This is a genomic window from Flavobacterium gyeonganense, assembly GCF_029625295.1.
Taxonomy (GTDB): Bacteria; Bacteroidota; Bacteroidia; order Flavobacteriales; family Flavobacteriaceae; genus Flavobacterium; species Flavobacterium gyeonganense.
The window spans coordinates 3575626-3633296 of record NZ_CP121112.1 but is presented as its reverse complement, the minus strand read 5'-3'; the positions used below and the strand labels follow the sequence as shown (position 1 = coordinate 3633296).

The following is a 57671-nucleotide window of genomic DNA, read 5'->3' as shown; positions in this document are numbered from 1 at the left end:
TACCATACCAAACTACATTAGCCTCATTTACCTGAATATTGGCAACTGTTGGTGCATTTACTAAACAGAAATCCTGTGTATTGTCTGTTGTAGTTGGTGTAGCTGGATTAGTTACCGTAACAGTCACTTGTAATCTTATGGCACTTTGACAATTCGTTACAGGGTCTAAAATTGCTCCGTAATAAATTCCGTTTGCCAAAGCTGTTGTTGGTGCAATGGCTGTTGTACTGGTCAATGAATTATACCAAACTACATTGGATTCGTTTACCTGAATATTGGCAACTGTTGGAGCATTTACTGAACAGAAATCCTGTGTAGTATCTGTTGTGGTTGGTGTTCCCGGATCATTTATTGTAATAGTAACTTGTAATCTTACCGAACTTTCACAATTAGTTACCGGATCTAAAATAGCCCCGTAATAAATTCCATTTGCTAAAGCGGTTGCTGGTGCAATGGCTGTTGTACTGGTCAATGAATTGTACCAGACAACATTAGCTTCGTTTACCTGGATATTAGCAACTGTTGGTGCATTTACTAAACAGAAATCCTGTGTAGTGTCTGTTGTGGTTGGTGTTAATGGATTAGAAACCGTAACTGTAACTACTAATCTTACGGCACTTTCACAATTGGTTACAGGGTCCAAAATAGCTCCGTAGTAAATTCCGTTGGCCAACGCTGTTGCTGGTGCAATAGCTGTTGTACTGGTCAATGAATTGTACCAGATAACATTAGCTTCGTTTACCTGGATATTAGCAACTGTTGGTGCATTTACTAAACAGAAATCCTGTGTCGCATCTGTTGTAGTTGGAGTGCCCGGGTCGTTTATGGTAATGGTTACTGCTAAACGAACAGCGCTTTCACAATTGGTTACAGGATCTAAAATAGCTCCGTAGTAAATTCCGTTGGCCAAAGCGGTTGCTGGTGCAATGGCTGTTGTACTGGTAAATGAATTGTACCAGATAACATTAGCTTCGTTTATCTGGATATTAGCAACTGTTGGTGCATTTACTAAACAGAAATCCTGTGTCGCATCTGTTGTGGTTGGTGTACCCGGGTCGTTTATGGTAATGGTTACTGCCAGACGAACTGAACTTTCACAATTGGTTACAGGATCTAAAATAGCTCCGTAGTAAATTCCGTTTGCCAACGCTGTTGCTGGTGCAATGGCTGTTGTACTGGTCAATGAATTGTACCAGACAACATTAGCCTGATTTACCTGAATATTGGCAACTGTTGGAGCATTTACTAAACAGAAATCCTGTGTATTGTCTGTTGTGGTTGGTGTTAATGGATTAGAAACCGTAACTGTAACTACTAATCTTACGGCACTTTCACAATTGGTTACAGGGTCCAAAATAGCTCCATAGTAAATTCCGTTTGTCAAAGCCGTTGCTGGTGCAATGGCTGTTGTACTTGTTAATGAATTGTACCAGATAACATTAGCCTGATTTACCTGGATATTAGCAACTGTTGGTGCATTTACTAAACAGAAATCCTGGGTCGCATCTGTTGTGGTTGGAGTGCCTGGGTCGTTTATGGTAATGGTTACTGCCAGACGAACTGAACTTTCACAATTGGTTACAGGATCTAAAATAGCTCCGTAGTAAATTCCGTTTGCCAAAGCTGTTGTTGGTGCAATGGCTGTGGTACTGGTCAATGAATTGTACCAGATAACATTAGCCTGATTTACCTGAATATTGGCAACTGTTGGAGCACTAACCAAACAGAACTCCTGAGTAGCATCTGTTGTAGTTGGCGTACCCGGGTCATTTATAGTAATGGTTACTGCCAGACGAACTGAACTTTCACAATTCGTTACAGGATCTAAAATAGCTCCGTAGTAAATTCCGTTTGCCAACGCTGTTGCTGGTGCAATAGCTGTTGTACTGGTCAATGAATTGTACCAGACAACATTAGCCTGATTTACCTGAATATTGGCAACTGTTGGAGCACTAACCAAACAGAACTCCTGAGTAGCATCTGTTGTAGTTGGAGTGCCCGCGTCGTTTATGGTAATGGTTACTGCCAGACGAACTGAACTTTCACAATTGGTTACAGGATCTAAAATAGCTCCGTAGTAAATTCCGTTGGCCAACGCTGTTGCTGGTGCAATGGCTGTTGTACTGGTCAATGAATTGTACCAGATAACATTAGCTTCGTTTACCTGGATATTAGCAACTGTTGGTGCATTTACTAAACAGAAATCCTGGGTCGCATCTGTTGTGGTTGGAGTGCCTGGGTCGTTTATGGTAATGGTTACTGCCAGACGAACTGAACTTTCACAATTGGTTACAGGATCTAAAATAGCTCCGTAGTAAATTCCGTTGGCCAACGCTGTTGCTGGTGCAATGGCTGTTGTACTGGTCAATGAATTGTACCAAACGACATTAGTTTCGTTTACCTGAATATTGGCAACTGTTGGTGCATTTACTAAACAGAAATCCTGTGTATTGTCTGTTGTAGTTGGTGTAGCTGGATTAGTTACCGTAACAGTCACTTGTAATCTTATGGCACTTTGACAATTCGTTACAGGGTCTAAAATTGCTCCGTAATAAATTCCGTTTGCCAAAGCTGTTGCTGGTGCAATGGCTGTTGTACTGGTCAATGAATTGTACCAAACGACATTAGCTTCGTTTACCTGGATATTAGCAACTGTTGGTGCATTTACTAAACAGAAATCCTGTGTATTGTCTGTTGTGGTTGGTGTTAATGGATTAGAAACCGTAACTGTAACTACTAATCTTACGGCACTTTCACAATTGGTTACAGGGTCCAAAATAGCTCCATAGTAAATTCCGTTTGCCAACGCTGTTACTGGTGCAATGGCTGTTGTACTGGTCAATGAATTGTACCAGATAACATTAGCTTCGTTTACCTGGATATTAGCAACTGTTGGTGCATTTACTAAACAGAAATACTGTGTCGCATCTGTTGTGGTTGGAGTGCCTGGGTCGTTTATGGTAATGGTTACTGCTAAACGAACTGAACTTTCACAATTGGTTACAGGATCTAAAATAGCTCCGTAGTAAATTCCGTTTGCCAACGCTGTTGCTGGTGCAATGGCTGTTGTACTGGTCAATGAATTGTACCAAACAACATTAGCCTGATTTACCTGAATATTGGCAACTGTTGGAGCACTAACCAAACAGAACTCCTGAGTAGCATCTGTTGTAGTTGGAGTGCCCGGGTCGTTTATGGTAATGGTTACTGCTAAACGAACAGCGCTTTCACAATTGGTTACAGGATCTAAAATAGCTCCGTAATAAATTCCGTTTGCCAACGCTGTTGCTGGTGCAATGGCTGTTGTACTGGTCAATGAATTGTACCAGATAACATTAGCCTGATTTACCTGAATATTGGCAACTGTTGGTGCATTTACTAAACAGAAATCCTGTGTAGTGTCTGTTGTAGTTGGAGTACCTGGGTTATTTATTGTGGCTGTAACTTGTAATCTAACTGCACTTTCACAATTTGTTACCGGATCTAAAATAGCCCCGTAATAAATTCCATTTGCTAAAGCGGTTGTTGGTGCAATGGCTGTGATACTGGTCAATGAATTATACCAGATAACATTGGATTCGTTTACCTGAATATTGGCAACCGTTGGTGCATTTACTAAACAGAATTCCTGTGTAGTGTCTGTTGTAGTTGGCGTACCCGGGTCATTTATAGTAATGGTTACTGCCAGACGAACTGAACTTTCACAATTCGTTACAGGATCTAAAATAGCTCCGTAGTAAATTCCATTTGCTAAAGCGGTTGTTGGTGCAATGGCTGTGGTACTGGTCAATGAATTGTACCAGATAACATTAGCTTCATTTACCTGAATATTGGCAACCGTTGGTGCATTAACCAAACAGAATTCCTGTGTAGTGTCTGTTGTGGTTGGTGCATCAGGATCATTTATAATTACTGTGGCAGTTTGAAGTGTACCTGCAATATTTTCACAAGATGTATCACTTGAAACTCCAACATAATACGTAATCGGACTTACAGCACGTGTTAAACCTGTCACTGTTAAAACTCCTGTAGAACTTATGGCATAAGTTACGCTACTTACAGTTCCATTTGTTATAGGCTGTGTTTTATTCGCATCAAAATACCAATAAAATACCGGATTTGACAATGTACTCGTAGGTGTTAAAGTTGCCGGAACATTATGGCAAACTGCTGCATCATCAACTAAAATATCATTCTGAAATGATGGTGGTAATATTGTAAAGGTAACTTGTTTTCTGTCTGCTGCTGCTGTTTCACAAAACTCATCTGAACTAACTCCAACAAAATAAGTATAAGTCCCTGGAGTCAATCCATTTCTAATTAACTGAGAAGTTATTTCGCCCGGAATCAACTGACTTGTGGTTCCGTCAAAATTATACCAATAATAAATTGGATTTGTTAATAACGGAGTTCCGCTTAGACTTGTATTTAAAGTCACTGTTCCTGTTGGAGAACAAATTGAAATATCTACTCCTCCATTAAGAGTAATGTTTGTTAAAGCATTTTCAGGACTTGAAGCTCTGACTTCAATAGTAACTTCTCCTCTTGATAAAGCTTCACAACCATATCTTACCGGCTGTACATAATATTTATAAATTCCGGCTGCTAATGTAGCAGGAACTGTGAAAGTAATTCCATTAGCAACAACAGAACCACCTGTTGGTGAATCGTACCATATATAATTTGAACAAGCTTCTGTTGGAATCTGAAGTGTAACATCTGTTCCCGGACAAACCGTTATTTTGTTATCAGGATCGCTTCCAATTACTTTCGTATTTGCCACTCGTTCAACCGTATGAACTCTAAGAAAATCTAAAACTCCTGCAACACCGCCAAAGCGGATTCTTATACGGTCATATGCTTCTGGTAGTGAAGACACAAGTACCATTGACATTGTATTCCCTGGCAATACTCTAATACTTAATAAAGTACTATTGTTTTGAATTGGAGCTCCAACGGCCACATTTCCTAAATAACGCTGAATACTAAACCCTGTAAGTAAATTAACATCTAAAAGAGCTCCTGGTTTAGAAACCACAATTCTTAATGTATCACTAACAATCGATGGTGTTTTAAATGCAACTGTTAAATCGGCTGCAGCCAAAACTCCAGCCCCACTATACATTGTTGCAAAAGTAGAAATATCATTATCAGCTACATTCCATGCATCACTAACTCCAACGGTAGAAGTCAACGCGCCTATTCCTAAATCTGTTGCTCCATACAATACATCCTGAACATCACCCGGAGTACAGGTTATTGTTGAAACTTTTTTCGTACAATAAGCATCGAACACTTTTGTGTTTTGAATAACACTCAAAAGTGCCCCTGATAGTATTCTAATTCCGTCATAATCTTGTGGCCCGGATGAATTTGCCGGAACAAAAGTAAACTCATATGATTTGTCTCCCGGTAATAAATTTAATAGTGATCCTGATACAGGGAGCATTGTTCCAATAGGCACTCCACTTTTAGTCCCTACCACTGATAAACCTTGAGCAACAGCTAATAAACTATATTCAGCTCCCAACTTAACAGTAACCGGAGTTCCTTTTACTATATTTGTCGGCCATGTCAAATTTTGCCACGTAGTACCAATTCCTAAAAGTCCAACGCCTGTTGTTATTGTTGAATAAGTTTGCGTATTTCCATCAATAGCATTTGTTGGATTAGCTACTCCACCAGTTACAATTGAACCTGAACTTTGTCCGGTAGCATAAACTCTTTCTGTCAATAACTGACAACTATTTGGATCTATAACATTAATAGTAATTGTTGCTGAAGCAGAACAATTAAGTGCACTGGTAGCAACTACTGTATAAGTATATACTCCCGGAGTATTTAAAACTCCTGTTGTAAATACTGGTCCCGTTAAAGGATTTCCCTGAGGATTAAACCATGCTAATGTTCCGTTTGATGTCGCATTTAATAGAACATTTGTCCCTGTATTTACTGACAAGAAAGGTGTTGCAACAACCAAACTTGGTAACGGGTTAACAGAAACAGTTACCGATAACTTACCGGATGGACATGTAACACCGTTACCTTGAGCCTGAATTGAGTAAACACCGCTTGTATTTATATTAGCTGCAGCTGCTGCAGGTAAAATATTGTCTGAAGGGTCATAGAAAGTATAAGTTGTACTTCCGGTTGTATCAAAACCTGTTATGGCATCAGCCAAATTCACAGTTCCACAGCCTTCTAAAGTTGTACCAGTTACGGTTAAAGGCGTAACAGATGGAGAATTAACTGTTACTTGTTTCAATGTATTAATAACATTTTCGCAAGTAACTGCATTAACAACAGACACATAATAATTATATGATGGCACAGCAGAACTTAAACCATTAATGGTTAATGCTCCTGTTGTTGGATTTTTCGAAAAAGTTACTCCCGGTTGCGCAACAACTGTTGATCCGGTTATGATTTCCTGTGATTTATTTTGATCTGTATAATATCTAAATTGCGCTCCAACTAAAGCTGATGTTGGAGATAATACAACACTTCCTGTACAGGAAGCCTCTACTGGAGTATTAATTGTCACATCTGCTGCAGTTGCAAATGGTGATACAGTTACCGTAACAGGCTGACGAACGCTGTTAACGCAAGTTCCATCACGGGTAGCTTCTACATAATAAGTTGTTGTTGCTGTTAAAGCTGGTGTGGTGTAGGTAGCTATTACAGAAAGTTCCACTCCTCCACTTGCTGAATCATACCATTTAAATGTTTCTCCAGCTATATTGGAACTGGCAGCTAAACTGGTAGTTTGTCCACTACAAATTGGTAATGTCGCCCCTGTAACTACAGCATCTTTAAATCTATAGGAAGCGCCATAAATATCTAAATTTGTTAATAAAGTTACCGCTCCTCCTAATCGTATTTCAACTTTATTAAATGCTGCTGTAGCAACAAAACTTGCTTTAAATCTATCACCTGATAATAATTGTAAGCTTAATAAACTATTCGTAAGAAACTGCCTGTCATTATTATAAGTGGCTCCGTTATAAGTGGCTAAACTAACACCTCCTAATAATGACACATCAGCTAATCCTCCTGGTAATGCCAGTTCAACCTCTATAACATCTCCTGTCTGACCGGTCGTAGGCAAAGTCAAAACTTGTTCAACATAAGCCCCGGCTATACCTGCCACTGTAGAAAGTCTTGCAAATGTATTTACATTGGTATCAACAGATCCTCCAGGATTGGTGAAACTACATAAAACACATAACAAACCAGGATCTAAAGTTGTGACTTGTGAATTAGCCTGTAAACAACTACTAGCCGAATTATTTATCAAAACATTAATAGCCGTTCTTGCACTGCTTAAACAACCTGATGTAATTCCTCTGGCTGCAACATAATAGGTTTTACTTACTGTTAAAGCTGGTGTCGTGTAGATGTTGGTTCCTGTTGCCAAAGCACTTCCGTTAACTGGCACATCATACCAGTCAAATGTAACATTTGAATCCGGACTCGATACCTGTAATGCGACACTCTGCCCAGACGGAATAACAACATTTGATGATGCCGAAATTGGTGCTGCGGGTAACGGATTTACAGTCACCGCAACTTGGGTACGTGCTGCACTCAAACAACTTCCAATTTCTGCTTCTACGAAATAGTTAGTATTGACAGTTAAATTTGACGTTGTAAAAGAAGTCCCCGTAAACACTAAATTTCCGGCTGAAACTGCGTCATACCATTTGTAAACAGTCCCTACAACAGGTCCCTGAATATTTAATGTAGTAGTCTGACCGCTGCAAATTGTTGTACCTGCTGCATCAACAACAGGTGCTATAGGGTTATTAATTGATATCACTACAGGAAAACGCTCATTGTTAACACACCCATTTCTGGTAATTTCTACATAATAAGTAGTTGGAACCGTCAAAGCAGGAGTTGTAAAAGATGTAGTACTTGCCAAAGAAGCACCTCCAACTGCTACATCGAACCAATTAATAGTTTCTCCAACCCCTATATTAGCAGCTATAGTTGTAGTTTGTCCACTACAAATAGTTCTGTTAGTTAAACCTGTTGGAGATTTATATCTGTAAGTTGCCTGATAAATATCTACACTAGTCAATACTGTTGCTAAGCCTCCTAATCGAATTTCAACTCGATCAAAAGCAGCTCCGGCTTGTAAACTTGCTTTAAAACGATTTCCTGACAATAATTGCAACGTTATCAGGGAATTATTAATTAAAACCCTGTCATTATTATAAGTTGATCCATTATAAGTTGCCAAACTAACAGCACCCAAAAGAGCAACATCAGCAAGTCCGCCTGGTAATTCCAATTCAACATCAACAATATCTCCGGCTCTTCCCGGATTATTAAATTGTAATGTCTGCTGAATCCATCCGTTTATTAATCCCACAGGAACTGTAAGTCTTGTTGCGGTTGCAGAATTCCCATCAACAGAATTATTTGGGTTAGTTACACCACATAATAAACATAATCCATTTTGATTTGTTTGTTGGCTACCAGCTCCTAAACAGCCTCCCAAAGCTGTTGGCTGAACATTAACAACTACCGGAACTCTTGCGCTAAAACAACTCCCTGCTGCACTTTGGCTTTCAACATAATATGTTTTTGAAGATGTTAAAACCGGTGTCGTAAATGTTGGTGAATTAATTGCAATTGCCGATCCACCACTGGCAACGTCATACCAATTTAATGTAACTCCTGACTCTGAAGTAGTAGCATTCAAAGTAGCATTTTGACCAGACTGAATCGTTACACTTTGAGTTAAAACTGTTGGAACAGCAGGTATGGCTGTCGAAATCACATCAACCTGAGTTCTTGCAGGACTCGAACAACTTCCTATCACAGCCTCAACATAAAAACTTGTAGTTCCCAAAGGAACAGTTGGGGAATAAGTAATTCCCGAAGCTAAAGATACTCCGCTTGATGCTACATTATACCAATTATATGTGGTTCCAGGTATTGGATTTATTACGGAAAGTAAAGTCGGCTGTGTTGCTCCCGAAGAACATATAGAAGTTCCTGAAGTGCTTATTACCGGCGCTATCGGATTTGAAACATTAATTTGTACAGGAACTCTTTCGCTTCCTTCACACACTGCAGCTCTCGTAACCCCAAGATAGTAGGTTGTGTCAGCAGTTAAATTTGGTGTTGTAAAATTATTTCCTGATACTAATGGAGTGGTAGAAGTTGCCGAACTAAACCATGCCAGAGTAGTACCGGATGCCGGAGTAGCTGATAAATTTAAAGAACTGCCTGAGCAAACAGTCTGAATCAAACCATTAGTAACAGTTGGCTTTGCAAAATCCAGCCTCACATCATATACTCTCAAATTTACCAATGCACTAACAAGTCCACCTACCTGAATTCTTACCTGATTTGTATCACCCGGCAATGTATATCGTATTACAGCTATTTGATTTCCGGGTAATAATTCAAGATTTAATAATCCGTTATTTAATGGAACTGGGGCAGCAACATCTGCTCCGGAAAGCTTTGCCTGAATGGTCACATTTGATAAAAGGCTTAAATTCAGCAAACCTCCACCAGTTCCAAAATAAATTACAATTTGATCTCCAGCCTTCGCAGTTTGATTAAAGGTTAATGTTTCTTGTGCAAAACAAGCTAAACCAAGCACATTGCTTATTGTAGCAAAAGTACTCATACTTGTATCAAATGCATCATTTGGATCAGTTACACTCATACCTGCACACAAAAGACCTCCTGTACTATTAGTTTGCGAAATTGGTCTGCATACATTTTGAGCAAAAGAATTTGAAAATAAAAGCAAAAAAAACAATGCTCCTAATAATCCCTTCTGATAGTTGAGATTAATAATTTGTAATTTTTTTTTCATAACTTGGAAGATTAGAAAATGGACAATATAAACCCTGTTGCAGTAAGAAAATCATCTTATGCAGTTTTAAAAAATTAAAAATCAATCAGTTAACAATCCAGCCCAAATTCACACAAATTGAGCTTAATCAAAAAATTTAAAAAAATAACAATGTAATAAAAGAGCGTTTTTAATCAATTAATTAAAAAGTCTTAAATTTCAGAAGCATGAAGCTTCAAAATGGAGTGATTTGTTTAGAGGAATTTGAGTTAAGAAAAACTCTGATTTAATATTTAATGTATCGTAGAATTTGACATTTACAAAAGTTGATTACTCTTTTCATAAAAAACCATTTTAAGAAATATTAGATTTTCAAAAATTGGATACGATATATTCTTATGTATAAAAAATTAATTAAATAATCAATTGGGATAAGGTATCAAAAATAAAATGCTGAAGTAGTTTTTAAATTCATTGAAAAATTTTGATTTCTGGATGAATCTAACCTTCATTAAGTTTAAAAATACCAAAACAATACTACTAACGTATACAAATTTGATAAAAAGGGTAAATATTAAGTCCATAAGCAACTATTTAGTATGTTATTATAAAACTTTACATTATTCATAAAAAGTAGTTTCTTATTTTGAAATAAATATAGCTAGAATTCCAACAAACGAAACTTTTGTTTAATCTTCATAATCTAAAATTAAAAAAAAAATCCCTACCAAACAAGTGTAAAATTCTTATTTTTTTTAAAATCAAAAAAAATAAATTCACAAAAAGTAGTACAAAACGTTATAAATACTAGGTTTTTTAAAGCAAAATTAATTTTAAAAAAAAGATTAAAAAAACACTTATTCTGCTTTAAATCAATTTATTAAAAAGAAAAAACCTACTTTTAAGGGCTTTTTTTTCGTTTTAAGTAAATTTATTCGCTTAATAAAAAATTAACCCTAAAATTGCAGAAAGTTACAAGAAGCAGGTAAAAATACGGGTAGTAAAATAAAAAAAAGATTGAACAAAAGTTAAAAATATTAGAAAAGCTCAAAAAAAAACAAAAAATAACTAACTATCTAAATATCAAGACAAAAAGCACTATAATTCTAAAATTGAATTAATTTGTTTAAATAACTGTCCATCACTTAAAAAAGCGCCTTGTTTTATCAACTCAAAAATCGAAGAGTTTCGATCTTCAGTAAAATTTTTCTTTCCCGTTTTCATTTCTATCGCATCTGTAAACATATTATCACTTAACCATTGCAAACCATCTTTAGTCAGGAAATCAATTTCAACAACCAAAGATTTCAATACAATAGATTGCACATAAGTTTCGAAACACTGAAATAAAAATATATGATTTTTAGAAAAATGTTCTAAAAATTCTGCTCTTGACAAAACGCCTTCCCAAATTAAATCCGAAAAAACATCCAATTCCTGTTCGGCAACTTCCGGCTTATTTAATTTTAAAGAATCCCACTCCGCTTTATCAATAGCCTGTGCAGCTAAAAAGCTGGTAAATTCTGCATGTAATTCCTCAAATTGTTCTTTTGTTAATCTAATATATTTCATTTTCTAAATATAAAACGCTGACTTTTTTTTAAGCTTGCAAATTTATACTTTTAAAAGTTAATGAGATGACTTTCTTAAGAAAAAGACTTCTCTTATTGAAATAACATTTAATGGAAATTCAACAATAACATGAAGCATACTTAAGAAATACAAAACTACAACACCAATCTTATAACTATAAACATACAAAATCACTGATGTTAGCCATAAAATCAAAATTGACACTAAATAAGGCTTAGAAATGCCACTACACCATCCAATTATTGATGTTTTAGAAAACCAATTCAAATAATGATAGGTATATGAAAAAGCAATAAATGTTTGGATTTTTATAATTACAACAGAATTAAAGTCAAAGTATGAAATTGAAATATTATTTAAAATTTGATTTAAAGAAACAATAATACTTTTAAAACCAGTCTCTAAAAACATATCTTTCACTAATTCAGATGTATCAAATACAGATAAAAAGGGATTATACGAAATAAACAGAGGAATCAAAATAAAAAAAACAATTGTAGTTACACCATAAACAGAACGATTTTTTAAAGTTCCAAGAATAATAAATAACAGCGTAAAAAAATAAACATGAATAATCGTTGGTAAAAAGATACTTACAATAAAAAAATAAAAGGGTGAAATTTCAAGAAACAATAACCCAAATGTAAAAGCGAAAATAAAGACAAGAAAAATCTTTTTAGATCCTTTAAAAAATACCAATCCAATGGAAAATATTAAACTAGAAACAATCAAAACACCAAATAACAACACGAAACAGCTATTTAAATAACTAGAAAAAAAGCTTCTATTTTTAAATATTTAAAAAGCATAAGAAAAGTGATCATTGCAGTAATCACCATTAAAATCGAGATATATTTTCTATCCTGAATAAAATAATTCTTTTGATGTAGCCAATTAATTTCAGTCAGGTAATGTAATGGCCCTAAAACCGCGTAAGAAAAAAGAAAAAGTTCAAATGGCAGCATTAGAGACAGAAGCAAAGATATTAGAATCAAAATTATATTCAATACCTCAATTTTATTTGCTTTAGTCATATTAAACATTTCTAAAATATAAATATAAAAAAAATCCCGAATTCATTTTTTTAGAATGAAAACGGGATTTTAATTTTATATATAAACTATTACTTTTCAGCAACAATTTCGTATGGTAAATCAACAATAACATCTCTGTGTAAACGGATGCTTGCCGAGTATTTCCCAGTACGTTTTACGATACCACTAGTGATGAATTTTCTATCAATAGCATTACCTGATTTCTCTAAAGCTTCTGCAATATCGATGTTTGTGATAGAACCAAAAAGTTTCTCTCCACCAGCTTTAGCAGTAAGTTTAATTTCAAGAGATTTTAAAGTTTCAGCTAACGCTTTTGCATCAGCAACAACTTTAGCTTCCTTGTGTGCTCTTTGTTTTAGGTTTTCAGCTAAAACTTTTTTAGCTGAAGGAGTCGCTAAAGTAGCAAAACCCTGAGGAATCAAAAAGTTACGACCATAACCAGGTTTTACAGATACTACATCATCTTTAAACCCTAAATTTTGCACGTCTTGTTTTAAAATAATTTCCATGTTGTTGTCCTTATAATTTTAGAAGTTAGGTTCTGCTTTACAGAAACCAGCGACTAGAGTTTTTTATACTATTTTAATAAATCGGCCACGTATGGCATTAAAGCTAAGTGACGAGCTCTTTTTACAGCTACAGAAACTTTTCTTTGGTATTTTAATGAAGTTCCTGTTAAACGACGAGGAAGAATTTTTCCTTGCTCATTAACGAATTTCAATAAGAAATCAGCATCTTTATAATCGATATATTTGATTCCTGATTTTTTGAAACGACAATACTTTTTAGTTTTGTTAGTTTCTATGTTTAAAGGCGTTAGATATCTGATATCTCCGTCTTTTTTCCCTGAAGCAGATTGTTGTAATGTTGCCATAATAATTAAGCTTTTGTAGATTTAAGTTTAGCTCTTCTTCTTTCAGCCCATGAAATAGCATGTTTATCAAGACTTACAGTCAGAAAACGCATAACTCTTTCGTCACGTCTGAATTCAGTTTCAAAAGCAATCAGAACTTCTCCAGCTACTTTGAATTCGAATAAGTGATAAAAACCACTTTTTTTGTTTTGGATTTCGTAAGCCATTTTTTTAAGGCCCCAATCCTCTTTCGATACCATTTCAGCTCCTCTACTAGTAAGAAATTCTTCAAATTTCGTTACTGTTTCCTTTACCTGAACTTCAGATAAAACGGGATTTAAAATGAAAACAGTTTCATAATGATTCATAAATACAATATTTATTTGTTAAAATTGGGTGCAAAAGTAACCATTATATTTTAATAACCAACATTTTTTTCTTTTATTCGTTGAAATGCAAAAAACAGGCATCCATCTTAGTTTTTTTCCAAAAAAATAATACATTTACTATTGTAAACTTGAATTTATTAAATCTAACTCTTATGAAACTAAACTGTGTTGTTGTAGATGATAGTTCTATACAGAGGGCAATTATTGCAAAATTAGTCAACAATCATCCTGGCTTACACCTTATTGGTGATTTTTCTAATGCAATCGAGGCAAAAAGTTGTATGTCTTTAAACAATATCGATTTAATATTTCTGGATATTGAAATGCCTGTTATTAACGGCTTTGACTTTCTTGATGGTTTAAAATCAAAACCTCAGATTATATTTATTACTTCTAAAGCTGAATATGCATTGAAGGCTTTTGACTATGATGCAACAGATTATCTTCAAAAACCTATAGCCGTTGAGCGTTTTAATGCTTCTGTGAAGAGGGCAATCGACATGCATATACTTAAAAAAGAAGTAAAGGAAGAAGAAGGCGAACACATTTTTATCAAAAGCAACCTTAAGAAACTTAAAATTTTCACATCAAAAATCAAATGGATTGAAGCATTTGGAGATTACGTAAGGGTTGTTACTGAAGATGACAGCAATTTGGTATTGTCAACAATGAAATCTTTTGAGAATGATTTATCAAAAGAAAAATTTATCCGTGTTCATAAATCATAGTATTATTAACATTGATAAAGTGGAACGCTTCAACAGCAAATTTGCAGAAATTGGCATCACTAAGATTCCACTTAGCCGAAACAAAAAAGAAGATTTAGTAAGAGCGTTGTCAACGCCGTAAATAATTAGTAATAATCTACATTTACAACTACCTTTATAGCTCTGTATTGCGGAACTGCCTCAAAACTATTCAAGATTTTCTGAATAGTTTTTTTTGTTGCTCCTAAAGGAACATTGTGAGGAATTTTAATCAAAATTGTTCTGATATATTCGTTTCTTATCCTGTTAATTGCCGGTTCTTCAGGCCCCAATACAGGCATATTCAAATTTTGGCTTAAAACCTGATACATCCACATCGTACCTTCTTTTAATTTATCAAAATCACGGTGCTTTAAAGTCAGTTTTATAATTCTAAAATAAGGAGGGTATTTATAGATTTTCCTGTCATACAATTGTTCCTTATACATACCTGCATAATTATGCATGGTAACCTGCTGAATTGTATTATGATTTGGATTATAAGTCTGAATCACCACTTTTCCTTGTTTTTCAGATCTTCCGGCTCTTCCTGCAACTTGTGTCATCATCTGAAAACTACGTTCAAAAGCCCTGAAATCAGGATGATGCAGCATATTATCGGCATTCATAATTCCGACCAGACTTACATTATCAAAATCCAGTCCTTTGGCGAGCATTTGGGTACCAACTAGAATATCTATTTCTCTATTTTTAAAAGTATCTATGATTTTTTCAAAACCAAATTTTCCGCGAGTTGTATCCTGATCCATCCTTCCTGTTTTGGCTTTCGGAAAAAGAGAGAGCAATTCTTGTTCTATTTGCTCTGTTCCAAAACCTTTTGTAGTCAAGTCAATACTGGAACAACTATGACAATGCGTTGGTTTTGCAATTGAATAACCACAGTAATGACAGCGCAGTTGATTTTTATTTTTATGATAAGTCAAACTTACATTGCATTGCTGGCAATGCGGCACATGACCACAGGTTAAGCATTCTATTACAGGAGAATAGCCTCTCCTGTTTTGAAACAAAATCACTTGTTCTCCTAAAGACAATGCTTCAGCAATTTCTTCAATCAGAAGGTCGCTAAAGTGCCCTGTCATTCTTTTCCTAAAATGCTTGTCTTTTAAATCTACCAAAACAACTTCCGGCATTCGGACATTATTATAACGTTCCGTAATCGTAACCAAACCAAATTTTTCAATTTGAGTATTAAAATAAGTCTCAATACTTGGAGTTGCAGATCCTAAAAGTACTTTTGCACCATGAAAATTAGCTAAAACAATTGCCGAATCACGCGCATGATATCTAGGAGCCGGATCAGTCTGCTTAAAAGTCTGTTCATGCTCTTCATCAACAATCAACAAACCAAGATTATTAAAAGGCAAAAACAAAGCTGACCTCGCCCCTATTACAATTTGAGCCTTTTCTGAGTTTTCGAGTGTCTGTCTCCATACTTCTACTCTTTCATTATTACTGTATTTAGAATGAAAAACAGCTACTTTATCCCCAAAATGAAGTCGCAAACGAGAAACTAATTGTGTCGTAAGTGCAATTTCAGGTAAAAGATATAAAACTTGTTTTCCTGTTTCTAAATATTCCTCAATTAACTTAATATATATTTCTGTTTTGCCGCTTGAAGTAACACCATGAAGCAGACAAACCTCTTTTTCTGATAAGCTATTTTTAATTTCAGTTAAAGCTGTATCCTGAGCTTTGCTTAACAATAATTGTTTCTCTGAGACACTTCCTTCAAAAGAAACTCTGTCATGCTGTAAATAATATTCTTCAAAAATTTCTTTTTCAATTAATGCTTTTACAACTGTAGATGTCGAATTTGAGACCTCTGTCAATTTCTTTACTGTAATAGGCTTTTTTTCTGAAGCACTAATTTGAAAATATGCTAAAACAATTTCTTTTTGTTTATTGGCATTTTTCAGTATTTCTAACAATTCATTTAAACCACTGTCCGATTCATATTTCGAATGCAGTTTTACATAGCGAACCAATTTTGGCTTATAACTTTTTTTTATTTCTTCTTCTAAAACAATAATATCTTTTGAAATCATTTTTTGAAGAACCGGAAGTATATTTTTCTTATTCAGAATTGAAATGATATCCTGAACCTTAAGTGAACTTTGATGGTGTAAAGCTTTATAAATCAAAAATTCATCATCGGAAAGTTCACTATCCTTTACTGTAACATTTGGTTTATGTGAAATAATCGTTTCACTTTCCAGCAATAACCCGACAGGAAACGCCCCTCGATACACATCTCCAATTCCACACATATAATAGTTTGCTATCCAAAGCCAGTGTTTAATCTGTATTTCGGTTGCAATTGGCTTTTCGTCTAATATCTGATGGATTTCTTTGGCTTCATACAAGCCAGGTTCATTTTGGTGCAGATCAATAACCAATGCTGTGTAAATTTTGCTTTTACCAAAAGGTACTGCTACCCTCATTCCTTTTTTAATAAAATGGAATTCAGCTTCAGAAATACGATACGTAAAGGTTTTAGCTAAAGAAAGCGGTAAAACAACTTCGACAAAAAACATGTAATTATTTTAAATTGATGAATTATTTTTTACCCCAAGTTTGTACCGCATTATATTTCCGGACGATATTCAAAGTATGTTTCAGAGATTCTATATTCGTCCAATCATCATGACCTGAGATAATATAAACTGGATTCTTAAATTTCGCTTGTACCTTTTGGATTGATTTTTCCCATTCTTTCACATCTGCATCACCCAGGTAGCCTAAATCTTTTGCTTTTGTACTTTTAACAAAACAGCCTCCATAAAGTACTTTCTCTTTATCAAACCAAACTATAATGTTATCCGGAGCGTGTCCTTTTCCAGGGTAATAAATTTCAAAAGTATGTTGCCCGACTGTAAAAGTAGTATCATTCGGAATTATAAATTCGGCTCTTTTTTTGTTATCATGCTTAAGAATTTGATCTGTCGCTTTTATGGTATAAGTTTTAATTCCTTTTTCTCTGTAAAAATTCAAACCTCCTGCCCGATCTTCATGAGAATGTGTTGCGAAATACATTACTACATCTTTATTATGCCTTGCTTTTATACTATCCAATAAAGGCTTATACTGCTTTTCATCCCAGGGCGCATCAAACAAAACAACACCTTTATCTGTCACAAGATACATAGCATTTGCAGAAACCGGTGTTCCTTTGTAATCATGGAATGTCTTATAAACATAAAAGTCACCTGTAAGATGACTTATTTGTAATGGTGAATTCTTAGATTGCCCCGAGCTATCAAATAGTGCTGCTAAGAATAAAATTATGGATGCTAAATTTCGCATTTTATTAAATTAATTTTTAACTCGTGCCCAGTATTGTGTTCTTCCTACAATAGAAATCCCAATATAACCACGTAGTTTTAATTTATCAGCAGAATCGAGAGTAATATAGCACTTGTATTTTTTTCCATTTGTTGGATCTAAAATTGTTCCTCCATTATACTCAGCCCCGTCTTTTTTAAGTCCGTTAATAATTATCATACCTAAAATAGGCTTATTTTTTTTCGGCTCCATCACACTTTGTGCATACATCTTTTTTATGATCAGCACGTAGTATATCTACAACTTTTCCGTAGATTTTTCCGGATTTTTCATAAATCTCTACTATTGATTTTGCTTCACCAGTTTCATCATCAATTGTTTTCCATTTCCCAACCACACTTTGCGCCTGAACAGTATTTAACGTTAGAAAAAAAACACCAATGGCTAATATCAAATTTTTCATAATCCTATTTATTTTTTTGTCTTAATTTCCTAATCGAAGCATTGAGTTCAAACCCCAGCAACAGTATCATACAGTTTATCCAAATATAAAACATTAGAATTAATAATGTGCCAATAGAACCATAAAGTTCGTTGTATTTTGAAAATTTTATAACCCAAATCCCAAAAAAGAACGAAGATATAACAATTAATACTGTTGTAAAAACCGAACCGATACTAATAAAAGGCACCTTATTATATTGTCTGGTTCCGTAACGCAATAATATTGAAGTTGTTATCAAAATCATCAGCATGACAAATAAATATCTTCCTAAAATAATCAAAGGAATTCGGTCGCTCAGCACATCCTGAATCATCGTTTTTTGAATGAACACCTCAAAAACAACAATTGTAGCAACAGTTACAAATAATATAATCGTCATTACAAGTGAAATCGCAATTGCTACTAAATATTGACTAAAAAAGCCGCGCTTATCAAAAACATGCTTAGACGATTCGAAACCGCTAAGAATACCGTTAATACCATTTGCCATCAAAAAAATTGAAAGCAAAAATCCCGATGACAATAAGCCTGAGTGACTATTATTTAAAATATCACTTATTATTTTACTAATAGCATCGTAAGTATTTGGCGGGACTCCCTGTTGCACAAATTGCAGAAAATCATTCTGAAATCCTTCAATTGGAATATAGGGAATTAAATTGAGGATGAATAGTGCAAAAGGAAATAAAGCCATAAAGAAACTAAACGATACGGCACTGGCATGGTACGAAAAAGCCCCCTCAAGAATACCCAAAATATACATTTCGAGTAAATCATATAACGAAAAACCTTCTAACCATGGTAATTTTATATTCTTTAAAAATCGAACTAAAAAACGTACTACTGGCATTTTCTCAAGTCGATCTCCTATTTCCTGCGACATGTATTATAGTTTTAGTTAGCTGAGTATAAATCTTAGATTACAAACTCTAATGTGTACTACGATAATTTGTTTCTAGAAAGCTTTTAAACTAAGGTCCATATTATAAACTGAGTGTGTCAAAGCACCTGATGAAATATAATTTACACCGCAAAGTCCATATTCCCGAATCGTTTTTTCGCTGATGTTGCCTGAAGATTCTGTCTGGCATTTATTACCAATCAATGCTACGGCCGTTTTCGTATCTTCATAATTAAAGTTATCAATTAAAATTCTGTGAACTCCGTCGCTCAATAAGATTTCACGGATTTCATCCAGATTTCTGGCCTCAACAATAATCTTTAAATCCAGATTATTAGCTTTCAAATATTCTTTTGTTTTATTTATTGCTAATGTAATTCCTCCTGCAAAATCAATATGATTATCTTTTAACATTATCATATCATACAAAGCAAAACGATGATTTTCTCCGCCGCCGATTTTTACTGCCCATTTTTCGGCCACTCTGAAATTGGGAGTTGTTTTGCGTGTATCTAATATTTTAGCATCAGTTCCTTCCAAAAGCTGCATCAAATGATTTGTTTTGGTAGCAATAGCAGACATGCGCTGCATGGTGTTCAAAATCACTCTTTCAGCCTTCAAAATTGCTTGTGAACTTCCTGAAACTTCAAAAACAACTTCACCATATTCAACGTGAGAACCGTCTTCAATAAAAGTTTTAACTTTCAATTTTGGATCAACATATTGAAATATCATTTTAGCTAGTTCGACTCCGGCAATTATACCCTGATCCTTTACCAATAATTTAGCTTGTCCGTTTGCAGTATCAGGAATACATGCCAATGAACTAAAATCTCCCGGACCTACATCTTCCCGAATTGCATTACTTATCAATAGTTGTAATTCAGTTTGAAATTGTGCTTCGCTAATCATTTTCTTAAATTTTATAAGATGCTAAAATAGGACTTATTTTGGGGATTTAAAAGTTCCTTTACCTCGAAAAGTTAAATAACATCTTTATTATCTCTTTCATTAAGCATTAATATATTGGGTAAATAAAGTTTTTTCTAAATAAAACTTAATCTTTAAGATTTAAACATTTTTATTTTTTGTTCCACTACATTAAATATCTTTGAGCTTCATTCAAATAAAACTCATGGGATTAATTAAAGACATATACTCCGTTTCTTTTTACGAAAAATTTAGTCAGGCTGTCGCCGAAGTACATCCTTCATTTCACAAACAGAGATTCATCGATACCATTTACGAAGGTAACTTTACTCAAAAAGAATGGAAAGACCGAATGAAGCATACAACAGTTGTTCTACATCAGTTTATGCCTGAAAATTTCCCCGAAGCAGTTGCTCTAATTGACAAAATAATCGAAAACCTAAAGAAAAACAGTTTTACCGATGGCAATCTTGCTTTTATTTTTTTTGCAGATTATGTCGAAATGAACGGTTTAGATGATTTTGAAACTTCAGTAAAAGCTTTCGTTTCCATAACAAAGTTTATAAGCTGCGAATTTGCTGTTCGTCCTTTTATTTTAAAATATAAAGAAAAAATGATTGACGAAATGATAAAATGGTCTCTACATGACAATCCCCATGTACGCCGATTAGCAAGTGAAGGTTCACGACCAAGATTACCATGGGCAATGGCAATTCATTTTCTGAAAAAAGATCCAACTTCTATTCTTCCTATTTTAGAAAATTTAAAAAATGATCCTTCAGAATATGTTCGCAGAAGTGTTGCCAATAATTTGAACGATATTGCAAAAGATAATCCGGGAATCGTACTTCAAATCGCTTCAAGATGGAAAAATCATAGTAGAGAAACTGATGGAATCATCAAACATGGTTGCCGAACTTTATTGAAACAAGGACATCCTGAAATTTTAAGTCATTACGGCTTAGAAAGTATGAATATTGAACTTTCTTCTTTAGAAATCAAAACACCTGTTGTAAAAATTGGAGATTATCTGCAATTTCATTTCGAAATAAACAACAAAAATGAAGAAGCTAAGACTGTTCGTTTAGAATATGCGGTTTATTACAAAAAAGCAAAAGGACATCTGGCAAAGAAAGTGTTTAAAATCAGTGAAAAAAATTATCAACCAAACCAACTAATAAAAATTGAAAGAAACCAGTCTTTTAAACTAATTACGACCCGTGTTTTTCATACTGGAATTCATCACTTATCGATTATAATTAATGGAACGGAGAGTGAAGTTTTAGAATTTGAACTGATTAATTAAAAACACATTTCACAACTTAGTATAAATTGATTTGTTACAATTTGTATAGTTCAATGTCTTTTATTTCTTATTTTTATAAATAGAAATCTATAATAACTTTTCTTAATCTAAATTAAGTTACACACTCGTACCACTGCTGTAATTTTGCTTTCAAATAAAATCAACTATGTCAAATATCAGTTTAATTATCGAGGAACGTGCTGCCAACATTGGCAATTTTATGGTAGGCAGATTATTACCTTTCCGTGAAAAAAGAGCCGTTGGACCATTTGTATTTATCGATCATATGGGACCTGCTCATTTAAATCAATACCAAAATATGGATGTTCCGCCGCATCCGCATATTGGACTTTCTACACTCACTTTTTTGTTTGAAGGAAGCATTATGCATCGCGATAGTTTAGGAACTGAATTAGAAATAAAACCAGGTGCCGTAAACTGGATGACAGCAGGAAAAGGTATTGTTCATTCTGAGAGAACTCCCGAACATCTAAGACATTCAGACAAAATGCTTCACGGATTGCAAATTTGGGTGGCACTTCCGAAAGAACTGGAACAGATGGATCCTAATTTCACTCACGTTGAGGCTCAGGATATTCCTGCCTGGGAAGAAAATGGCATTTCATATAAACTGATTGCCGGTGAAGCTTTCGGAAAAAAATCTCCTGTTCCTGTTTACAGTCCTTTATATTTTATCGAAATTAAAAGCAAAGAAGCTCAAAAAATCAATATCGGAAAAGATTTATTCGGCGAAAGTGGTTTGTATATTTTAGAAGGGAGCATTACAAGCGGTGGACACGTTTACGATCCAAAACAAATTTTGATTACAAATGACAGTACGCTTTGTGAATTTGAAATTGCAGCCAATTCAACTGTATATATTTTTGGTGGACAACCTTTTCCTGAAGAACATTTTATCTTTTGGAATTTCGTATCTTCTGATAAAAACCTTATCGAGAAAGCCAAACAAGACTGGACAGCACAGACTTTCCCAAAAGTTCCGGGAGAAACGGAATTTGTCCCATTACCAGAACCAATAATTAAATAACTATGGAAACATTATCAGCAAAAATAGATACACGATTGTATCGCACCGAAATAACATCAGCCAGCGGAAATATTGTAATCGCAGACGAACCACAGGAAGCTGGAGGGAAAAATTTAGGTTTTAGTCCGTCTGAACTTTTGGCTTCTGCTTTAGCTTCCTGTACTTTAATCACTTTACGAATGTATATCAACAGAAAACAATGGAATGTTTCGGAAATAGATATCAAAGTAGATTTAGAAAAAGACAGCGAACAAAATATTTCTTTATTCACCCGGAAAATTGAAATAACAGGAGAGATTGATGAAAGCCAAAGACAAAAACTGCATATAATTGCTGATAAGTGTCCAATTCACAAAACACTTACCAACACTATTAACATACAAACAACTATAATTTAATTATCATGGAAATTAAACAAATAAACGATATCAAAAGAGGCTATTTTGAAGCTATAGAAGACGACAAACAAGCTGGAAAAATGACCTATACCTGGGCGGGAGATGCAAAATTCATCATTGACCATACTGAAGTAAATGAAGAATTTAACGGAAAAGGTGTTGGCAAAAAACTAGTTATGGCGGCTGTAGACTACGCCAGAAATAATGGCCTGAAAATTATTCCGCTTTGTCCTTTTGCAAAAAGTGTTTTTGACAAAACAGAAGATATTCATGATGTATTATTCCGTTAAGTATTAAGCCCCAAGAAAATAGTTATTTCAAGAGGTAGATCAAACTCGTTCTCAAAAAATATCAATTGTCTTTTGTAAACAGTTTCAATCAAATAGTGATTTCCTCTAAAATAGGTTCTTCTTACTTTAACTTCCAAATCAGAATGCTCAACCATAATTAACTGATGCGGATAAACTAACAATTTTTCAGTTTCATCTTCGGAAAGTCGTAATAAGTGAGTAGGAATCTCGTTAACTTCTCCAAAAAGAGAAGCTACGTATTTCGAAGATGGATTTGTATAAATTTCTGCAGGATTTCCTTTGGTGATAATTTCTCCATTACGCATAACAATAGCTTCATTGGCAAATGATAAAGCATCTGTACTGTCATGTGTAGCAATAATACAGGTAATTTTTTTCTGCTTTAAATACCGGAACAAATTTCGGCGTAAAGCATTTTTTCTAAAAGCATCAATCTGGCTAAAAGGTTCATCAAGCAAAATTACTTCAGGTTCTAATGCCAAAACACGAACTAATGCTACTCTTTGCTGCTGTCCGCCACTTAAAAATTTTGCTTTAACATTTGAAAACTGCTCCATCTCAACCATTTCCAAAAGCTCCTGAACACGCAGCTTTTTCATATTGGCAAAACCATTAGAAAGAAACTTCCCTACGTTTTCAGCTACCGTTTCATAAGGTGATAAATCGAAATCCTGTGCCAGATATTTCATGTAAGGCATTCCAGGTATTAAGTTATATTTTGGACCTAAAACTGGTTTCTCCTCGTAAAAAATTTTTCCTTCATCCAGATCATACAGTCCATATATAAGTTTTAAAAGCGTACTTTTTCCACAGCCACTTTCACCAATAATAGCAATGTTTTGACCTTTATTTATGCTAAAAGAAACGTTTTTTATAACGGGTTTATCGGTATACGAAAATGAAATATTTTGAATGTCAAGCATGTGTTCTAATTGAGAGTTCAAATTTACAATGTTTAATTTCGAAAGGCAAAAAAAAGCTGCTTCAATTAAGAAACAGCTTTTAATAAATTTTATTGTAATTTAATTATTTTCCAGCCTGCGCTTTAGCTTCATTGACCATTTTATCATTTGCAGTAATTGCAAACTCAACACGACGGTTTTGAGATCTTCCTTCAACAGTTTCATTAGATGCAATTGGATCAGCAATTCCTAAACCTGATGTTTTAAAACGGCTTGATTGTAATCCTTTTGAAACTAAATAAGCTTTTACAGATGCAGCTCTTTGTCCTGAAAGAGTTAAATTATATTCTGGTTTACCAGTATTGTCCGTATATCCAAAAATTTGAATATCAGTATCTCCGTACTCATTAAATACCGGAACTAATTTATCTAAGTTTGCTTTTGCCTGTGAAGTCAAAGTTGATTTATTGGTATCAAAGCGAACAGCATTTTCGTTAAGAGTTAAGTGAATACCTTCACCTACACGTTCTACATCAGCACCTGGCAAAGCCTGATCAATTTCACGAGCCTGCTTGTCCATTTTATTTCCAATAAGTGCTCCCGTACCTCCACCAACAGCAGCTCCAATTGCAGCTCCCAGAGCAGCGTTTCCTCCTTTACCTAAATTATTTCCTAATACAGCTCCAATTACACCTCCTGCAACGGCACCAATTCCGGCTCCCTTTTGAGTATTATTAGCATTTTTAACTGAATCGCAGCTTGCAAATAAACTAACTAATATAAGTAAGCTGCTCAATCCTAAAACTGTTATCTTTTTCATCTTTTTTATTCTTCTTTAAAATTAATTAGCTCTTTGAAATTGGTAAGTGACATCTTTAGATTGTCCACCAACATTAATTGTATCGATCAACTGAAATGAATTATCAGTTAATCCTGCCACTTTTAGCAAATATCCTGTTCTTACATTTTTTGATTTTGTTCCCGGATCAACAATTTTCAACACAAAAAATCCCTGATTATTAATACTCCAGACAATTGGAGAAGTAAATGCTGTACAACTCGGAGAATTCAATGTCATTGTACCTTTATTATTGTTCGAAATAAAATTCCAGGTACTACCAATAAAACATTTAGAATCTGCAAGATCAAAAGAATTTACTTTAATGTAATCAGATCCGGCATAAGAAACATTTGTAAGTACCCAATTTCCTTTGATAGCAACTTGAGTTGGTCTGTCAAGTTTCTTTGAAAGTTCTGTTGCTTCTGTAGAAGCATTAGTTGATGAAGCTGATTTACACGCAAATAAGATCGTGGACATCATGCAAATGAAAATAAATTTCTTCATTTTGTAGAATTATTTAAGTTATTACTTACACATTTAACAATTATTGTATCACAAAGATACAATTCATGAAAATATATTCAGTTCCAAAATCCGATTATTTTCTTTCAAAATTAACACATGCGACATTTTGTCACTATACAAAAATTGGTATTTAATTTGAATAAGTGAAAATCATCTAATTAAACTAAAAAATTAAAAAATATGACAACAGGTAAAATTAATGTTTCTGTAGAAAACATCTTTCCCTTAATCAAAAAGTTCTTATATAGCGATCACGAAATCTTTTTACGTGAGCTGGTATCGAATGGTACAGATGCTACTTTAAAATTAAAACACCTGATTAGCATTGGGGAAGCAAAAGTAGAGTACGGAAATCCAATTATTGAAGTTAAAGTGGACAAAGAAGGTAAAAAAATCCACATTATTGATCAAGGTTTAGGAATGACTGCTGATGAAGTTGAAAAATACATCAATCAGGTAGCTTTCTCTGGTGCTGAGGAATTTTTAGATAAATATAAAGACTCTGCGAAAGATTCCGGAATCATCGGACATTTTGGTCTTGGCTTCTACTCTGCTTTTATGGTGGCTGAAAAAGTTGAAATCATTACAAAATCGTATAAAGATGAACCAGCTGCACACTGGACTTGTGACGGAAGCCCCGAATTTACTTTAGAACCAGCTGACAAAACTACACGTGGTACTGAAATTATTTTGCATATTGCAGAAGATTCTTTAGAATTCTTAGAAGATTCAAAAATCAGTGGTTTATTGAATAAATACAACAAGTTCATGCCTATTCCGATTAAATTTGGAACAAGAACAGAAACACTTCCAAAACCAGAAGATGCCCCTGAAGATTACGTTAATGAAACAGTTGAAACTGACAACATCATTAATAATCCAAATCCTGCCTGGACAAAACAACCTTCTGAATTATCTGATGAAGATTACAAAAACTTCTACAGAGAATTATATCCAATGCAATTTGAAGAACCATTATTTAACATTCACTTAAATGTAGATTATCCATTTAACTTAACAGGGATTTTATACTTTCCTAAATTAGGTTCTGATATGCAAATTCAGAAAGATAAAATTCAATTGTACCAAAATCAGGTTTACGTTACCGACAATATTGAAGGAATTGTACCTGAATTTTTAACTATGTTAAAAGGAGTTATCGATTCTCCGGATATTCCATTGAATGTCTCTCGCTCAGGATTACAAGCTGATGGTGCAGTAAAGAAAATTTCAAATTATATTACTCGTAAAGTTGCCGATAAATTAAAAGCATTATTTAATGAAAACCGATCTGATTTTGAGCAAAAATGGAACGATATCAAAATTGTTTTAGAGTATGGAATGCTATCTGAGGATAAATTCTATGAAAAGGCTGGTGCATTTGTATTGTACCCAACTGTAGATGACACCTATTTTACTCTTGAAGAATTAAAAGAAAAGATAAAAGAAAATCAAACAGATAAAGACGGGAAACTGGTAGTTCTATATGCAGGAAATAAAGATGCTCAGCACTCTTATATTCAAACAGCAAAAGAAAAGGGATATGAAGTATTACTTTTAGATTCTCCGATTATTTCACACTTAATTCAAAAAATAGAAGGTGACAACAGAGGTTTAACTTTCGTTCGTGTAGATTCTGATCACATTGATAACCTAATCAAAAAAGACGAAAACAAAATTTCTAAATTATCTGATGAAGAAAAAGAAACTTTGAAAACTTCATTAGAAGCTTACATTCCAAAAGCATACTCTGTTCAATTAGAAGCGATGGACAGCCAGGCAGCACCATTTATTATCACACAGCCAGAATTTATGCGCAGAATGAAAGAAATGAGCCAGTCTGGTGGTGGCGGAATGTTTGGAATGGGTAACATGCCGGAAATGTACAATTTAGTGGTAAACACTAACTCTGATTTAGCTTCGAACATTTTAAATACTGAAGATAAATTAACTCAGGAAAATTTGGTCAAACAAGCTTTAGATCTTGCCAAATTATCTCAAAACTTATTAAAAGGAGAAGAACTTACAGCTTTTGTAAAAAGAAGTTTTGATTTAATTAAATAAACATATTTAAATCATAATAATTATAAACCTGCAAACTTACATTTGCAGGTTTTTTTATTTTAAAAAATGTGTATTATAAATTTTTAATATCGGCCTATACAAAAGCTTTTTTAATAATATCTAAGATTATTTAGACATTACTATTTGATTTGAACTTTTTAGTATCTATATTTTCATGACTTTTCCCTACGGTCTGCACGTTTTACCTTTTGCTTTTAAATTGAAAAAGCAAAAGAATGCCGCTTTCATCCCTAACGCGTGATCTGGATAACCAAGAGACTTTGATATTTAAAACAGTTATCTCCTCCAATAAAAAAGCGCAATTACTTAATTATAGTAATTGCGCTTTTTTGGTTTTGTACTCAGAGCGGGACTTGAACCCGCACGGACATTGCTGTCCACTGGATTTTAAGTCCAGCGTGTCTACCAATTTCACCATCCGAGCATTTTGTGGTACCTCCAGGGATCGAACCAGGGACACATGGATTTTCAGTCCATTGCTCTACCATCTGAGCTAAGGTACCTCATTTTAAACAAAAAACCCTATTCTTATTCAGAATAGGGTTTTCAAAAGAAAGGCGACGACATACTCTCCCACAAAACTGCAGTACCATCTGCGCAGGCGGGCTTAACTTCTCTGTTCGGAATGGGAAGAGGTGAGCCCCGCCGCAATAACCACCTTAAGGTCGTTTGTTGCTTTGGCAACTTTTTTAATTGACAATTGATAATTAACAACTGATAATTAAAAACAATATCTTAACATACTGAGATAAAGAAAAGTATTTTTGTATTAGAAAGTTTCTCCCCGAGCCTTGCGGCTCGGGAAAAGGGTGTACATAAGCTTACGGATTATTAGTACTACTCGACTATGACATTACTGCCTTTACATCTATAGCCTATCAACGTGGTCATCTTCCACGATCCTTAAAAGAAATCTCATCTTGTGGTGGGTTTCGCGCTTATATGCTTTCAGCGCTTATCCCTTCCCAACGTAGCTACTCTGCGGTGCCCCTGGCGGGACAACAGATACACTAGAGGTTAGTCCAATTCGGTCCTCTCGTACTAGAATCAGATCCACTCAAATTTCTAACGCCCACAGTAGATAGAGACCGAACTGTCTCACGACGTTCTGAACCCAGCTCGCGTGCCACTTTAATGGGCGAACAGCCCAACCCTTGGGACCTTCTCCAGCCCCAGGATGTGACGAGCCGACATCGAGGTGCCAAACCCCCCGTCGATATGAGCTCTTGGGGGAGATCAGCCTGTTATCCCCGGCGTACCTTTTATCCTTTGAGCGATGGCCCTTCCATGCGGAACCACCGGATCACTATGCTCTACTTTCGTACCTGATCGACCTGTATGTCTCTCAGTCAAGCTCCCTTATGCCATTGCACTCTACGCACGGTTACCAAGCGTACTGAGGGAACCTTTAGAAGCCTCCGTTACTCTTTTGGAGGCGACCACCCCAGTCAAACTACCCACCAAGCACTGTCCCCCGCAATACGGGGTTAGGCCTCAGATAAACAAAGGGTTGTATTTCAACAATGACTCCACAACGCCTGGCGACGCCACTTCATAGTCTCCAACCTATCCTACACATCATTTATCCAAGGTCAATACTAAGCTATAGTAAAGGTGCACAGGGTCTTTTCGTCCCACTGCGGGTAAACGGCATCTTCACCGTTACTACAATTTCACCGAGCTCATGGCTGAGACAGTGTCCAGATCGTTACACCATTCGTGCAGGTCGGAACTTACCCGACAAGGAATTTCGCTACCTTAGGACCGTTATAGTTACGGCCGCCGTTTACTGGGGCTTCAATTCAATGCTTCTCCGAAGATAACATCTCCTCTTAACCTTCCAGCACCGGGCAGGTGTCAGGCCCTATACTTCATCTTACGATTTTGCAGAGCCCTGTGTTTTTGATAAACAGTCGCCTGGACCTCTTCACTGCGGCCCCGATTGCTCGGGGCGACCCTTCTCCCGAAGTTACGGGTCTATTTTGCCTAATTCCTTAGCCATGAATCTCTCGAGCACCTTAGGATTCTCTCCTCAACTACCTGTGTCGGTTTACGGTACTGGTACTAATTACCTGAAGTTTAGAGGTTTTTCTTGGAAGCCCTTAGGCGCACTATCTCTTTGTCCGAAGACTCCGAGTACTATCGTATTTCACCATTCCCTACGGATTTGCCTATAGGAAATATAGCTAGGTACTTTAACGAACTATTCCGTCAGTTCGCGGCGCTTTCATCACTCCGTCACCCCATCACAGTAATTAGTAGTACGGGAATATTAACCCGTTGGCCATCGACTGTCCCTTTCGGGTTCGCCTTAGGACCAGACTAACCCACAGCTGATTAGCATAGCTGTGGAAACCTTAGTTTTTCGGTGTGCGGGTTTCTCGCCCGCATTATCGTTACTTATGCCTACATTTTCTTTTCCAGCCAGTCCAGCATACCTTACGATACACCTTCAACCCTGCTGGAATGCTCCCCTACCACTTGCAGTAAACTGCAAATCCATAGCTTCGGTAATATGCTTATGCCCGATTATTATCCATGCTCGTCCGCTCGACTAGTGAGCTGTTACGCACTCTTTAAATGAATGGCTGCTTCCAAGCCAACATCCTAGCTGTCTGGGCAGACAAACCTCGTTCTTTCAACTTAGCATATATTTGGGGACCTTAGCTGATGGTCTGGGTTCTTTCCCTCTCGGACTTGGACCTTAGCACCCAAGCCCTCACTGCTGTAAAACATTATATAGCATTCGGAGTTTGTCAGGAATTGGTAGGCGGTGAAGCCCCCGCATCCAATCAGTAGCTCTACCTCTATATAACTATTATCAGCGCTGCACCTAAATGCATTTCGGGGAGTACGAGCTATTTCCGAGTTTGATTGGCCTTTCACCCCTACCCACAGGTCATCCGAAGACTTTTCAACGTCAACCGGTTCGGTCCTCCACTGTGTGTTACCACAGCTTCAACCTGCCCATGGGTAGATCACACGGTTTCGCGTCTAACACTACTGACTAAAGCGCCCTATTCAGACTCGCTTTCGCTACGGATCCGTGGCTTAACCACTTAACCTTGCCAGCAACGTTAACTCGTAGGCTCATTATGCAAAAGGCACGCCGTCACCCCACAAAAGGGCTCCGACCGCTTGTAAGCGTATGGTTTCAGGATCTATTTCACTCCGTTATTCACGGTTCTTTTCACCTTTCCCTCACGGTACTGGTTCACTATCGGTCTCTCAGGAGTATTTAGCCTTAGCGGATGGTCCCGCCAAATTCAGACAGGGTTTCACGTGCCCCGCCCTACTCAGGATACCACTATCTATTATACTTGTTACCCATACGGGGCTATCACCCTCTATGGCGTCACTTTCCAGTAACTTCCGGTTCCGTGTACATAAAATATCGTGGTCCTACAACCCCAATCATGCCGTAACAAAATTGGTTTGGGCTAATCCGCGTTCGCTCGCCACTACTTACGGAATCACTTTTGTTTTCTTCTCCTCCGCCTACTTAGATGTTTCAGTTCAGCGGGTTTGCCCACCTATCGGTGTACTATGTCTTCAACATAGTGGGTTGCCCCATTCGGGTATCTGCGGATCAAATGGTGTGTGCCCATACCCGCAGCTTTTCGCAGCTTATCACGCCCTTCATCGCCTCTGAGAGCCTAGGCATCCCCCATACGCCCTTATTTTGCTTATTGTACCAATCATTCACTTAAGAATGACCGTTTTTTTTGTCTTTTGTTTTTTTGTATTACTACAGAAAACAAAAAACGCTTTCTACTTTTTAAATTTTTCTTATCTCAATATGTCAATGAACTTTAACAATTAATAATTATCAATTGATAATTGTCAATTATTTCGTGGAGAATAACGGAGTCGAACCGTTGACCTCCTGCGTGCAAGGCAGGCGCTCTAGCCAGCTGAGCTAATCCCCCATTTTTTAGTTGTCAGTTAACAGTTTTTAGTTAACAGTACTTAAAACGGTTACTCAACCTCTAAAATTTCCTTTTTTAAGTTAAAATAGTAGTCCCGGGCAGACTCGAACTGCCGACCCCTACATTATCAGTGTAGTACTCTAACCAGCTGAGCTACGAGACTCTGTTTTTACTTAATTTTCATTATTTTTTAAATTAACAGCAAGAGTAATTGAACCTTACGATTCAGAACTTTCAAAATAATCATCTTTTATCCCCAACGTGTGTCTCCACTAACATATGAGGCTCTAGAAAGGAGGTGTTCCAGCCGCACCTTCCGGTACGGCTACCTTGTTACGACTTAGCCCTAGTTACCAGTTTTACCCTAGGCAGCTCCTTGCGGTCACCGACTTCAGGCACCCCCAGCTTCCATGGCTTGACGGGCGGTGTGTACAAGGCCCGGGAACGTATTCACCGGATCATGGCTGATATCCGATTACTAGCGATTCCAGCTTCACGGAGTCGAGTTGCAGACTCCGATCCGAACTGTGACCGGCTTTATAGATTCGCTCCTGGTCGCCCAGTGGCTGCTCTCTGTACCGGCCATTGTAGCACGTGTGTAGCCCAAGGCGTAAGGGCCGTGATGATTTGACGTCATCCCCACCTTCCTCACAGTTTGCACTGGCAGTCTTGTTAGAGTTCCCGACACTACTCGCTGGCAACTAACAACAGGGGTTGCGCTCGTTATAGGACTTAACCTGACACCTCACGGCACGAGCTGACGACAACCATGCAGCACCTTGTAAACTGTCTTGCGAAAGATCTGTTTCCAAATCGGTCAGTCTGCATTTAAGCCTTGGTAAGGTTCCTCGCGTATCATCGAATTAAACCACATGCTCCACCGCTTGTGCGGGCCCCCGTCAATTCCTTTGAGTTTCAAACTTGCGTTCGTACTCCCCAGGTGGGATACTTATCACTTTCGCTTAGCCACTGAAGTTGCCCCCAACAGCTAGTATCCATCGTTTACGGCGTGGACTACCAGGGTATCTAATCCTGTTCGCTACCCACGCTTTCGTCCATCAGCGTCAATCCATTAGTAGTAACCTGCCTTCGCAATTGGTATTCCATGTAATCTCTAAGCATTTCACCGCTACACTACATATTCTAGTTACTTCCTAATAATTCAAGTTCAGCAGTATCAATGGCCGTTCCACCGTTGAGCGATGGGCTTTCACCACTGACTTACTAAACCGCCTACGGACCCTTTAAACCCAATGATTCCGGATAACGCTTGGATCCTCCGTATTACCGCGGCTGCTGGCACGGAGTTAGCCGATCCTTATTCTTACGATACCGTCAAGCTGATTCACGAATCAGTGTTTCTTCTCGTATAAAAGCAGTTTACAATCCATAGGACCGTCATCCTGCACGCGGCATGGCTGGATCAGGCTTGCGCCCATTGTCCAATATTCCTCACTGCTGCCTCCCGTAGGAGTCTGGTCCGTGTCTCAGTACCAGTGTGGGGGATCTCCCTCTCAGGACCCCTACCCATCGTAGCCATGGTAAGCCGTTACCTTACCATCTAGCTAATGGGACGCATGCTCATCTTTTACCGTTGTGACTTTAATAGTGTGTTGATGCCAACTCACTATACTATGGGGTATTAATCCAAATTTCTCTGGGCTATCCCCCTGTAAAAGGTAGATTGCATACGCGTTACGCACCCGTGCGCCGGTCTCTCCCGCCCGAAAGCGGGATACCCCTCGACTTGCATGTGTTAAGCCTGCCGCTAGCGTTCATCCTGAGCCAGGATCAAACTCTTCATCGTATATTGTAAATATTATATTGCGACGAATATCTATCGGTTCTTTTTCGAATCTCTCGATTCCATTACTCTTATTCTTTTGTTCTAACATCTCTGTTAAAACGGCTGTCAATTCAATATGTCTACGAACGTAATTTCTTTGTCTTTCCGCTTGTCTCTCAAAGCGGGTGCAAAACTAAAACTTCTTTTTGTTTCCTGCAAGAAAAATTTAAAAAAAATTGAAACTTTTTTTTCGTCTCCGTTTTCCATTTTTTTTCTCCCAATCTCTCAATGAACTTTCCCTGTTTTGCGGGGTGCAAATGTAAAAAGCATTTTCAAATCTCACAAGCTTTTTTGAATCTTTTTTTTGAAAATTTCTTCTCTTTTAATTCTTATTACCTGTCAGTATTTCAGTGAACGACTTCGTTGTTGCGGGTGCAAAAGTACCACCTTTATTTACATTTACAACCCTTTTCTTTATATTTTTTCCATCTTTTTTAAAACTTTTTCTTAACTAACTCATAACAGCTTGGTTACAATTTAAACTTTTTTTACAAAATGTAAGTTTTTTCCTTTCACTAACTCGCTTTTCGTATTTTTAGCAGCTTTGGGTTTAACCATTTTACAGAGTTTACAGCTTTTTCATCCCTTTTTCTGAAGAAATTTCAAGTTTCAAAGTTTCTTTTTATGTCGCTTTTAATCCCAAAAACTACTAAGACCCCTGGTTTTAACTTCTCTTTCTTCTGAAAAGCCATATCCTAGCCCCGATAGAAGTGAAAATCCTTTTGCTTTTTTCTTTAAAAAGAAAAAGATTGAAGCGCATAGCGGGAAATAGCTACTAATATGAATCAATAATCCAACTCTTAAACTTATACCATTATATATATATGTATAAAAAAAACAATCCTGATAGTATTAAGTAACTATCGGAATTGTTTTTTAGTAAATATTCAAGATCTTATTTCCTGCCTTCATTAATTGTTTGTACAAAAGCTTCAACAGGCTGTGCTCCTGAGACAGCATATTTTCTATCAAAAACAAAAAACGGCACACCCTGTACTCCAATTTGATGTGCTTCAGCAATATCATTTTGCAGATTATTCAAAAACACACTCTCATTTTCTATTACTTTACGAACTTCATTTTTATCTAAACCTGCCTGAATCCCTAAATCTATTAAAGTCGAAGCATCATTTAAATCTTTTCCTTCAGTGAAATATGCTTTAAAGAAAACCTCTTCCATTTCATCACCGAGTTTCCTGGTCTTTGCTAAATGTATAATCCGATGAGCTGTTAGTGAATTCGAAACAATTACTTTCTCAAAATGATAATCTAAACCAGCATTTTTTGCACGTTCAACAACCGCTTTATGCAATTCTTTTGACTGCTCAACTGAAATACCTTTACGTTCAGCTAAAAAAGTATAAATATCCTTGTCCTTCTGAGGAGTTATTGACGGATCGAGTTGAAAACTTTTCCATTCAATTTCAAACTCCTCATTTGGAAATTCCGCTAAAGCCTTTTCTAATTGTCTTTTTCCTATATAACAAAACGGACACATGATATCCGACCAAATTTCTATTTTCATATTGCAAAGTTAGGAAAATTTGTTTCAGGTTTAAAGTTTCAGGTTTCACGTTGAATACTTTGTGTAAAGTTTGACCACAAAGCAATCCAAGTTTTTTCTCAGCTTATATTTAAAAACGCAAAGTTCGCATAGCTTTATTTAAATCTTAGCACTTTACGATTAGCCTAACACCTAATTTGAAACGTAAAACAAAATAAAAAACCGCAACTCTTATTAAGAATTGCGGTTTCTAGGTATAAAAAATGGTTGGTTAATAGCGATATTTTTTTTTACAATGATAAATCTTTAATTTGAAACTAAAAAATACCCCTGTAACAAAAAGCTATTCTGATGTTAACTATTTAACATTACAGGCATTACCAACATTGTAACAGTTTCTCCCTCTTCCAAACCATCAACCGGAGTTAAGATTCCGGCTCTGTTAGGCAATGACATTTCTAACATAATCATATCTGATTGTAGGTTAGTCAGCATTTCTGTTAAAAAACGTGAATTGAAACCAATTTGAAGATCATCACCCTGATAATCGCAAGTTAATCTTTCCTCAGCTTTGTTTGAATAATCAATATCTTCAGCAGAAACATTTAATTCAGCTCCAGCGATTTTTAAACGAATTTGATGCGTAGTTTTATTTGAGAAAATCGCGACACGCTTAACAGAACTCAAAAATAAAGAACGGTCAATCATTAATCTGTTTGGATTTTCTTTTGGGATCACCGCTTCGTAATTTGGATACTTCCCATCAATTAAACGGCACATCAAAATATAATTATCAAATGAGAAAGTTGCATTTGAATCGTTATATTCAATTTTTACTTCTGCATCAGAACTTCCAAGAATACTTTTTAAAATATTCAAAGGTTTTTTAGGCATAATAAAATCTGCAACCTGAGATGCTTTTACATCCGTACGTGCATATTTCACCAATTTATGAGCATCTGTAGCAACGAAAGTTAATCCTTCAGGTGAAAACTGGAAGAAAACTCCAGACATTACCGGGCGTAAATCATCATTACCAGCTGCGAAAATAGTTTTACTTACCGCAGTAGCCAATACATCTGCTGGAACAATAGTCACAGATGGGTCATCAAGATTTACTGATTTAGGAAATTCTTCTCCGGCAGCATACGCTAATGCATACTTTCCTGAATTAGAACTAATTTCCACTGTGTTATTATCTTCAACTGTAAAGGCTAAAGGCTGCTCAGGAAATGTTTTTAAAATTTCAAGTAAAAGTTTTGCTGGAACAGCTACACTTCCCTTACTCTTAGAATCGATTGATAATGTTGCTGACATTGTAGTTTCAAGATCTGAAGCAGAAACTGTCAACTCATCATTATTAAGTTCAAATAAGAAGTTGTCCAAAATAGGCAACGTATTGTTACTGTTAATTACACTACCTAAAACTTGTAATTGTTTTAATAAGTAAGAACTCGATACTATAAATTTCATCTGTTTGTTTTTAATTTTTGAGCCTATTTATTGGTTATTTAAACTTTAAAAATAAGGATTACAAATATATCGTAAACAATCTTAGTTTTACAATTTTTTTATTAACATCTATTTGCTGTATTTTCTTTTTCGGATATAGGTAAACAGAAGGCCGAAAACCAACAAAACTAAGATTGGAAGTCCGATAGTTATGAATTGCGTCTGGGTATAATTTTCATAAACTTTCTCTTTATCCAATAAAGGCAAATCTAAATCCTTACTTCTAATGTTAATAAGTCCGGTATCATCCAGCAAATAATTGATACAGTTCATTACAAAATCTTTGTTGTCGTATAAATTCCCTGAGCGCTGGTCGTAACCCAATTCCACTGGCATTCTGTTTTTATCCAATTGATTTCTAGCCAAATCACCATCAGAAACAACAATCATTTTAGTAGGTTTTCCTTTTGCTAAAAATGAATTTTCTTTGAAAGCCAAAACACGATTTTCAAAAACCGAATGAAAACTTCCTTCTAGTAAAACCGACATTGGTACATTTCCTTTATTAAGATAATCCTTCGGAGAAGTCTGCTCTGAAACAATGCCTAAATTGACTTCAAACGGCGTTCCTATTTTTTGGAATAAGGTGATGACTGCAATAAAACAGTTTTCTTAATTCCGTTTTTCAATGTATCTATTGGGCTGGCAAAGTCAAATTTGATTCCGCCTAAATTTTTCACAATCGGATGTTTGCTTTCAGGCGAAACAAGCGGGGCAAATTTCCAAATAAAATCCTGATATTGTGTTGCACTTCCTTGTTCTCCGGTTGCTAATTTTATTGGACTTCCCTGTTCGTCTTTTACCAAATCAGGATTGATTCTGAATCCGTATTTAAAGAACATATCATTCAGATTCAAATCCCTTGGATAAGCCAGCGTTGCCCCTGCCTGATTGTAAAGGCTGTCCATATCTGCAGCCACCTGATCAATAAGCCACAATGATTTTCCACCATTCATGATAAACTGATCTAAAACCTGTTTTTCCTCATCAGAAAAAGCTTCAGTAGGTTTTGCTATAATTGCTAAATCATATTTCTTTAAAGCGTTTAAACTTCCATTAGGATCTTTACCCACAGAGTCAAGCGTAAAAGGCCCTATGTAATAACTTTCACGAATTTGCATCAACATTTTGGCAATATGAATTTCATTCATTTCCCCATTCCCTTTAATGATCGCGACTTTCTTTTGCTTGTCTTTAGTAATTTTATTGATCGCATCCGCTATTGAGTATTCTAAATGCTGAATTGAACCTATTACTTTTTGCGTAGTAGAAGCCCCCATTCTATTCTTCAATAAGGGAATATTTATTTCCCGGTTGTTATAGACTGCAACTGCCCATGGAAAAACCATTGCCTGAGACTGTTTTCCCTTGTCATCAACCGTAATATTTACCGGAATTAAACCTTTTTGAAAAAGTGATTTTGTTAACGCTTCGCTTTCATCTTTATTTTCTAAAGGATTTACAAATTCAAAGACAATATTAGAATTATAGGCTTGAAACTCTTCTAACAACTGTCTTGTTTCTTGCTGCAAACGTCTGAAATCAGCTGGCAAATCACCTTCCATATAAATCTTTACAGATAAAGGATTTTTCACCTGTTTTACAATTTGCAAGGAAGTTTCAGACAATGTATATCTTTTGTCCTTTGTTAAATCAAATCGATAAAAAAACAAAGAGCCTAACATATTCAGGACAACTAAAACAAAAATTGTGATCCATAACGTCTTGATATTTATTTGAGCAGATGGTTTCATTAGGCTTTAAAAGATTTTAATTGATAAACTGTAAACGACAAAAACAGAAGTGTAATACTTAAAAAGTAAATTACATCGCGGGTATCAATTACTCCCCTGCTCATACTTTTAAAATGGTCCTGCATTCCTAAAACCGAAATAAAACCAGAAAATCCAGGAATCAGAGAAGCCAGCCCGTCAAAACCGTAATAAAAGAAAAAACATAAAAAAACAGAAACGATAAAGGCCACAATTTGATTTTCTGAAAGTGTTGAAGTAAAAATTCCAATAGCTGAATAAGCTGCTATCAGAAATAACAACCCGAAGTAAGAACCAATTGTACTTCCCATATCGATGTTTCCTTCAGGGAAGCCCAGATTTGAAATTACTTTTACATATATAAATGTTGGGATTATTGCCAGGATAATCAAAAATGCAGCACCTAAAAATTTTCCGTTTACAATTTCCCAAATTGATAATGGTTTAGTCAGCAGCAATTCCAGTGTTCCCTGTTTTTTTCATCAGAAAAACTTCTCATTGTTACTGCCGGAATAAGGAAAATTAGAATCCAGGGTGCCAGACTGAAAAATGGAGTCAAATCTGCATAACCCGTATTTAGAATATTATAATCTCCTTCAAAAACCCATAAAAACAGCCCGTTGCTGATTAAGAAAATAGCAATGACCAAATAGCCTATTGGAGAACCAAAAAAGGATTTTATTTCCCGTAAAATGATTGATTTCATGTAAAAACGTTTAATCGTTTGATTTTGTTATTTGCTTTGGCATTATAACCAAAGGCATTACAAGCGCGCAAAAGTACCAAAATTGATTCTTCTTTTTTAGAAAAAAAATAAAATTCCAATGAATATGTTTCGAATGTTTATCAGGATTCGAATACATTCCAATTTTAATTTATCATTTAGACTTTAAGATTCTTAGAAAAACTGTATTGTAATCACATCTCTGTAATTCAGTCCTAATAAACTATTTGCTGAACCAACTTTTGAAGGATTGCTTCTAAAAATAGCTATTTCCAGGAAACCGGCTTCATTAAAAATAGCCAGTTTTTCGCCTTCGTATGTTTTTATCGGATACTTATCCGAAGTAGCAATGGCAGAATAATTGGGTAAAATCGTTTTGATACTTTTAGGATTCATAACAATTTCGTAAGAACGTCCTTTGGCAACCTCCAAAAATTGCCTTTTAGAAATATTAGTCACTACGTTTCCAAAATGGTCAATGTAAATAACATACCCTTTAAGTGAATTGCCATCGTTTGAAACTACTGCCTGCAATTCGTTTATTTCTTTAATCTCTGTGATTTCTTTTCCAATAACATTTAACAACCCACCTTTGGCAATATGACAGGCTACTTGTATAAAAACATCCAAGTCAGTATAATCGGCAGGAAAACGATCATGGATATTAATTTCGACAATTTTCTGCGGCACAATCTTTTGCGTAAGCATACTTAAAATCCCGTTGTCAGCACAAATAAAGTAGTGATCATTCCACTGCATGGCGATATGCTGATTCTCTTTATTTAATTCAATATCAACACCAATTAAATGAACAGTTCCTTTAGGAAAACTCAGATAGGACGCACCAATAATATAACTTGCTTCAGCAGTGTTGAATGGATCAATATCGTGTGAAATGTCTATGATTTTTGCTTCCGGAATTTCAGAAAGAATTTTACCCTTCAACGAACCAACAAAGTGGTCTTTCAAGCCATAATCGGTAGTAAGGGTAATTATTGACATATTTTTGTTTATAACTATTGGTAGTATTTAAATCTAATTTTCATTAAATTTGAGAAATGCAAAGCTAATAATACTTAATGCAAATTGAAAGAAAGAAAATGTAATTTGCCTTTAAAGATATAAACATACCCGACAGTAGATTTGCAAACAAATTTATTTTTAATTAAAAACTACCTCATTTGAACGAAAGAATAATTGAGCTAATAGACATCGCCCCTAAAGAATTTTGGGGCGCTCAGGACAGCCATTTGGAAATAATTAAAAAGTACTACCCAAAGCTTAAAATCGTAGCACGAGGGACCACTTTAAAGGCTTTTGGCGAAAAAGAAGTTTTAGATGAATTCGAAAAAAGATTTCAGAGGCTTATGCTTCATTTTACCCGATACAACAACATTGACGATAACGTAATTGAACGTGTGATTATGAGCGATGGTCAGGATGAAAGAAAATCATTAGATCATGACAAAATATTGGTTCATGGAGTTGGCGGTAAAATTATAAAAGCCATGACACCTAATCAGCAATTACTTGTTGATACAATCAAAAAAAATGATATGGTGTTTGCTATTGGTCCTGCAGGAACCGGAAAAACGTATACGGGTGTTGCAATGGCTGTAAAAATGCTGAAAGATAAAGAAGTCAAAAGAATCATCCTTACACGTCCGGCAGTCGAAGCAGGCGAAAACCTTGGTTTTTTACCCGGGGATATGAAGGAAAAACTCGATCCTTACATGCAGCCGCTTTATGATGCTTTGCGTGATATGCTTCCAAACGAAAAACTCGAAGATTACATTTTAAAAGGAATTATTCAGATTGCGCCTTTGGCATTTATGCGCGGACGTACATTAGATAATGCTTTTGTAATTCTGGATGAAGCACAAAACACCACTCACTCACAAATGAAAATGTTTCTGACCCGTATGGGGAAAAACGCAAAATTCATGATTACGGGAGACCCGGGACAGGTCGATTTGCCAAGAAGAACTATTTCCGGTCTGAAAGAAGCTATTTTGGTGCTGAAGGATATTGAAGGAATCGGAATTATTTATCTGGATGATAAAGACATTGTACGTCACAGACTGGTTAAAAAGGTTATTGATGCTTATAAGCAAATAGAGAATCACGATTAAATTTATTTTTTAGTGAAATGTTAAATGTAAATCGTGAATTGTGTTTTAACATTTATTAATATTCGTTTTGTACGTTTTCAAAAAAGGTGCAAAACGAATATTTTAAAAAAATTGAGAAGCCATCAGAAGATAAATTCCGATGGTTTCTCAAATAATACCAATTGTATTATGAACCTTACATTTGATTAAGGAACTAAAAACTTAATTGTTTTTACCCCCTCCACAGATTCAACTTTACCAATATAAATTCCTTTTGTTTTTGGCAATTCTACATTTGAATCATTGCTTATGCTGGTTGATTTAAGCACTTGTTTTCCGTTTAAATCATAGATTTTGATCTTACTGTTTTCCGGTGCATTTTCTATCTTCATAAAGCCATCTTTTACCATCCATTTTAATTGGCTTTTTGAAAAATCATCAGTCCCCAGGCTAGTTGCAGGAAGAGCAACTCCATGAATTCTTACATCCGAAAGACAAATTCTTTTTCCGGTAGTAGTCGAAACAGTATTGTACCATGGATAAACACGGACTTTTAATGTTTTTCCATAAGGAATTTTAAGTACCGGAATTTTTGAAACAGCATACATCGTGTTTGAGGTCATACTCGTCAACTCTCCAACAACAGATGTGGTTACAAAATCATCAGTAGAATACGAAATGCGGCATCTCATACCGTTTCCTCCTGCTGCACCAACATATAGGCTTATTAAATCAACATTTAATTCTGTTCCTGCAGCAGGAGAAATTCCGAACTGAGTATAACGTGTTGACACCTCATCAATTTCTCCGGCAGGCCAACTGCCTCCTGGTGGTTCATTCCTTTGAGTTTTTCTTGTTGTGTCATAACCGCTTCCCGCCGGCCATGTCGTGCTTGCAGTTTGAGAATTGGCAGGCGCTGCATAAGACTGAACTAACATACCTATATGTGACTGATCCAAAGCAATGGCTGGTCCTTGTAAAACATAAGTATCATTAGCAGTTAATCCCAAGATAAGGTTCACTTCAGTACCTCCAGTTAATGTAATGAAATTAGCTTTTAGCGGAACTGTTTTTGTTGCGCTTCCGTTTGTTACTGTAAGTGTACCTGTTTTATTACCTCCGACAGATTGTGTTGCTGAAATATAAAACTTTGTAAAAGCAAGATTTCCACCAGAATAGTTCATATTGATAGAAGAACTAAAAGTATCCGTTTTGTTTGCTGCAATTAAAAAACCATTATCTACAGAAAGAGTAAATGTTCCTGTAGCTGGTAAAAGGTCAAAACCTGTAATAGTTACTTCTTTCGTAAGCGTCTGACCGGTATATGCATCTCCAAAATCACAATTAGTCGGATTGATTAAAACATCTGTTGATGTATTGATATTAGATGCTAAAATATTTTGTTTAACCATTTCCTGAGCGCATAATCTTGCGGTTAGTGTCCCTAACAACGCTGTTGGATGTGTAGAATCTGCAGAAACGTAAAGCTGGGCAGTACTGGCAGCATCTCCATAAGATTCAACTAAGGTTTTGGTTAAGGTAGTCAAATCGATAAGCTGTACGCCTTTTTCTGTTGCAACTTCTTTCATAGCATAAGCGTAATCATAAGTATGATCTGTTGCCGGAAGGCTAAAGTCCGGGCCTAAATCATGAAGTCCTTTGCGTGTAATCGTGCCTCCGCTAAAATATTTTCTACACATAGACGTGGCCAAGATAGGAGTAGCATTCAAAGCACGCGTTTCATCAATATACTTTCTAAGATAATCTTTATAAGTTGTTTGCGGATTTGTACCTCTATAATCTGTTCCGTTAATAGGATTGGCAGGATCTGTACCGCCGTCAAGCCCTCCGTTTTTCTCGTCATTATGAGCAAACTGAATAATGACATAATCTCCGGCTTTTATCTGCTGCTTTACGGTTGTCCAATATGGTGCTTCCATATAAAAACTTTTACTGCTGGCGCCGTTTTTTGCACGATTATTAACTGTAACTCCTGAATTAAAAAACTGCTGAAACATCATTCCCCAGCCTCTTATATCTGAAGTACTTTCGTCATAATTTGCCATTGTAGAATCACCAATAGTGTGAAGCGTAATTTGTGCATTTACTGAAATGATGCTGCAAAAAACTAAGGCAACAACAAATAATTTTGATAATATTGATTTCATTTTTGGATTTTATTTTTATGTATATGAAAACATATACTTTGTGGTATTTTTTAATTGGATAAATTATAATCTTACCGTTGGGTAAATTAAAAAGGTTCTCGATACATTTTTTATTTCGTTTCTCTACACAAAAAATACTCGAACTGACGATTTAATAATTACATCCAACGGGGTAATCTTAGTTTTTATAAACTTTGACAGCTCCTTGTTTTCCGTTGATTTTATAACGAACAATGTAGATTCCGTTTTTCAGATTATTCAGATTTATTTCTGTAACGGCAGATTTTGTACGATAAACGCGTTGTCCTGCAAGATTGTAAACGTCAAGATCCTCAATAACACCGTTTACTTTCAACATACCATACTCCAGAAAAACATTTTCATCTAAACCCAGACTTCCCGAATTTACTGTAATTGATCCTGTGCCAGTAAGCAGTCCCGGATTTGTAATGGAATTGTATGTTCCGTTTACCAGCTGCGTTCCGTTTAGCGTAAATTTCTTAACTGAAACGTCAACGTTTACTACCGCTGAAGCAGAACCGGTTATATTCATATTTAATTCGTCTCCGGCACATTTTACATGATTGAAAATAGCTTTGTTATTGAAAGCCAGATTGATTATCCCTTTACCGAAAGCATTTTCAACAGTTCCGTTAATTGCAGCTGAACCTCCTGCATTTGCAGCAGCAAAAGTCAAATCCCAGATTCCTGTAAAATTGCTGTTATCTCCTCCTAATTTTACCGTTGCTGCACTTGCAAAATCCCTTATGTTGCGAACAATAATTTTACTGCTTCCTGAAAATGTTCCCGGTAAATCCATTGTGTTTCCTGCCACATTATTACTGCTCATAGTTAGGGAAACATCTCCCTCTAAAACAATTGGAGCATTCAGATAGAAACCTGTACCACTTGTTGCATATGTTATGATAGATCCCTGAGCCATTCTTACCGGGCCTAAACATTTGGAATCCTTAGTTTGTCTTAGACGGATTGTTCCTCCTGTTTTTACATACATATCACCTTCAAATGTGGTGAGTGTGGTTTCAATAGTGATACCAGTGTTCACATTCACTTTTTCACCTGCTTTTGGTAATAAAGCCGGAGAATATTTCGTTACATCATCCCAAAGTCCGCCTAAGAAACCAAATTCACTTGGTCTTCCGATAATTATTTTACCTGTTCCACTAATTGTGGATGCATTTGTAGCAGCTGTATAAATACCAACTGGCTGTAAGATACCATCAATATACCATTCATTAATTGTGATGTCCTGATTCAGAACAACAGAAGCTGTTCCTTCTGTATAAAGTGCTGTTTTTACATCAACTGCAGTGCTCAAATCAACAGTTAATTTTCCATTCTTTTTTACGGTTATTTTTGGTGATTTCCCTAATGAATTGGCAGTTTTAGCCTGAAGTTCGCCTGCCTGAATAACTAAATTTCCTGTGTAACCTGAATTATTACTATTGAACTGAACTTTTCCTGAACCGATTTTAGTTATCTGGTGGACACCGCTTATTATAGCTACCAGATTCAGGTTAGCAGAACTGTTAATTGTTACATCTCCTTTAGTCTTGATATTTCCTGATAAAGATACACTGGTAGTAGTGGAAATCGATGCCTGGTTAAGTGTAAGCAAGGTTGTAGAGCTGTTGGCCGAAACATCAATTGCTGCTCCGTTCAATAAATTCAAATCCGCATCAAAATTTCCGCCATTAGCACTTATTGTAAAATTTCCGTCAACATTTGCAGCTTCTGATGCGACCGGTACAGTATTTGGATTCCAGTTATCTGCTTCAAGCCATCCGGTATTCGCAGCACCACCATCCCAATTGTATACGGTTACAGTTGGAGATATAGCGGTAGGATCCCAATTGTCAGTACCTGCCAGTACAATTTTTGGCTCATATAAATTGGCTTCCGTCTGATCTGCCAAAGGTCGAATACCTACCCAGTTTGCTCTTCCGCTCATATCAGCACCCGGACCAGTATTCATCCACTCATACAATTTAAGTCTTGAGTCAGTATCGGCATAAGCCATATTCCATTTATCTCCCCAGCCCAGAGGATCGATTTCTGCGGGCATTATACAATAGAGCCACGTAACTTTTGGATATTGATGCCATGGACGTCCGAATTTAATTTTCATACCATCATCACCTAATCTTGGACTATTTGGCTGATATGTTAAATTACATTTATAAAATACAAAACCGTAAGTCTGAGACTCTTCACTTGAAGGCGCTGTTATCCATGCCCCACCGAAACTTCTAATCTCACATTCGTTAAAAACGCCAACTCCACGACCATAGATATAGTCGGTACGCCCCAGAATCATACAGGATTTGAAATAAGCCCGTGAAGTTTCGGCTGTCCAGAAGTAAATAGTATCCTGATAAGCCGCTATATCACAATTGACAAATACATTTCGGTCTGCACGAAGTGTAAGTGCCTGCGCCTGTCCTACTGGTCCGGCGGTATTTCGGATAGTTATGTTTTCTGCCCTGAAATCATTTGCCATAATAGTAAGTGTTGCTGCCGTTGCAACTAAATTTGTATTTGAAGACCAAAGTGCTACTTTAGCATCAGGACACAGACCATCACCTCCATCATTACAATTATAAATATCATAAGAGATGATCGTTTCTGTCCTGCTCTCTCCAATTAAGGTTAAATTAGTTTTATTGGCAGGAACTAATAGTTTTTCCTTGTCGTACAAACCTCTTTTTACATAAATAATAGTTGGTGTTCCGGCAGGTGCGGCATCAATTGCAGCCTGTATTGAAGTAAAATTTCCGGATCCATTAATATCTACTACAATATCCGGGCTAAAGCTCTGCGCAGTACCTGTATTAAAAAATAGAAGTCCTATAAACAGAAGGACAAAAAAGTCGAGTTTTTTCATAAAGTTAGATAGTTAGTTATTGGTTGTTTCGTAAAGTTCCTTACTAATTAATAAAATCCACCATTGATAACAGATTATATATTTTATTCATTGATAAAAAATCAATACTGTATTTTTAATGCCAATTTTTTAATTAATTAATACCTTGCATCAAAACTATTTTAATAAAAGAATAATTGGTTTCAAATTTTGGTCATTTACTTCCACTTTTTTATCATTAGCTGTGTTTGCTGGGGTTCTGATTGCCAATTTTTATTTTTAAAGTTATTTTTATGCGGTAATTAAATTGAAAAAGACTAATCAATCCAATAGTTTTTCTTTTAAATACAAACTAAACTTTACTACACCAAACTAAAACCAGAATTACGAATGAAGAACCTTTTACCGGTTAAACTTTTAATTGCACTTTTATCTGTCATTTTCTTAAGCAAAACATCTGCACAAGTAAAATGTAAAATAGAAAATTACGCCACAGAGGACGGGCTTTCTCATGATGTCATCAGAGATATTATAAAAGACAAGGAAGGTTTTATGTGGTTTGCTACATGGAATGGCATCAACAGGTTTGACGGAAAAAATTTCGTAACCTACAAAGCAATTGCCGGAGACAACAGCAGCCTGAGCAATAACCGAATCGATATAATAAAAGAAGATGCTTTTGGTTATATCTGGCTCAGAGTATATGACAATCAGATTTACAGATTCGACAAAAGAACCGAATCATTTCTTTCTATTGCTGCTATTTTAGGAACCACCAAAATTGAATTCGACAATATTATTACTGATAAGAATGGCAATGTCTGGCTGACAACTATTGGCAGCGGTATTTTTTTAGCACGAAAAAAAGCGAATAATCAAATTGAGATTACTCATTTCGGACAAAATTCAAAAAACAATTCTCCTTTATCTTCCAACAATCTAAATTTTATTTTTAAAGATTCTGATCATTCTGTCTGGGTAGGTTCTGAAAAAGGGTTAGACAATATCTCAAATTCTAAACAAGGATATAAAAGCAATACTATCTTAAAAAACAATAATGTAAAATGCTGTTTTATAAAAGGCAATAGTGCCTGGTTCGGAACTGACGAAGGTGATTTAATTCATTATAATAAAATTCAAAAAAAGTATAAAAAAACAACGATTGCAAAAACAGCTATCAACGCTATAATAAAGTCCAAAAACAAGAACTTATTAATAATTACTACTGATGATGGAGAATTGATTACATTTAATACAGTAACATTAAAGATCGAATCTAATCTCAAAGTTTCTGACTCACCACTGCATCGAATATATGAGGATAAAAAAGGTTTGTTATGGATTGAACCAGACAAACACGGCGTTTTTATGGTAAAACCGAAAGAAAGTAAAACTGCTTTTTTTCTCAGCAGAAAGATGCTTCTTTTTTAAATCTAAAAAATAGTTTTGAGATTTTTGAGGACAATTTCGACAGAGTCTGGATAAAATTAAAAGGTGGCGGTTTCGGATATTATAATGAAAAAACCAATCACCTGGATTACTTTTTTAACAATCCTGAAGATGAAAATCAAAAGTTTTCAAATATCGTCACTACTCTGTATTTTGATCCTGTCGGAATTCTCTGGATGAGCACCACCGACAGAGGAATTAATAAAATCATTTTTCAGAAAAATAATTTTCAGCAACAGCTTTTAATCCCCAACAGCAAAATCAAAACGGAAAATGAAATCAGAGCTGTTTTTTCAGATAAAAACAATCGGCTATGGCTGTCGTCAAAAGCAGGAAAATTAAAAATCTACAACGGAACTCAGGAACTAATAAACCCATTTACCAATTACAAAGCAGATGAAATTGGTCTGGTATATTGTATCATAGGAGATACCAAAGGAAATGTATGGCTGGGTACAAAAGGAAGTGGTTTATATAAAGCCACTCCTGTCAAGTTACAAAATTCCCAATACACATTAAAACAGTTTAAAGCTGATAAAAACAATCCTGCAAGTATTAGCAGCAATGAAATTTATTCTGTCTTAGAAGATAAAAAAGGGAGAATCTGGATAGGTACTTATGACAACGGAATCAATTTACTGGAAGAAAAAAATGGGGAATATATTTTCATACATCACTTTAAAAACTATCCCGCTATTGAATCCAGTAAGGTCAGGTATTTAGCTCAGGGATATAAAGGTCAGATCTGGGTTGCCACAACAAACGGATTAGTGACATTTAATCCTGAGAATTACGATTCTTCTAAGGTAAAATTTTCCAGATATGAAAAGTTGCCTTCAGACAAATTCAGTCTTGGCTGTAACGATGTGTTGTTTATTTTCAAAGATTCAGCTGAGAAAATGTGGATTTCAACGGCTGGTGGCGGACTCAGTCAGGTTATTGAAAAAGGGAATGGTTTAAAATTTAAAAACTTTACAAAAGACGATGGCTTACCAAGTGATTTTATTCTGAGCATGGCAGAAGATGATCAGAAAAACCTATGGCTGGCGACGGAAAACGGTATTGCTAAATTCAATTTACAAGATCATATTTTTAAAAATTATGATTCTTATGATGGTTTAGTTAAAACTGGTTTTTCTGAATCTGCCGGAATAAAATTACTGAATGGTAACTTAGTTTTTGGTAACAGAAATGGTTATTTGACTTTCAATCCAAAAAAAATAGAAAAACCAAAAACCAATACAAAAATGGTTTTCACTGGCTTTGAAATCAACAATAAAAACTCAAATGTAAAATCGGCAGAATATCCTTTAGAAAGTGACATCAATTACATCAATAATATTGAGTTAAACTATACTGAAAACACCATTAGCATCTATTATACCGTATTAGATTACATATCAAACAACAAACAATTGTATGCATACCGGTTAAAAGGTCTTGATGATACATGGCATGAGGTAAAAAACCAGAAAAAAGCAACCTTTACCAATTTACCGCCGGGAGATTATACGTTTGAAGTAAAATGCCTAAATACAGAATTGTACACTGCGACTCCACACAAGAATTTAACTTTTACGATTGCCCCTCCCTTTTGGAAAACCAATTTTGCTTATTTTTTATATGTCATCCTTATTTTGTTAGCGCTCGAAATCGCCCGAAGGATAGCTTTTTCAATGATTCGTCTGCGAAACAAAATTGTTGTAGAACAAAAAATGTCAGAGCTAAAACTGAGTTTCTTCACCAATATTTCTCACGAATTAAGAACTCCTCTCACCTTAATTGTTAACCCTATAAATGAAATCGCTAAAAGCAAAAATTTAACTCCTTTGGAAAGTGAATATATAGAAACAGTACAAAAAAACACCAATAGGCTAATACGATTTATAAATCAGCTGCTGGATTTTAGAAAAATACAGAGCAGTAAAGAAAAACTTCATATTGAACCTGTCGAAATGGTTTCTTTTGTAAACGAAATAAATGCTTTATTTTCTCAGGCAGCATATGAAAAAAATATAAAAATTAAAACAAAATGCAATTCTGAAACTCTTATTGCAAATCTGGATAAAAAAAAATAGATATTATCATCTATAATTTGCTATCTAACGCGATTAAATTTTCTCCGAATGACAGTATTATTACTGTTGAACTGAAATTAGAAAATGATACTATTTTAAAAATCAATGTTTCAGATCAGGGTTCCGGTGTTGAGGAAAACAAGCTGATGGATATTTTTAAACTATATTACGAAACAAATTCAGACAACAATACAGGAACAGGAATCGGGCTTGCTCTTTGTAAAGAATATGTGCAATTGCATCAGGGTGACATTTATGCCTTCAATAATGAAAACGGAGGCCTGACCGTTTCTATAGAAATTAATTTAAATCAGGAAATTTTCCAAAACAACTACTCCAAACAAAAATTATCAGGACAAAAATTAAGGAAACATTCTATTGATAATAAACAGAAAAGTGAAAATAAGGTTTTAAAAAGTAATCAGGACGAACAATTACCTGTAGTTCTTATTGTAGAGGACAATTACGAATTAAGATCATTTTTAAAGAGCCAATTACAGCGTTTTTATCAAATACTGGAAGCTGCAAACGGAAAAGAAGGTTTGGTTATTGCCACAAACAAACTTCCGGATTTAATTTTAAGTGATGTTATGATGCCTGAAATGGATGGAACTGAATTGCTCGATACGCTTAAAAACAAAACCGAAACCAGTCATATTCCAGTTATTTTATTAACTGCAAAATCATCTGTGGAAAGCAAAATAAAAGGTTTACATTATGGCGCAGATTATTACATTACTAAGCCCTTTGACACTGATTTTCTACTGGCTTCAATTCAAAATTTAATTAAATCCAGAAAGAAAATTTTCGAACAATTACAATCGAATATGAAAACAATCGAATTACAACCCGGGGAAATTATCATTACAACCAAAGATGAACAGTTCCTAAAAGATATTATTGCTATTGTCGAAGATAGTATGACCAATCCAAAATTCAATATTGATTTGATTGCCAATGCATTGAATATGTCAAGAGTAACATTCAACAGAAAATTCAAAAGCCTTACCAACATAACTCCTGTAGAATTTGTCAGCGAAATGCGCCTAAAAAGAGCCAAACAATATCTTGATGCAGGAGAAACTGACATCGCCAATATTGCCTACAAAGCCGGATTTAATGGTGCAGGCTATTTTAGTACCTGCTTTAAGGAGTACTATAAAATTTCCCCTTCAGATTATTTAAAGCAGAAACAATAAAGCCCAACCAACTTTTTTCCATCTAATGAAAGAGAAGAGGAATAAAGTTAAGATGTGAAAACAAATAGTTAAATAAATAATAAACTTGCCTTATTTCTGGCTTCAGAACGTTTGTAACTTTGGTCTTCCGGGCTTAAAAGCTTAATTTTGCACCTCATAAATATTTGAATATTAATATGACAAAGCTTAAAAATATAAAAGTTGTAGTAAGTGACCTTGACGGAACTTTACTCAACCCTCAACACAGAATTTCAGATTACACCAAATCCATTTTTCAGGAACTTCACAATCAAAATTATCTTATCGTCGTTGCCACTGGCCGCCATCATCTTGATGCGATGGCAATTATTGAAACCCTTGAAGTACCTGTATATTTAGTAAGTTCAAACGGAGCCAGAATCCATTCGCCAGAAAAAGAAGAACTTTTTGCCTTCAACTTAGACAGCGATGTTGTAAAAGCTGCCTTAAATGTTGAAATAGATCCTGAAATTACCGTTGTCTTATTCAAAGAAAATGTCTGGCAGACCAATAAGGTTAATGAAAGATTAAATGCTTTTCAGGCCGAATTAAAATACCGCCCTGAATTGGTTGATTATAAAACCCTGGAAGATTTTGGTGCCATCAAAATTTTCTTTTCATGTGATAATCATGAAAAATTAGTAAAACTGAAAGATGCTGTTTTGGCTAATTCTTCAGAACATCTGCATCACGCTTTCAGTTTACCGACTTGTCTGGAGTTCATGGACAAAGCTGTAGATAAAGCAGTTGCAATCGAAATGGTTCTTGAAAAAGAAGGTTTTACATTGTCTGAAGCCGTTTCATTTGGTGACGGCTTCAACGATGTTCAGATGTTATCCGCATCAGGAAAAGGTTTGATTATGGGAAATGCCCCTTCGCTGTTGAAAGAAACCCTGCCGGATTTAGAAGTTATAAAAACCAATGCTGAAGATGGTGTAGCAAAGTACATCGCTTCCAGAATTTTGAATAAAGAGCTTGTAGAAGGTTAACCTAAAATATATTTTCATCAAAATACAGAATCCCTGAAATACTTATTCAGGGATTTTTTTATTCAATTAGGTATTTTACAAAGAATTTTACAAAAAATCATTTTTTAATAGTTTCGTAATGTACTTTTGTTTTTACAAAAAAGTATTATAATGACAAAAAACATTTTTATCCTTATCTTTTCATTTATTGCAATTATTGGAAATAGCCAAAAACTGAAGTTAGAAGAAATAATGAAAGGCGAATCTTTTATTGGAAATCAACCAACAAACGGGCGCTGGTCTCTGGACGGTAAAAAAATTTATTTTGAATGGAATCCAAAAGATGAATTAGGAGCCAGCACTTATTTCTGGCAAAAAGGAATGGTTAAACCAGAATTGGCTACACCAAAAGAAGCTGCATTTTCTCAACTGGACTTTAAAACAAAGCCAGGGTCGGATACTGTTTATTTTTTAGAAAAAGGAAGTTTATACTCTTATTCAATCCATTCAAAAACTGTAAAAAAACTAATTCAGCAATCTGTTGCATTAAATAATTTAGAATTAGGCTGCCAGTCCGGAATTCTGTTTTTTGAACAGAATAATAATGTTTTTAAGTTTGATACGAAAGAAGGAACGATTTTACAAATCACCAATTTTAATAAAGGGAATAAAAAAGAAACAAAACCAGAAAAAGAAACTTTCCTGAATACACAGCAAAAAGAGTTGTTTCAATTCATTAGAGATAAAGAAGCTAAGAAGCAATGGAATATTGCCAAAGCCAAAACTGTAAAATCTGATTTTGCCAAGGAATATTTTTATGGGAAAGATGATTTTTATAGTTTAAAAGTAAATCCAAATGGCGATTTTGCCACTTTCATGTTAGTAGAAGGGACAGAAGCAAAAAGAGAAAAAATGGAAGTCTTTATCACTGCTGATGGATACAATCAGACCCCTGAAACTAAAGAGAAAGTTTCGACATCTAATTTTGTAAAAACGAAATTCGGAATTTATTCTGTTGCAAAAGATTCTGTTTATTATGTGAATTTTTCAAATTTAACCCATATTCAGGATACTCCTAAATATTATGAGCAATATGATAACCTGAAAAACAAAGCCAAAGAAGACAAACCAATTGTTACTCAGGCACCTGTCTATAATCAAAACGGTTCATTAGCCATTATTGAAATCAGAAGCCAGGATAATAAAGACAGATGGCTGGTAAATCTAAATCTTGATAAAGGAACCTTTGAAGAAATTGAACATCAGCACGACGAAGCCTGGATTGGCGGTCCGGGAATTCCATCTTATTCATTTGATTCCGGTACTCTTGGCTTTTTGGCAGACAATGAAACTATTTATTTTCAGTCTGAAGCTACTGGCTTTTCTCATTTGTACACTTATAATGTAAAAACAAAAAAGAAGAATCAGCTTACCACTGGAAAATGGGAAATTAGGGATGTAACCTTGGCAAAGGACAAAAAAGCATTCTATTTGAGTACCAACACTACACATCCGGGAAACAGAAATTTTTATAAATTAGCTCTTGCTGATGGTGTTTTGCAACCCATTTTAACCAAAGATGGTGCGCATGAAGTAGTACTTTCACCAGACGAAAAATCACTTTTAGTTCGTTATTCATATAAAAACATCCCATGGGATTTTTATGTTGCCGAAAATAAAAAGAACACATCATTACAGCAAATTTCTTCATCAGTCTCAGAAGATTTTAAAAAGTATCAATGGAGAGAGCCGGAAGTTATTACATTTCAAGCACAGGACGTAACTCCAATAAATGCAAGATTGTATACCCCTAAAGCTGAAATTTCGAATAAAGCCGCTATCATTTTCGTTCACGGTGCTGGTTATCTTCAAAATGCCCATAATTTCTGGAGCAATTATTACAGAGAATATATGTTCCATAATCTGTTAACCGATTTAGGTTACACTGTTTTGGATATTGATTACAGAGGAAGCGACGGCTACGGACGAGATTTCAGAACCGGAATTTACCGTTTTATGGGAGGGAAAGATTTATCTGATCAATTAGATGGTAAAAAAGTATTAGTGGAAAAATATGGTATTGATACAAATAAGGTTGGTATTTACGGCGGTTCTTATGGTGGTTTTATTACGCTGATGGCAATGCTCACCACTCCTGGTGAATTTACTTCGGGAGCTGCACTAAGATCTGTTACAGACTGGGCACACTACAATCACGGATATACTGGCAATATTTTGAATTTTCCTGAAACAGACCCTGAAGCTTACAAGAAAAGTTCTCCTATTTATTATGCTGGTAATCTAAAAGGAAATTTAGTAATGCTACACGGAATGGTAGATGACAATGTTGAATACAAAGATATTGTACGTTTGTCTCAGCGTTTTATTGAATTAGAAAAAAAGAACTGGAGTCTGGCTTCTTTCCCGGTTGAAGCACATGGTTTTAAAGAAACTTATTCCTGGATAGATGAGTACAGCCGGATCTTAAATTTATTTAATTCGACACTTTTAAAACAATAATTTAGTTAATCGTTTATTCTTGATGGGAATTAATTCTTTAAACAAAAACTATTAACTATTAACAACAAACTACCAACAAATAAACATTTGTTTGCTCTTTTAAATAGTTTTAAATTTGCATTCATAAAAACACAACTAAAAGACAATGAGCAATACAATCACAACAACAAATTTTAATTTCCCGAATCAGAAATCAGTGTATAGAGGAAAAGTGAGGGAAGTTTATAATATCAACGACGAACTTTTAGTAATGGTAGCTACTGACAGACTTTCGGCTTTTGATGTGGTTTTGCCAAAAGGAATTCCGTATAAAGGACAAATCCTGAACCAGATTGCTACAAAATTTATGGAATTGACAGAAGATATTGTTCCAAACTGGTTGATTGCAACTCCGGATCCAAACGTTGCTGTAGGACATTTGTGTGAACCATTCAAAGTTGAAATGGTAATTCGAGGTTATCTTTCAGGACACGCAGCGAGAGAATATGCTGCAGGAAGAAGACAAATCTGTGGAGTTACAATGGCTGAAGGTTTAAAAGAAAATGATAAATTCCCTGAACCTATTATCACTCCAACGACAAAGGCTGATAACGGTTCGCATGATGAAGATATTTCACGTGAAGACATTCTTGCAAAAGGAATTGTTTCTGAAGAAGATTATATTGTCCTGGAGAAATTTACCCGTGATTTATTTCAGAGAGGAACAGAAATTGCTGCTGAGCGCGGTTTGATTTTAGTGGATACGAAATACGAATTTGGAAAAACGAAAGAAGGTGTTATCGTTTTAATTGATGAAATACATACTCCGGATTCTTCACGTTATTTTTATGCTGACGGATATGCCGAAAGACAGGAAAAAGGCGAAGAACAAAAACAATTATCAAAAGAGTTTGTACGCCGCTGGCTGATCGAAAATGGTTTTCAGGGACAGGAAGGTCAGCAGATTCCTGAAATGACCGATGCTTACATCGAATCAGTGTCAGAAAGATATATCGAATTATACGAGAATATTTTAGGAGAAAAATTCATTAAAGCTGATATTAACAATATTGATCAACGCATTGAAAAAAATGTATTAGAATATCTTACATCAAGAGAGTAATTTTGGGTTTTAAAATTATTATTTAGAACTATCAACATTATATAATTCCAAATAAATGCCTTGCCATATAATAGCAGGGCATTTTTTATTTTAGTATTAGTGTAAACTTACTACCCTTGCTATTTTCCAGTCATTGTTTACATTTTTCCAAAAGATCATAAATCTTCCGGCTTTTGATTCTGTATTTGGCGGTTCAGTATTGTTATGAAATTTATGCAGGCCAATTTCCAAAGCTCCATAATCTTTTATTGGATACACCTCAACGCTTCCTTTTACTAATTCACGGGTAACTTTACCACAAACATTTTTCTGAGTACCTTCTATAATATCTTTTTTAGAAGTCATCAGTCCACCTTTGTCATGATAAAACTCAATATCCTCTAAATAAAAATCCCCGTATTTCTCAAGATTCTTATCGCAGGAATTATAAAGTCCAAAGAAAATACTGTCCATAATTATAATCTTTTTATAGAGTTCCGGATCGTCGGGTTTGTAATTTTTGGTTATGGCATAATCATAGTTTTTTTGAGAACTACAACCGTACAAGTAAAGTATAAACATCAAAATAGTTAATTTTTTCATAGTATATGGAAATTAAATACAGCTAAAATTTAAGATTTTCTGAAAATGTAAATTTATATAAATAATTTCCTGCTTTTGAAAAAATTTAACAATAACAGCTCCTTTTGTAAAATTACCAAAATTACTGTAACGAAATTATTTATTTGTCGTCTATATAGATAGCTAATAATTCACAAGGCTTATTTCATTAAGTAAATGTTAAGAAATAGTTAAAACATAGTACCTTGCAATACATAATACAAAAATTAGATTACCTTTACATCAGAATTAAAAACATCATCATTAATCAATCAACAAACAACAATCATTATGAAAAAATCAATCGTTTATTTAGGAGTAGCTTTAGTAGCTTTTACAAATGTTTCTTTAGCATCAGATTTTAATTCTTCAAACGGAGACAAAAAAGTTAAAACTGAATCTTATGATGCTTCCCCACTAAATGTGGCAATTTTAAAAGGGGATCTTCAAATCGTCTTGAAATTTATTGAATACGGAGCTGATGTAAATCAAATATCAGAAGATATGACTCCTTTAATGACAGCTGCACGTTACAACAAAGTTGAGATCGTTAAAATCTTATTAGCGCAGGGAGCAAAACCTGGCATTAAAAATGAAAAAGGATTTACTGCTTTGAAATATGCGGAGTTATCTAATGCCGCAGAAGTAGTTGCCATTTTGAAAGGATTAAAATAAAAGTTTGAATCCAAAAGTTTTGAGTTAGTAATAAAACGACCTTCCTGAGCAGAAGGTCGTTTTTATTTTTGATGGTTTCTTAGCCCCGATGGTACTGACATCCTTTTATGGCGGGGTTCGCCATAAAAGATATAAGGGACAGCGGGATGAGCTCATGAAAATCATCCTTTCATAAACTCAAAAAAGCACCATTAAAAATAATGATGCTTTTTCTTCCCCAAATTAAAATAACCAACTATTACTATTTACTCAATTGGAGCATGCTTTTTACGGTTGAATATCCAGAACAGAATTGGAAAAACCAATAATGTCAGGACTGTTGCGGTAATTAACCCTCCAATAATTACTATCGCCAAAGGTTTTTGTGATTCAGAACCAATTCCCGTAGAAATGGCGGCAGGTAACAGACCTATAGAAGCCATCAATGCTGTCATCACTACGGCCCTGGTTCTGGCTTTTACACCCATAAAAATAGATTCTTCGAGTGAAAACTTAGCCTTAAGATTGTGATGGAATTCGGATATAAGAATAACTCCGTTTTGAATACAGATCCCGAGTAAGGCTATAAAACCAACCCCTGCTGATATTCCGAAATTCATTCCGGTTAAATGTAATGCGATGATTCCGCCAATAACAGCAAACGGGACATTGGCCAAAACAAGCAGTGAATCTTTAATATTTCCGAATAAGATAAATAACAGGACAAAAATCCCTATTAAACTGATAGGTACTACCTGAGCCAGACGCGCACTGGCACGAACCTGATTTTCAAATTCACCTGTCCAGCCTGTGGTATAGCCTGCAGGCATTTTTACCTGAGCTACTTTTTCCTGCGCTTCCGCAATGGTACTTCCCAAATCACGATCACGAACAGAGAATTTAACCCCAATAAATCGTTTGGTATTATCTCTGTAAATAAAAGCCGGTCCAGTAACCGTTTTTATATCGCATATTTCTTTCAACGGAATTTTGGCACCACTGATTGTTGGCACTTTTAATTCGGCCAAATCTTCTTCGTCTTTTCTGTATTCTTTAGAAAAACGAACCCTTACATCAAATTTCTTTTCGTCTTCATACTTTTGAGTAGCTGTTTTCCCT

The 57671-nt window shown here is 35.4% G+C and carries 33 protein-coding genes, 4 tRNA genes, 3 rRNA genes and 4 pseudogenes (2 of these 44 only partly in view); 14 read left to right on the top strand and 30 right to left on the bottom strand.

All coding sequences use genetic code 11. The features are described 5' to 3' along the window. From P5P89_RS15630 to rpsF, 6 genes are all read right to left on the bottom strand, one after another. A protein-coding gene (locus P5P89_RS15630; protein ID WP_278009163.1) for an Ig-like domain-containing protein crosses the window boundary here: on the bottom strand, positions 1-9841 show its 5' portion. The gene continues 1499 nt to the left of window position 1, outside the view; 9841 of the gene's 11340 nt are visible here — the first part of the coding sequence; the start codon lies at positions 9839-9841; the stop codon falls past the left edge of the window. Positions 9842-10918: 1077 nt separating this feature from the next. Next, positions 10919-11392 (bottom strand): DUF6495 family protein, encoded by a 474-nt coding sequence (locus tag P5P89_RS15625; protein WP_278009162.1) that lies wholly within the window; start codon positions 11390-11392, stop codon positions 10919-10921. A 57-nt stretch (positions 11393-11449) separates the two neighbouring features. Further along, positions 11450-12163, bottom strand: coding sequence for a hypothetical protein (locus P5P89_RS15620; RefSeq protein ID WP_278009161.1), 714 nt, complete (start codon positions 12161-12163; stop codon positions 11450-11452). 373 nt (positions 12164-12536) lie between these two features. Then, positions 12537-12977, bottom strand: coding sequence for a 50S ribosomal protein L9 (gene rplI / locus P5P89_RS15615; protein WP_223683025.1), 441 nt, complete (start codon positions 12975-12977; stop codon positions 12537-12539). 68 nt (positions 12978-13045) lie between these two features. Next, a complete protein-coding gene (gene rpsR, locus P5P89_RS15610; protein WP_007138295.1) occupies positions 13046-13342 on the bottom strand; it encodes a 30S ribosomal protein S18 in 297 nt (98 codons plus the stop codon). 5 nt (positions 13343-13347) lie between these two features. Next, positions 13348-13689 carry a 30S ribosomal protein S6 gene (gene rpsF, locus P5P89_RS15605; protein WP_007810575.1) on the bottom strand — a complete coding sequence of 114 codons (342 nt, stop codon included), beginning with the start codon at positions 13687-13689 and terminating at the stop codon, positions 13348-13350. Positions 13690-13862: 173 nt separating this feature from the next. Here rpsF and P5P89_RS15600 point away from each other — a divergent pair. Continuing rightward, positions 13863-14559 (top strand): annotated as a pseudogene (locus tag P5P89_RS15600) (LytR/AlgR family response regulator transcription factor). 4 nt (positions 14560-14563) lie between these two features. Here P5P89_RS15600 and priA read toward each other — a convergent pair. The 5 genes and pseudogenes from priA to nadC all read right to left on the bottom strand — a co-directional run bounded on the left by priA (position 14564) and on the right by nadC (position 20080). Then, on the bottom strand, positions 14564-17014 hold the full coding sequence (priA, locus tag P5P89_RS15595) for a replication restart helicase PriA (protein WP_278009160.1): 2451 nt from the start codon (positions 17012-17014) through the stop codon (positions 14564-14566). A 22-nt stretch (positions 17015-17036) separates the two neighbouring features. After that, a complete protein-coding gene (bla-B1-FLAV, locus tag P5P89_RS15590) occupies positions 17037-17783 on the bottom strand; it encodes a subclass B1 metallo-beta-lactamase (RefSeq protein WP_278009159.1) in 747 nt (248 codons plus the stop codon). 9 nt (positions 17784-17792) lie between these two features. Then, positions 17793-18225: pseudogene (locus P5P89_RS15585) on the bottom strand (DUF2147 domain-containing protein). 4 nt (positions 18226-18229) lie between these two features. Continuing rightward, the gene (locus tag P5P89_RS15580) at positions 18230-19150 is read right to left on the bottom strand and encodes a YihY/virulence factor BrkB family protein (protein ID WP_223683020.1); all 921 of its coding nucleotides are present in this window, start codon (positions 19148-19150) and stop codon (positions 18230-18232) included. Between the two features lie 72 nt (positions 19151-19222). Next, positions 19223-20080, bottom strand: a complete 858-nt coding sequence (gene nadC / locus P5P89_RS15575) for a carboxylating nicotinate-nucleotide diphosphorylase (protein WP_278009158.1) — start codon at positions 20078-20080, stop codon at positions 19223-19225. 223 nt (positions 20081-20303) lie between these two features. Between nadC and P5P89_RS15570 the strand changes: the two genes are divergently transcribed. The 4 genes from P5P89_RS15570 (at position 20304) to P5P89_RS15555 (ending at position 23140) form a co-directional block, all read left to right on the top strand. Further along, positions 20304-21404: a DNA alkylation repair protein gene (locus tag P5P89_RS15570; RefSeq protein ID WP_278009157.1), complete on the top strand. Its 1101-nt coding sequence runs from the start codon at positions 20304-20306 to the stop codon at positions 21402-21404. 166 nt (positions 21405-21570) lie between these two features. Beyond that, positions 21571-22452 carry a pirin family protein gene (locus P5P89_RS15565; protein WP_278009156.1) on the top strand — a complete coding sequence of 294 codons (882 nt, stop codon included), beginning with the start codon at positions 21571-21573 and terminating at the stop codon, positions 22450-22452. 2 nt (positions 22453-22454) lie between these two features. After that, on the top strand, positions 22455-22850 hold the full coding sequence (locus P5P89_RS15560) for an OsmC family protein (protein WP_278009155.1): 396 nt from the start codon (positions 22455-22457) through the stop codon (positions 22848-22850). A 5-nt stretch (positions 22851-22855) separates the two neighbouring features. Further along, a complete protein-coding gene (locus P5P89_RS15555; RefSeq protein ID WP_278009154.1) occupies positions 22856-23140 on the top strand; it encodes a GNAT family N-acetyltransferase in 285 nt (94 codons plus the stop codon). Here P5P89_RS15555 and P5P89_RS15550 read toward each other — a convergent pair. The 3 genes from P5P89_RS15550 to P5P89_RS15540 all read right to left on the bottom strand — a co-directional run bounded on the left by P5P89_RS15550 (position 23137) and on the right by P5P89_RS15540 (position 25408). After that, positions 23137-24084, bottom strand: a complete 948-nt coding sequence (locus P5P89_RS15550; RefSeq protein WP_278012026.1) for an ABC transporter ATP-binding protein — start codon at positions 24082-24084, stop codon at positions 23137-23139. The two genes, P5P89_RS15555 and P5P89_RS15550, sit on opposite strands and share 4 nt — an antisense overlap. A 103-nt stretch (positions 24085-24187) precedes the next feature. Beyond that, complete coding sequence (locus P5P89_RS15545) at positions 24188-24883, bottom strand: YiaD family glycine zipper/OmpA-like lipoprotein (protein ID WP_278009153.1); 696 nt, start codon at positions 24881-24883, stop codon at positions 24188-24190. A 21-nt stretch (positions 24884-24904) separates the two neighbouring features. Then, the gene (locus P5P89_RS15540; protein WP_278009152.1) at positions 24905-25408 is read right to left on the bottom strand and encodes a lipocalin family protein; all 504 of its coding nucleotides are present in this window, start codon (positions 25406-25408) and stop codon (positions 24905-24907) included. Between the two features lie 201 nt (positions 25409-25609). On the opposite strand from P5P89_RS15540, the gene htpG reads away from it, so the two are divergent. Continuing rightward, positions 25610-27493, top strand: coding sequence for a molecular chaperone HtpG (gene htpG / locus P5P89_RS15535; RefSeq protein WP_278009151.1), 1884 nt, complete (start codon positions 25610-25612; stop codon positions 27491-27493). Positions 27494-27852: 359 nt separating this feature from the next. On the opposite strand, the gene P5P89_RS15530 is transcribed toward htpG, so the two are convergent. The 12 genes and pseudogenes from P5P89_RS15530 to P5P89_RS15475 all read right to left on the bottom strand — a co-directional run bounded on the left by P5P89_RS15530 (position 27853) and on the right by P5P89_RS15475 (position 39803). After that, positions 27853-27938, bottom strand: a tRNA-Leu gene (locus P5P89_RS15530). Positions 27939-27944: 6 nt separating this feature from the next. Then, positions 27945-28017 (bottom strand) — tRNA-Phe (locus tag P5P89_RS15525). Between the two features lie 49 nt (positions 28018-28066). Continuing rightward, positions 28067-28176: ribosomal RNA gene (rrf, locus tag P5P89_RS15520) — 5S ribosomal RNA — on the bottom strand. Between the two features lie 149 nt (positions 28177-28325). Next, positions 28326-31206 (bottom strand): 23S ribosomal RNA (locus P5P89_RS15515). A gap of 163 nt (positions 31207-31369) precedes the next feature. Beyond that, positions 31370-31443 (bottom strand) — tRNA-Ala (locus P5P89_RS15510). 89 nt (positions 31444-31532) lie between these two features. Next, a tRNA-Ile gene (locus tag P5P89_RS15505) sits at positions 31533-31606 on the bottom strand. Positions 31607-31734: 128 nt separating this feature from the next. Continuing rightward, positions 31735-33250, bottom strand: a 16S ribosomal RNA gene (locus P5P89_RS15500). Together the 16S, 23S and 5S rRNA genes with 4 tRNA genes alongside form the textbook arrangement of a ribosomal RNA operon. 934 nt (positions 33251-34184) lie before the next feature. Further along, positions 34185-34814, bottom strand: coding sequence for a DsbA family oxidoreductase (locus tag P5P89_RS15495; RefSeq protein ID WP_278009150.1), 630 nt, complete (start codon positions 34812-34814; stop codon positions 34185-34187). Positions 34815-35147: 333 nt separating this feature from the next. Then, positions 35148-36266 (bottom strand): DNA polymerase III subunit beta, encoded by a 1119-nt coding sequence (gene dnaN, locus P5P89_RS15490; protein WP_223680970.1) that lies wholly within the window; start codon positions 36264-36266, stop codon positions 35148-35150. 108 nt (positions 36267-36374) lie between these two features. Next, positions 36375-38059: pseudogene (gene gldG / locus P5P89_RS15485) on the bottom strand (gliding motility-associated ABC transporter substrate-binding protein GldG). Further along, positions 38059-38783: pseudogene (gene gldF / locus P5P89_RS15480) on the bottom strand (gliding motility-associated ABC transporter permease subunit GldF). Before gldF ends, gldG begins: the two co-directional pseudogenes overlap by 1 nt. A gap of 192 nt (positions 38784-38975) precedes the next feature. Then, positions 38976-39803 (bottom strand): SAM hydrolase/SAM-dependent halogenase family protein, encoded by an 828-nt coding sequence (locus P5P89_RS15475; protein ID WP_278009149.1) that lies wholly within the window; start codon positions 39801-39803, stop codon positions 38976-38978. Positions 39804-39982: 179 nt separating this feature from the next. On the opposite strand from P5P89_RS15475, the gene P5P89_RS15470 reads away from it, so the two are divergent. Then, complete coding sequence (locus tag P5P89_RS15470; RefSeq protein ID WP_223680978.1) at positions 39983-40933, top strand: PhoH family protein; 951 nt, start codon at positions 39983-39985, stop codon at positions 40931-40933. A 185-nt stretch (positions 40934-41118) separates the two neighbouring features. On the opposite strand, the gene P5P89_RS15465 is transcribed toward P5P89_RS15470, so the two are convergent. Both P5P89_RS15465 and P5P89_RS15460 read right to left on the bottom strand, forming a co-directional pair. Further along, positions 41119-43080 carry a GDSL-type esterase/lipase family protein gene (locus P5P89_RS15465; protein ID WP_278009148.1) on the bottom strand — a complete coding sequence of 654 codons (1962 nt, stop codon included), beginning with the start codon at positions 43078-43080 and terminating at the stop codon, positions 41119-41121. Positions 43081-43258: 178 nt separating this feature from the next. Continuing rightward, positions 43259-45985: a pectinesterase family protein gene (locus P5P89_RS15460; RefSeq protein ID WP_278009147.1), complete on the bottom strand. Its 2727-nt coding sequence runs from the start codon at positions 45983-45985 to the stop codon at positions 43259-43261. 369 nt (positions 45986-46354) lie between these two features. On the opposite strand from P5P89_RS15460, the gene P5P89_RS15455 reads away from it, so the two are divergent. The 6 genes from P5P89_RS15455 (at position 46355) to P5P89_RS15430 (ending at position 55298) form a co-directional block, all read left to right on the top strand. After that, complete coding sequence (locus P5P89_RS15455; RefSeq protein ID WP_278009146.1) at positions 46355-47395, top strand: ligand-binding sensor domain-containing protein; 1041 nt, start codon at positions 46355-46357, stop codon at positions 47393-47395. Between the two features lie 194 nt (positions 47396-47589). Then, positions 47590-49491, top strand: coding sequence for a ligand-binding sensor domain-containing protein (locus P5P89_RS15450; protein WP_278009145.1), 1902 nt, complete (start codon positions 47590-47592; stop codon positions 49489-49491). A gap of 17 nt (positions 49492-49508) precedes the next feature. Continuing rightward, a complete protein-coding gene (locus P5P89_RS15445; RefSeq protein ID WP_278009144.1) occupies positions 49509-50690 on the top strand; it encodes a hybrid sensor histidine kinase/response regulator transcription factor in 1182 nt (393 codons plus the stop codon). Between the two features lie 176 nt (positions 50691-50866). Next, on the top strand, positions 50867-51697 hold the full coding sequence (locus P5P89_RS15440; protein WP_278009143.1) for a Cof-type HAD-IIB family hydrolase: 831 nt from the start codon (positions 50867-50869) through the stop codon (positions 51695-51697). Positions 51698-51847: 150 nt separating this feature from the next. Then, the gene (locus P5P89_RS15435) at positions 51848-54196 is read left to right on the top strand and encodes a S9 family peptidase (protein WP_278009142.1); all 2349 of its coding nucleotides are present in this window, start codon (positions 51848-51850) and stop codon (positions 54194-54196) included. Between the two features lie 145 nt (positions 54197-54341). Continuing rightward, positions 54342-55298, top strand: coding sequence for a phosphoribosylaminoimidazolesuccinocarboxamide synthase (locus P5P89_RS15430; protein WP_278009141.1), 957 nt, complete (start codon positions 54342-54344; stop codon positions 55296-55298). A gap of 96 nt (positions 55299-55394) precedes the next feature. On the opposite strand, the gene P5P89_RS15425 is transcribed toward P5P89_RS15430, so the two are convergent. After that, positions 55395-55880 (bottom strand): nuclear transport factor 2 family protein, encoded by a 486-nt coding sequence (locus P5P89_RS15425; RefSeq protein WP_278009140.1) that lies wholly within the window; start codon positions 55878-55880, stop codon positions 55395-55397. Positions 55881-56189: 309 nt separating this feature from the next. Between P5P89_RS15425 and P5P89_RS15420 the strand changes: the two genes are divergently transcribed. Further along, complete coding sequence (locus P5P89_RS15420; RefSeq protein ID WP_278009139.1) at positions 56190-56573, top strand: ankyrin repeat domain-containing protein; 384 nt, start codon at positions 56190-56192, stop codon at positions 56571-56573. A 245-nt stretch (positions 56574-56818) separates the two neighbouring features. Here the strand turns inward: P5P89_RS15420 and P5P89_RS15415 are convergent, their stop codons facing one another. Next, positions 56819-57671: the 3' portion of an efflux RND transporter permease subunit gene (locus tag P5P89_RS15415; RefSeq protein WP_278009138.1), read on the bottom strand. It continues 2246 nt past the right edge of the window; the window shows 853 of its 3099 coding nt (coding positions 2247-3099); its start codon lies off the right edge, out of view — the gene reads right to left on this strand; the stop codon is at positions 56819-56821.

Coding starts and splice junctions, on each gene's coding strand:
- P5P89_RS15565 (WP_278009156.1), top strand. CDS start 21,571: ATGTCAAATATCAGTTTAATTATCGAGGAACGTGCTGCCAACATTGGC.
- P5P89_RS15465 (WP_278009148.1), bottom strand. CDS start 43,080: ATGAAATCAATATTATCAAAATTATTTGTTGTTGCCTTAGTTTTTTGC.
- P5P89_RS15450 (WP_278009145.1), top strand. CDS start 47,590: ATGAGCACCACCGACAGAGGAATTAATAAAATCATTTTTCAGAAAAAT.
- P5P89_RS15580 (WP_223683020.1), bottom strand. CDS start 19,150: ATGTCGCAGGAAATAGGAGATCGACTTGAGAAAATGCCAGTAGTACGT.
- rplI (WP_223683025.1), bottom strand. CDS start 12,977: ATGGAAATTATTTTAAAACAAGACGTGCAAAATTTAGGGTTTAAAGAT.
- P5P89_RS15460 (WP_278009147.1), bottom strand. CDS start 45,985: ATGAAAAAACTCGACTTTTTTGTCCTTCTGTTTATAGGACTTCTATTT.
- P5P89_RS15545 (WP_278009153.1), bottom strand. CDS start 24,883: ATGAAAAAGATAACAGTTTTAGGATTGAGCAGCTTACTTATATTAGTT.
- P5P89_RS15555 (WP_278009154.1), top strand. CDS start 22,856: ATGGAAATTAAACAAATAAACGATATCAAAAGAGGCTATTTTGAAGCT.
- nadC (WP_278009158.1), bottom strand. CDS start 20,080: ATGATTAGCGAAGCACAATTTCAAACTGAATTACAACTATTGATAAGT.
- rpsR (WP_007138295.1), bottom strand. CDS start 13,342: ATGGCAACATTACAACAATCTGCTTCAGGGAAAAAAGACGGAGATATC.
- htpG (WP_278009151.1), top strand. CDS start 25,610: ATGACAACAGGTAAAATTAATGTTTCTGTAGAAAACATCTTTCCCTTA.
- P5P89_RS15550 (WP_278012026.1), bottom strand. CDS start 24,084: ATGCTTGACATTCAAAATATTTCATTTTCGTATACCGATAAACCCGTT.
- P5P89_RS15560 (WP_278009155.1), top strand. CDS start 22,455: ATGGAAACATTATCAGCAAAAATAGATACACGATTGTATCGCACCGAA.
- P5P89_RS15495 (WP_278009150.1), bottom strand. CDS start 34,814: ATGAAAATAGAAATTTGGTCGGATATCATGTGTCCGTTTTGTTATATA.
- P5P89_RS15625 (WP_278009162.1), bottom strand. CDS start 11,392: ATGAAATATATTAGATTAACAAAAGAACAATTTGAGGAATTACATGCA.
- P5P89_RS15540 (WP_278009152.1), bottom strand. CDS start 25,408: ATGAAGAAATTTATTTTCATTTGCATGATGTCCACGATCTTATTTGCG.
- P5P89_RS15435 (WP_278009142.1), top strand. CDS start 51,848: ATGACAAAAAACATTTTTATCCTTATCTTTTCATTTATTGCAATTATT.
- bla-B1-FLAV (WP_278009159.1), bottom strand. CDS start 17,783: ATGCGAAATTTAGCATCCATAATTTTATTCTTAGCAGCACTATTTGAT.
- P5P89_RS15440 (WP_278009143.1), top strand. CDS start 50,867: ATGACAAAGCTTAAAAATATAAAAGTTGTAGTAAGTGACCTTGACGGA.
- P5P89_RS15420 (WP_278009139.1), top strand. CDS start 56,190: ATGAAAAAATCAATCGTTTATTTAGGAGTAGCTTTAGTAGCTTTTACA.
- P5P89_RS15570 (WP_278009157.1), top strand. CDS start 20,304: ATGGGATTAATTAAAGACATATACTCCGTTTCTTTTTACGAAAAATTT.
- P5P89_RS15425 (WP_278009140.1), bottom strand. CDS start 55,880: ATGAAAAAATTAACTATTTTGATGTTTATACTTTACTTGTACGGTTGT.
- P5P89_RS15455 (WP_278009146.1), top strand. CDS start 46,355: ATGAAGAACCTTTTACCGGTTAAACTTTTAATTGCACTTTTATCTGTC.
- priA (WP_278009160.1), bottom strand. CDS start 17,014: ATGTTTTTTGTCGAAGTTGTTTTACCGCTTTCTTTAGCTAAAACCTTT.
- P5P89_RS15430 (WP_278009141.1), top strand. CDS start 54,342: ATGAGCAATACAATCACAACAACAAATTTTAATTTCCCGAATCAGAAA.
- P5P89_RS15475 (WP_278009149.1), bottom strand. CDS start 39,803: ATGTCAATAATTACCCTTACTACCGATTATGGCTTGAAAGACCACTTT.
- rpsF (WP_007810575.1), bottom strand. CDS start 13,689: ATGAATCATTATGAAACTGTTTTCATTTTAAATCCCGTTTTATCTGAA.
- dnaN (WP_223680970.1), bottom strand. CDS start 36,266: ATGAAATTTATAGTATCGAGTTCTTACTTATTAAAACAATTACAAGTT.